Annotated in this window: 53 protein-coding genes and 2 pseudogenes (1 of these 55 cut by a window edge); 25 read left to right on the forward strand and 30 right to left on the reverse strand. The window is 62.1% G+C overall.

Going from position 1 to position 56,256, the window contains the following annotated elements:
- From FHU29_RS04980 to FHU29_RS04995, 4 genes are all read right to left on the reverse strand, one after another.
- Nucleotides 1-198, reverse strand: the start of a protein-coding gene (locus tag FHU29_RS04980) for an ABC transporter ATP-binding protein (RefSeq protein WP_083962458.1). Its footprint begins 681 nt before the window's first position; only the first 198 of its 879 coding nucleotides appear in the window; its start codon is at nt 196-198; the stop codon falls past the left edge of the window.
- Entirely contained in the window at nt 195-950 is a 756-nt protein-coding gene (locus FHU29_RS04985) for an SDR family NAD(P)-dependent oxidoreductase (protein WP_064441697.1), read from the reverse strand. Before FHU29_RS04985 ends, FHU29_RS04980 begins: the two co-directional genes overlap by 4 nt.
- The gene (locus FHU29_RS04990; RefSeq protein WP_064441698.1) at nt 947-1,594 is read right to left on the reverse strand and encodes a TetR/AcrR family transcriptional regulator; all 648 of its coding nucleotides are present in this window, start codon (nt 1,592-1,594) and stop codon (nt 947-949) included. Before FHU29_RS04990 ends, FHU29_RS04985 begins: the two co-directional genes overlap by 4 nt.
- Nucleotides 1,595-1,734: 140 nt before the next feature.
- The gene (locus tag FHU29_RS04995; protein WP_232323041.1) at nt 1,735-2,220 is read right to left on the reverse strand and encodes a hypothetical protein; all 486 of its coding nucleotides are present in this window, start codon (nt 2,218-2,220) and stop codon (nt 1,735-1,737) included.
- A gap of 153 nt (nt 2,221-2,373) precedes the next feature.
- On the opposite strand from FHU29_RS04995, the gene FHU29_RS05000 reads away from it, so the two are divergent.
- Nucleotides 2,374-3,237: a collagen binding domain-containing protein gene (locus FHU29_RS05000; RefSeq protein WP_064441700.1), complete on the forward strand. Its 864-nt coding sequence runs from the start codon at nt 2,374-2,376 to the stop codon at nt 3,235-3,237.
- Nucleotides 3,238-3,314: 77 nt separating this feature from the next.
- Here the strand turns inward: FHU29_RS05000 and FHU29_RS05005 are convergent, their stop codons facing one another.
- Genes FHU29_RS05005 through FHU29_RS05035 form a run of 7 tightly spaced genes read right to left on the reverse strand, consistent with a single transcriptional unit; the run spans nt 3,315 to nt 12,276 of the window.
- Nucleotides 3,315-4,964 (reverse strand): FAD-dependent oxidoreductase, encoded by a 1,650-nt coding sequence (locus tag FHU29_RS05005; RefSeq protein ID WP_064441702.1) that lies wholly within the window; start codon nt 4,962-4,964, stop codon nt 3,315-3,317.
- A gap of 15 nt (nt 4,965-4,979) precedes the next feature.
- Nucleotides 4,980-6,146: a cytochrome P450 gene (locus tag FHU29_RS05010; RefSeq protein WP_064441703.1), complete on the reverse strand. Its 1,167-nt coding sequence runs from the start codon at nt 6,144-6,146 to the stop codon at nt 4,980-4,982.
- A complete protein-coding gene (locus FHU29_RS05015; protein ID WP_064441705.1) occupies nt 6,143-6,892 on the reverse strand; it encodes a 1-acyl-sn-glycerol-3-phosphate acyltransferase in 750 nt (249 codons plus the stop codon). The genes FHU29_RS05010 and FHU29_RS05015 overlap by 4 nt, the downstream gene beginning before the upstream one ends.
- Nucleotides 6,889-8,661 (reverse strand): AMP-dependent synthetase/ligase, encoded by a 1,773-nt coding sequence (locus tag FHU29_RS05020; protein ID WP_064441707.1) that lies wholly within the window; start codon nt 8,659-8,661, stop codon nt 6,889-6,891. The genes FHU29_RS05015 and FHU29_RS05020 overlap by 4 nt, the downstream gene beginning before the upstream one ends.
- Nucleotides 8,658-10,202 carry a bifunctional 3-(3-hydroxy-phenyl)propionate/3-hydroxycinnamic acid hydroxylase MhpA gene (mhpA, locus tag FHU29_RS05025; protein WP_064441709.1) on the reverse strand — a complete coding sequence of 515 codons (1,545 nt, stop codon included), beginning with the start codon at nt 10,200-10,202 and terminating at the stop codon, nt 8,658-8,660. The genes FHU29_RS05020 and mhpA overlap by 4 nt, the downstream gene beginning before the upstream one ends.
- A 5-nt stretch (nt 10,203-10,207) precedes the next feature.
- Complete coding sequence (locus tag FHU29_RS05030) at nt 10,208-11,146, reverse strand: fumarylacetoacetate hydrolase family protein (protein WP_064441711.1); 939 nt, start codon at nt 11,144-11,146, stop codon at nt 10,208-10,210.
- Nucleotides 11,143-12,276 carry a VOC family protein gene (locus tag FHU29_RS05035; RefSeq protein ID WP_064441713.1) on the reverse strand — a complete coding sequence of 378 codons (1,134 nt, stop codon included), beginning with the start codon at nt 12,274-12,276 and terminating at the stop codon, nt 11,143-11,145. Before FHU29_RS05035 ends, FHU29_RS05030 begins: the two co-directional genes overlap by 4 nt.
- Nucleotides 12,277-12,382: 106 nt before the next feature.
- On the opposite strand from FHU29_RS05035, the gene FHU29_RS05040 reads away from it, so the two are divergent.
- Nucleotides 12,383-13,021, forward strand: coding sequence for a TetR/AcrR family transcriptional regulator (locus FHU29_RS05040; protein WP_064441715.1), 639 nt, complete (start codon nt 12,383-12,385; stop codon nt 13,019-13,021).
- Between the two features lie 44 nt (nt 13,022-13,065).
- On the opposite strand, the gene FHU29_RS23625 is transcribed toward FHU29_RS05040, so the two are convergent.
- The 4 genes and pseudogenes from FHU29_RS23625 to FHU29_RS05060 form a co-directional block, all read right to left on the reverse strand.
- The gene (locus FHU29_RS23625; RefSeq protein ID WP_183377473.1) at nt 13,066-15,444 is read right to left on the reverse strand and encodes a WD40 repeat domain-containing protein; all 2,379 of its coding nucleotides are present in this window, start codon (nt 15,442-15,444) and stop codon (nt 13,066-13,068) included.
- Between the two features lie 90 nt (nt 15,445-15,534).
- Nucleotides 15,535-15,672 (reverse strand): annotated as a pseudogene (locus FHU29_RS23805) (nSTAND1 domain-containing NTPase); the annotation flags it as partial.
- Between the two features lie 97 nt (nt 15,673-15,769).
- A pseudogene (locus FHU29_RS23810) lies at nt 15,770-16,696 on the reverse strand (nSTAND1 domain-containing NTPase); the annotation flags it as partial.
- Between the two features lie 243 nt (nt 16,697-16,939).
- Nucleotides 16,940-17,209, reverse strand: coding sequence for a LuxR C-terminal-related transcriptional regulator (locus FHU29_RS05060; protein ID WP_064441726.1), 270 nt, complete (start codon nt 17,207-17,209; stop codon nt 16,940-16,942).
- A gap of 423 nt (nt 17,210-17,632) precedes the next feature.
- On the opposite strand from FHU29_RS05060, the gene FHU29_RS05065 reads away from it, so the two are divergent.
- The 3 genes from FHU29_RS05065 to FHU29_RS05075 are packed head-to-tail and all read left to right on the forward strand — an operon-like array spanning nt 17,633 to nt 20,495.
- On the forward strand, nt 17,633-18,247 hold the full coding sequence (locus FHU29_RS05065; RefSeq protein ID WP_232323042.1) for a response regulator transcription factor: 615 nt from the start codon (nt 17,633-17,635) through the stop codon (nt 18,245-18,247).
- 2 nt (nt 18,248-18,249) lie between these two features.
- The gene (locus tag FHU29_RS05070; protein WP_064441730.1) at nt 18,250-19,425 is read left to right on the forward strand and encodes a sensor histidine kinase; all 1,176 of its coding nucleotides are present in this window, start codon (nt 18,250-18,252) and stop codon (nt 19,423-19,425) included.
- The gene (locus FHU29_RS05075; RefSeq protein ID WP_064441732.1) at nt 19,422-20,495 is read left to right on the forward strand and encodes a hypothetical protein; all 1,074 of its coding nucleotides are present in this window, start codon (nt 19,422-19,424) and stop codon (nt 20,493-20,495) included. Before FHU29_RS05070 ends, FHU29_RS05075 begins: the two co-directional genes overlap by 4 nt.
- A 53-nt stretch (nt 20,496-20,548) precedes the next feature.
- Here FHU29_RS05075 and FHU29_RS05080 read toward each other — a convergent pair whose 3' ends face one another.
- Nucleotides 20,549-20,833, reverse strand: a complete 285-nt coding sequence (locus FHU29_RS05080; protein ID WP_064441734.1) for a hypothetical protein — start codon at nt 20,831-20,833, stop codon at nt 20,549-20,551.
- A gap of 251 nt (nt 20,834-21,084) precedes the next feature.
- On the opposite strand from FHU29_RS05080, the gene FHU29_RS05085 reads away from it, so the two are divergent.
- From FHU29_RS05085 to FHU29_RS05125, 9 genes are all read left to right on the forward strand, one after another.
- Complete coding sequence (locus FHU29_RS05085) at nt 21,085-23,472, forward strand: PQQ-binding-like beta-propeller repeat protein (protein ID WP_157095312.1); 2,388 nt, start codon at nt 21,085-21,087, stop codon at nt 23,470-23,472.
- 23 nt (nt 23,473-23,495) lie between these two features.
- On the forward strand, nt 23,496-25,805 hold the full coding sequence (locus FHU29_RS05090) for a DUF7937 domain-containing protein (RefSeq protein WP_064441741.1): 2,310 nt from the start codon (nt 23,496-23,498) through the stop codon (nt 25,803-25,805).
- A 151-nt stretch (nt 25,806-25,956) separates the two neighbouring features.
- A complete protein-coding gene (locus FHU29_RS05095) occupies nt 25,957-26,931 on the forward strand; it encodes a DUF2510 domain-containing protein (protein WP_064441743.1) in 975 nt (324 codons plus the stop codon).
- Nucleotides 26,924-27,673, forward strand: coding sequence for a hypothetical protein (locus tag FHU29_RS05100; RefSeq protein ID WP_064441745.1), 750 nt, complete (start codon nt 26,924-26,926; stop codon nt 27,671-27,673). The genes FHU29_RS05095 and FHU29_RS05100 overlap by 8 nt, the downstream gene beginning before the upstream one ends.
- 294 nt (nt 27,674-27,967) lie before the next feature.
- A complete protein-coding gene (locus FHU29_RS05105; RefSeq protein WP_083962462.1) occupies nt 27,968-28,702 on the forward strand; it encodes a response regulator transcription factor in 735 nt (244 codons plus the stop codon).
- 53 nt (nt 28,703-28,755) lie between these two features.
- Complete coding sequence (locus tag FHU29_RS05110) at nt 28,756-29,607, forward strand: hypothetical protein (RefSeq protein ID WP_064441747.1); 852 nt, start codon at nt 28,756-28,758, stop codon at nt 29,605-29,607.
- A gap of 241 nt (nt 29,608-29,848) precedes the next feature.
- Nucleotides 29,849-30,412, forward strand: a complete 564-nt coding sequence (locus FHU29_RS05115; RefSeq protein ID WP_064441749.1) for a hypothetical protein — start codon at nt 29,849-29,851, stop codon at nt 30,410-30,412.
- A 20-nt stretch (nt 30,413-30,432) separates the two neighbouring features.
- A complete protein-coding gene (locus FHU29_RS05120; RefSeq protein WP_064441751.1) occupies nt 30,433-31,008 on the forward strand; it encodes a hypothetical protein in 576 nt (191 codons plus the stop codon).
- 227 nt (nt 31,009-31,235) lie between these two features.
- Nucleotides 31,236-31,553: a nucleoside triphosphate pyrophosphohydrolase gene (locus FHU29_RS05125; protein WP_064441753.1), complete on the forward strand. Its 318-nt coding sequence runs from the start codon at nt 31,236-31,238 to the stop codon at nt 31,551-31,553.
- 133 nt (nt 31,554-31,686) lie between these two features.
- Here FHU29_RS05125 and brnA read toward each other — a convergent pair whose 3' ends face one another.
- The 4 genes from brnA to FHU29_RS05145 all read right to left on the reverse strand — a co-directional run bounded on the left by brnA (nt 31,687) and on the right by FHU29_RS05145 (nt 33,787).
- Complete coding sequence (gene brnA / locus FHU29_RS05130) at nt 31,687-31,923, reverse strand: type II toxin-antitoxin system BrnA family antitoxin (protein ID WP_064441755.1); 237 nt, start codon at nt 31,921-31,923, stop codon at nt 31,687-31,689.
- Complete coding sequence (locus FHU29_RS05135) at nt 31,913-32,176, reverse strand: BrnT family toxin (protein WP_064441757.1); 264 nt, start codon at nt 32,174-32,176, stop codon at nt 31,913-31,915. Before FHU29_RS05135 ends, brnA begins: the two co-directional genes overlap by 11 nt.
- A gap of 282 nt (nt 32,177-32,458) precedes the next feature.
- Nucleotides 32,459-33,325 (reverse strand): DUF1707 SHOCT-like domain-containing protein, encoded by an 867-nt coding sequence (locus FHU29_RS05140; RefSeq protein ID WP_064441759.1) that lies wholly within the window; start codon nt 33,323-33,325, stop codon nt 32,459-32,461.
- A 24-nt stretch (nt 33,326-33,349) separates the two neighbouring features.
- On the reverse strand, nt 33,350-33,787 hold the full coding sequence (locus tag FHU29_RS05145) for a DUF2510 domain-containing protein (protein WP_198156544.1): 438 nt from the start codon (nt 33,785-33,787) through the stop codon (nt 33,350-33,352).
- 119 nt (nt 33,788-33,906) lie between these two features.
- On the opposite strand from FHU29_RS05145, the gene FHU29_RS05150 reads away from it, so the two are divergent.
- Both FHU29_RS05150 and FHU29_RS05155 read left to right on the forward strand, forming a co-directional pair.
- Nucleotides 33,907-34,476, forward strand: coding sequence for a TetR/AcrR family transcriptional regulator (locus tag FHU29_RS05150; protein ID WP_074390913.1), 570 nt, complete (start codon nt 33,907-33,909; stop codon nt 34,474-34,476).
- A 12-nt stretch (nt 34,477-34,488) separates the two neighbouring features.
- Nucleotides 34,489-35,262 carry a maleylpyruvate isomerase family mycothiol-dependent enzyme gene (locus tag FHU29_RS05155; RefSeq protein WP_064441764.1) on the forward strand — a complete coding sequence of 258 codons (774 nt, stop codon included), beginning with the start codon at nt 34,489-34,491 and terminating at the stop codon, nt 35,260-35,262.
- A gap of 417 nt (nt 35,263-35,679) precedes the next feature.
- On the opposite strand, the gene FHU29_RS05160 is transcribed toward FHU29_RS05155, so the two are convergent.
- The 3 genes from FHU29_RS05160 to FHU29_RS23630 are packed head-to-tail and all read right to left on the reverse strand — an operon-like array spanning nt 35,680 to nt 39,505.
- On the reverse strand, nt 35,680-36,378 hold the full coding sequence (locus tag FHU29_RS05160) for a hypothetical protein (RefSeq protein WP_198156545.1): 699 nt from the start codon (nt 36,376-36,378) through the stop codon (nt 35,680-35,682).
- Nucleotides 36,379-36,407: 29 nt separating this feature from the next.
- Nucleotides 36,408-37,844, reverse strand: a complete 1,437-nt coding sequence (locus FHU29_RS05165; RefSeq protein ID WP_064441766.1) for an alpha/beta fold hydrolase — start codon at nt 37,842-37,844, stop codon at nt 36,408-36,410.
- 20 nt (nt 37,845-37,864) lie between these two features.
- The gene (locus FHU29_RS23630; RefSeq protein WP_064441768.1) at nt 37,865-39,505 is read right to left on the reverse strand and encodes a helix-turn-helix transcriptional regulator; all 1,641 of its coding nucleotides are present in this window, start codon (nt 39,503-39,505) and stop codon (nt 37,865-37,867) included.
- A 108-nt stretch (nt 39,506-39,613) separates the two neighbouring features.
- Between FHU29_RS23630 and FHU29_RS05175 the strand changes: the two genes are divergently transcribed.
- Nucleotides 39,614-40,408 carry a class I SAM-dependent methyltransferase gene (locus FHU29_RS05175; RefSeq protein WP_064441770.1) on the forward strand — a complete coding sequence of 265 codons (795 nt, stop codon included), beginning with the start codon at nt 39,614-39,616 and terminating at the stop codon, nt 40,406-40,408.
- 905 nt (nt 40,409-41,313) lie between these two features.
- On the opposite strand, the gene brxL is transcribed toward FHU29_RS05175, so the two are convergent.
- Together brxL and pglZ are read right to left on the reverse strand one after the other, a co-directional pair.
- Nucleotides 41,314-43,371, reverse strand: coding sequence for a protease Lon-related BREX system protein BrxL (gene brxL / locus FHU29_RS05180; RefSeq protein ID WP_198156546.1), 2,058 nt, complete (start codon nt 43,369-43,371; stop codon nt 41,314-41,316).
- Nucleotides 43,368-45,101: a BREX-1 system phosphatase PglZ type B gene (pglZ, locus tag FHU29_RS05185; protein WP_064441772.1), complete on the reverse strand. Its 1,734-nt coding sequence runs from the start codon at nt 45,099-45,101 to the stop codon at nt 43,368-43,370. Before pglZ ends, brxL begins: the two co-directional genes overlap by 4 nt.
- A 263-nt stretch (nt 45,102-45,364) precedes the next feature.
- Here pglZ and FHU29_RS05190 point away from each other — a divergent pair, with 263 nt between their 5' ends.
- From FHU29_RS05190 to FHU29_RS05200, 3 genes are all read left to right on the forward strand, one after another.
- A complete protein-coding gene (locus tag FHU29_RS05190; protein WP_064440964.1) occupies nt 45,365-45,673 on the forward strand; it encodes a hypothetical protein in 309 nt (102 codons plus the stop codon).
- 66 nt (nt 45,674-45,739) lie between these two features.
- Complete coding sequence (locus FHU29_RS05195; RefSeq protein WP_083962379.1) at nt 45,740-46,303, forward strand: septum formation family protein; 564 nt, start codon at nt 45,740-45,742, stop codon at nt 46,301-46,303.
- A 282-nt stretch (nt 46,304-46,585) separates the two neighbouring features.
- Entirely contained in the window at nt 46,586-47,086 is a 501-nt protein-coding gene (locus FHU29_RS05200; RefSeq protein ID WP_221194680.1) for a hypothetical protein, read from the forward strand.
- Nucleotides 47,087-47,091: 5 nt separating this feature from the next.
- On the opposite strand, the gene FHU29_RS05205 is transcribed toward FHU29_RS05200, so the two are convergent.
- On the reverse strand, nt 47,092-48,276 hold the full coding sequence (locus FHU29_RS05205; RefSeq protein ID WP_064440961.1) for a winged helix DNA-binding domain-containing protein: 1,185 nt from the start codon (nt 48,274-48,276) through the stop codon (nt 47,092-47,094).
- A gap of 37 nt (nt 48,277-48,313) precedes the next feature.
- On the opposite strand from FHU29_RS05205, the gene FHU29_RS05210 reads away from it, so the two are divergent.
- Both FHU29_RS05210 and FHU29_RS05215 read left to right on the forward strand, forming a co-directional pair.
- On the forward strand, nt 48,314-49,168 hold the full coding sequence (locus tag FHU29_RS05210; RefSeq protein WP_198156539.1) for a helix-turn-helix domain-containing protein: 855 nt from the start codon (nt 48,314-48,316) through the stop codon (nt 49,166-49,168).
- A gap of 4 nt (nt 49,169-49,172) precedes the next feature.
- Nucleotides 49,173-49,568 carry a VOC family protein gene (locus tag FHU29_RS05215; RefSeq protein ID WP_064440960.1) on the forward strand — a complete coding sequence of 132 codons (396 nt, stop codon included), beginning with the start codon at nt 49,173-49,175 and terminating at the stop codon, nt 49,566-49,568.
- Between the two features lie 124 nt (nt 49,569-49,692).
- On the opposite strand, the gene FHU29_RS05220 is transcribed toward FHU29_RS05215, so the two are convergent.
- Both FHU29_RS05220 and ygiD read right to left on the reverse strand, forming a co-directional pair.
- Nucleotides 49,693-50,556, reverse strand: coding sequence for an exodeoxyribonuclease III (locus FHU29_RS05220; protein WP_064440959.1), 864 nt, complete (start codon nt 50,554-50,556; stop codon nt 49,693-49,695).
- A gap of 30 nt (nt 50,557-50,586) precedes the next feature.
- On the reverse strand, nt 50,587-51,345 hold the full coding sequence (gene ygiD, locus FHU29_RS05225; protein WP_480035445.1) for a 4,5-DOPA-extradiol-dioxygenase: 759 nt from the start codon (nt 51,343-51,345) through the stop codon (nt 50,587-50,589).
- Between the two features lie 172 nt (nt 51,346-51,517).
- Between ygiD and FHU29_RS05230 the strand changes: the two genes are divergently transcribed.
- A complete protein-coding gene (locus FHU29_RS05230; protein WP_083962378.1) occupies nt 51,518-53,608 on the forward strand; it encodes a wax ester/triacylglycerol synthase family O-acyltransferase in 2,091 nt (696 codons plus the stop codon).
- Between the two features lie 13 nt (nt 53,609-53,621).
- Here the strand turns inward: FHU29_RS05230 and FHU29_RS05235 are convergent, their stop codons facing one another.
- Nucleotides 53,622-54,086 carry an RDD family protein gene (locus FHU29_RS05235; protein WP_064440957.1) on the reverse strand — a complete coding sequence of 155 codons (465 nt, stop codon included), beginning with the start codon at nt 54,084-54,086 and terminating at the stop codon, nt 53,622-53,624.
- A 172-nt stretch (nt 54,087-54,258) separates the two neighbouring features.
- Here FHU29_RS05235 and FHU29_RS05240 point away from each other — a divergent pair, with 172 nt between their 5' ends.
- Both FHU29_RS05240 and FHU29_RS05245 read left to right on the forward strand, forming a co-directional pair.
- Nucleotides 54,259-55,068, forward strand: a complete 810-nt coding sequence (locus FHU29_RS05240; RefSeq protein WP_157095192.1) for a hypothetical protein — start codon at nt 54,259-54,261, stop codon at nt 55,066-55,068.
- Between the two features lie 36 nt (nt 55,069-55,104).
- Nucleotides 55,105-55,563, forward strand: a complete 459-nt coding sequence (locus FHU29_RS05245; RefSeq protein ID WP_064440955.1) for an SRPBCC family protein — start codon at nt 55,105-55,107, stop codon at nt 55,561-55,563.
- Here FHU29_RS05245 and FHU29_RS05250 read toward each other — a convergent pair.
- A complete protein-coding gene (locus FHU29_RS05250) occupies nt 55,560-56,129 on the reverse strand; it encodes a lytic transglycosylase domain-containing protein (RefSeq protein ID WP_064440986.1) in 570 nt (189 codons plus the stop codon). The genes FHU29_RS05245 and FHU29_RS05250 overlap by 4 nt on opposite strands.
- Nucleotides 56,130-56,256: the final 127 nt, after the last annotated feature.

Raw genomic sequence — 56,256 nt, forward strand, 5'->3', positions numbered from 1 at the left:
GCCACACAACTCGACCGCGCCGGAGTCCGGGCGGCGTAACCCAACAAGCAGGTTGATCAGCGTCGTCTTACCGGCCCCGTTCGGGCCGAGCAATCCGACGAGTTCTCCCGGTGCGATGTCGAGGGACACGCCGTCCACTGCGACCACGTCGCCGTAGCTGCGAGTCACGTCGCGCACGCGCATGATTGGGCTGGTCATGACATCACCTCGGTGCGGTTGGTCATCAACTCCGGTAGTTCTGGGAAGGCGAACGGAGCTGGAAGCTGATGGGGGAGAACAGGCCACGCTTGACCAGTGCTGTCGCTAGCGAGAATCGCGTCGACCGTGTCCGCTACCTTCTCGGCGTCGAGCACGGCGATACCAGCGGCCCTAATTGCGTCGAGCACTTCACGGGGGAAGATCGGCGTATCAATCACGGTGGGGCACAGCGCATTGATTGTGATGTCCTCCGGCGCGAGTACCGGTCCCATCGACCTGACAAGCCCGATGACCGCATGCTTCGTCGCGGCGTACAGAGGGTCGAGTGGGCTCTCGAAAAGCCCTGCCAGGCTGGACGTCACGATGATCGTGCCGCCACCGTGTTCGGCGAAATGCTGGCGTGCTGCCTGGATGCCGAAGACGACACCGTCGAAGTTGATGGCGCGAAGACGGTGGTAACTATCTGCGTCGAAGCTTTCGGTAAGGTTGCCGAAGCCGCCAACGCCCGCGTTGAGGACAACGATGTCGATGTGACCGGCGACCTCGAATGCCCTGGCGTAGTCGGACTGGTTACTCACATCTGTGCGCACGAAAAGGCCACCGACCTCAGCGGCAACCTGCTCACCCTTGGCCGAATCTAAATCTGCGACGGCTATTCTCGCGCCATGCGATGCGAGGCGGCGGGCAATTGCCGCGCCGATGCCGCTCGCGCCGCCGGTGATCAGGGCTGCTTTGTTGTGAAGCTCGATCATGTTTCCGGAACCTCCTCAGATGGGCGCTGGGCGCCGGTGGCGCGTTCGAACATGGTGATGATTTCCTGCTTGTACATCTCCAGGTCGAGCTGCGGGTCTGAGAGGTGAGGTGACACCCCGTCGATGACGTTCCGAAGCGCTTGCGCCATGAACCGCGGGTTAAAGTCGGCGAACTGCCCAAGTTGCTGTCCGCGCGCGAGGACCTCGACGACGGGCCCGATCGACTGCTCTTCGCCTTCGCTCGCGTCGATGCCGGGGAGGTTCGCGAGTGCTCCGCTCGAGAAGATCTCGACGAGCGCGATGATTCCCTTGGGATGGACGGCCATGTAGTCGAGGTTGGACGCGATGTACTCGCGCAGCTGTTCGGCCGGTGTCGATTCCGTGCTGACGCGGGCCCCTATGTATTCGCCCGCGTCGGTGTAGACCTTGATGACTACCTGCGCGATGAGTTCGTCCTTATTCGCGAAGTGGTACGAAATCAAACCCCTGCTGATGCCGGCGGTTTTCGCGATCTGCGCCATCGAAGCGCTGGAATAGCCTGAATCCGCGATCGTCGTGATCGCGGCGTCGATGATCTGCGCACGGCGAGCTTCCTCGATGAAGGACCGCTTGCTTTGGCTGTCTGTTTCAGAATCTGGCTGCACAGCCAAAAAATAGCACAAGCGGCCAGTGGGTGTCGAGGGAGGAGTTGTGAGTGCGCCCGACATGTGCAGAGAACCGCACGCGGATCGACGAGCGGGACGGTGCGTTTTCCCGCACAAGTGGGAGGGTTGTATGCGCGGACCTAGCGCGGCTCGCTCGACTGGATGTCCTGAACCAGTCGAGGCGTCCGCCACTGTCCAATTCTGGACAGCCAGGACCCGACTGGGTAGGACAGTCGCACGACAAAGTAATTGACGTACTCGACGACGCCGAATGCCCACACGGCAAGAACTAGGAGCGCCGCGCCTATGGTGCTGGGCATCCAGACCAGGATGCCAATAAGGCCAGCCGCGAGGAGCGCGACGTTGAATGCGCGAAACCCTCTGTAAACAGCGGCGATTCGGGCTGGCATTGGCCGGGAATGAACCCAGCGGCGTGCTGCGAGCCAGTAGACGCTGGCCTGCACAAGAATTACCAGCAACGGGACGAGCGCACACCACATCGCCGCCGCGTTCTCAGCGGAGGTCAGGCGCGGCAGGACGACAGCGAACACCGCTGCAGCCACGAGTTCTCCCACGCCAAGACTCAGATACTTGCGCCGCAAAGCTTCTCGTCTGTCGTGAGGCACGCCATCGATCGTAGTGGCGGCACGGAACATGCTGAGCAACGCGGAGGTAACGAGCACAACTCGACAAGATCACAAACGGTAATAAGACGTAACGGACTCTCGCCAGCCCTCGATTGACCCGAACGTACGCGTTCAATAATCGGAAGGCTATCTGTGAGTCACAAGAGTTGGGTTGCGGCCGCCGCCGTACTGCCGGTCTTTTTCCTGACGGCATGCGGTGCAGACACCGAAATCACGTCTGCCACAGCAACAGGGACCGCGCCTGCAACTAGCGAAGCCGCGACAACGACCGTCCCGGTAAATGAGGCTGACAACGCGGTCGGGAATGCGCCCGTATCGCCAGCGGCTCCAGAACCCTCGAGTCCCACCGAGCCAGTAGCTAATTCAGGCAGCGCAGAAGGTGACCCCGCGACTGGTACCGGCACTTTCATCATCTCGGCGGCCACCGAATCAGGTGTGCCGATTCCTGGCGTTTCTGTCTCCGTGACAGGCTCGAACCATTGCGACTCGGTGGAACCCACAGACTTCCAGCTGCCCACGGCAGGTATGCCGACAACCGGTGCTGATGGCACCGCAGTCCTGAGCGACCTGCCAGCGGGATGCTACGGATTCGGGCTCGTCGAACTTCCCATCGAAGCCAACCCACTGCCGACAAGCTACTTGGGAACGCAATTGGTTGCCGGACAGGAGAAAACAGTCGACCTGCTGTTCCTCGACGATAGCCCCGCGATCACTGGAACCTTCCGGCTCGTCGACTCAGGAACAGGTGAGCCTGTAGCTGGCCGCGAACTCACCGTGTCCCGCTGCACCGGCGGATCAGGTGTGTTCTACACCGGAGCGACCGCAGCCGACGGCAGCGTAGCGGTGACTTCATCGCTCGACTGCGTCCAGGTGGAAGGGATACGCGGGCGCACCTCGCCCTGCACGATCGACGAGTACGGCCGGCACAGGATGCTCCGAGACGGGTTCGACGAAACACTCCACGTCACTCAGGCGGGCGCCGCAGGGAGCTGCTGACGGCTTCGATCGAACCCACCTGAGGAGCTTCTGGTAATGCTCCTTGCGCCCGATTCGAATAGCCTTGGCCTACTCCGCTACTCGTGCCTCGGACGACGCGCCGCCGCCTCCAACTCGGCAGTATCGACGAGTTTTACTCGCGGTCGCCCGGCTCGATGACCCGCCGATCGCTCGTGCCGGTCGATCCGCGACCATCCATCTGCGTCGATGGGGCGAGCACCGCGGGCCTTGAGGAGATCCATGACGTCGCCGCGCGGGATCTCGGGCGAGCGAAGTTGACCGGAAGCGAGGTCGGCGAGGATTGTGCGCGCGGTTTCCCGGCCGCAGACTCTGTTCATCCCGATACCGCCGGTGGGGCCTCGTTTGATCCACCCTGCAACGTACTGTCCTCGGGTCTGCGGTACTCGGCCATCGTCGTTCGGCACAACGCAACGTTCTGAGTCGAAGGGCAGACCCGGGATGGGGCTGCCGCGATAACCGGCGGCGCGGATGACTAGACCGGTGTCGGTGGTGAAACGCTGTGAGGTCGCGGCGACTTTCACACCTTCGGTGTACACGTTGTGGACGCACGCAATCCCGGCTACGGTGCTTTCTCCAATGATCGATTCGGGTGCGACGAGGTAGCGCATCACGATGCGCCGGTTGCCTGGCGTGATCGGACGGCCGGAATACGCCTGGGCGATGCGGATCTTCGCGGCGAGCATCGAGTCGAGCGTGCCGTCGGCGAGGGCCGCCGCCGTTGATGTGGGGAGCTGCAGGTCATCGGGATCGATGACGATGTCGACTGCTGGAAGGTTGCCCAGCGCAGCGAACTCGCCGATGGTGTGGGCGGCCTCAGCAATCCCGCGCCGACCCAGAACCACGACCTCGCGCACTTTCGAACCTCGCAGCGCCGTAAGGGCGTGATCAGCGATATCGGTGGACGCCAGGGACTCCGGATCACTGACGAGGATCCGGGCCACGTCGAGGGCGACGTTGCCATTTCCGACGATAACCGCCGTCTCACCGGATAGATCGAACTGCTCGTTGGCGAAGTCGGGATGGCCGTTGTACCAGGCGACGAATTGGGTCGCGGAGACAGAGCCGGGCAAATCTTCGCCGTCGATACCGAGCCGTCGATCATGGGCGGCGCCGCTGGCGTGCAGCACGGCGTCGTAGCGCGCGGTCAACTCGTCGAGAGTGACGTCACGCCCGACTTCGACGTTGAGGAAGTAGCGGAACGACTGCCTAGCAGCGGTGGCGGCGAACATCCGCGTGACCGCTTTTGTGGACTGGTGATCGGGCGCGACCCCGGCTCGCACCAGTCCATACGGGGTGGGCAGGCGCTCGAACATGTCGACCGACACTCCAGGCTGTGAAAGCAGTTCCTCGGCGGCATAGAACGCCGATGGGCCGCTGCCGATGACGGCAATGTGCGTGGGGCGTGGCGGCGGCGGCAGTGGCAGCGTGACTGGCTTACGCCGAGTCGGCTGGTGGTCGGTGTAGTAGGCGGCGCTAAGGTCGAGGAAGTGGCGATTGGTCTCGTCGAGTTTGTCGTCGGGTTTGATCGCCGAGACGGGGCACTCGTCGACGCACGCACCGCAGTCGATACAGCCGGCCGGATCGATGTAGAGCATCTCGGCGGTCGCGAAGCCTGGTTCGCCGGGCCTGGGATGAATGCAGTTGACAGGGCAGACGGACAGACAACTGGCGTCGTTGCAGCAGGCCTGCGTAATGACGTGTGCCATCAAATTCCTTGTGTATCAGTTGAATCGGGCTGTGAACGAGGCGAAGCCCTGGAGGGTGTTGTTCAGTACTGGTACTGGATCGCTGACGGTGATCGTGTCGACCCGCGGGATCATGGCGTGCAGGAGGGTCTGCATCTCGAGTTTCGACAGTTGCATGCCGACGCAGGTGTGGATGCCGTGACCCCAGCCGAGGTTGCTTCCGCGCCGGTTCAGCGTGAACCTTTCGGGTTGGTCGAAGTGGCGTTCGTCCATGTTGCCCGCGGCGTAGAGCAGGCCCACTCGCTGTCCCCGGCCGAGCCGGATGCCGTGCAGTTCGGTGTCTTGCGCGACCATTCGGGTGAACCCGCGAATAGGAGATGCCAATCGAACGGCCTCCACGACCGCTGTCGGGACGAGGCTGGGATCTTCGCGCAACTGCCGCCAGGCACCAGGTACTGTTCCCAAACTCCAGAGCAGCTGCGCTGTAGCAAGAATCGTGGTGTCCAGGCTGGGTGCCACGAAGTCGATGATCATGTTCTTGGCTTCGATCGTGGAGATTTCACCGCGATCGGCCGCGTCGAAGATCGAGGACGCCCAGCTGCCAGGCTTCACGGCCGCACGGTTCAGACGCAGCGTGTACAGGTACAGGGCGAGCGAGCGATGAAAGGTTGACAGCGACCGCAGGTTAGCCGGACCGAGCCCGTCAAAGGTTGCCCCGGCCCATCGCAGCATCTGGTGGGGCGTGACCTTGACGCCGACAAGTTCCGCGACCGCCTGCACAGGGAGCCGGGCGGAAAAGTCGGCGACGCCGTCGAAAGAGTTCTGCTCAAGTAACCTTTCGACCGTCTCGACGGCCTCAGCCTCGAACACCTCGGCGGACGGTGAAAGCGCCCGCGATGTCAGCGACCGCATCAGGATCATGCGGCGCGTCAGGTGGGTTGAACTGTCACTGGAGAGTGTGGTGTATCGCCCGAGGGCGTTGGCAATCGGGTTGGCCGCGACACCTTGTTTACTGAGGAAGGTCGTATCGTCGCGCAACGCTTCACGCACATCGTCGAACCGGCCCATCGCCCACATTCGATGCCGCGGCAGCCACACGAGTGGCCCGGTGTCGCGGATCTGCCGGTAGACGGGCTGCGGATTCTTCAGCGTGGCGGTGCTGTACAGGTCGACGTCGACCGAAGGGACACTGAGAGTCTTCATCGGACCAGCCCATCGAGGCGCGCCTGCATCGCCTGCTCCACCCGCGCGGCGAAGTCTGCAGGCGTTTCACCCTCTTCGGGGTACATCGCCGGAAGCACCGATGTGGTGATCTTCACGGGCAGTGGCAGGTACGGGAGGATCGCGGTGATTCCGATCGTCAACCCCCAGGGAATCGACAGTGTCACCGGCAGCGTTTTCACGCGCAGGAGGCGGGGGAGGTAGAGTGCCTTCGCCAATTTCTGCCCGTCGGACAGCACGAACAAGGAGTTGCCCGCACCGGCCGTGACTACGGGTACGACCGGGACCTCGTGTTCCATCGCGAGTCGCGCGTAGCCGCTTCGTCCACCGAACTTGATGCGATGGCGCTCCTGGTACGGTTTGGCAGCATCGACGTCACCGCCGGGAAAGACGGCGACATACTGTCGGGCAGCGAAGGCTTCGTCGGCCGACTCTTTGCTGGCCGGTCGGCATCCTAGTTGCTCGGCGATCGCGCCAAAACCCAGTGTCCAGGCAATCTGGTGGGTCAGGAAGACGACGCTGTCTCTGACACCTAGTTCGTCGAGTGTGGCGCCGAGGGCGTAGACGTTGAGGTCGGTGATTCCCCCGTGTCCGTGGTTGCTCACCAGCAGTGCCGGTGCGGAGGGCAACGGCGAGTCGACGTGCAACTCATGCTGGTTGTGGCGGCGAACGATCGCCAATCCGGCCCGGCGGACAAGGTTAGCCGCGGCGCTCTGTGTGGTCGTCATGCGCGTTTTCCTGAGTAGATGTCGTCGATGAGCGAGGCGTAGTTCCGCATGACCACGGGACGCTTCACCTTCAGACTCGGCGTCAGTTCACCGCTTTCGACAGTGAGTTCGTGGGGGAGGATGCGGTATTGCTTGACCGTCTCCCACTTGTTCAGTCCAGCGTTGACCTTCTTGAGTGCACCCGTGATCGTTGCCTCGGCGTCCACGGCCTCGCCGATGGCGTCGGGGTCGAGGGTCAGCAGCACGCTCGCGAAGTTGCGGCCGTCGGCGACGACGATTGCGTTCGAGATGATCGGGCATTCAGCCTTGATCGCAGATTCGATCGCCGTTGGCGCGATGTACTTGCCACCGCTGGTTTTAAACAGGTCCTTCTTGCGGTCGGTGATCGCGAGGAAGTTCTCATCATCGAGTTCGCCGATGTCACCGGTGGCGAACCAGCCGTCGCTGTCGATCACCTCGGCGGTCTTATCGGGGAGATTGTGGTAACCGCGCATGACGCCCGGGCCGCGCAGCAGTATCTCGCCATCATCGGCGATGCGTACTTCAGTACCCGGGAATGGTTGCCCGACAGTGCCGATCTTGACGTTGCCGGGCCGGTTGACGAAGGAAGCGCCTGTGGTTTCGGTGAGTCCGTAACCTTCCAGAATCGGCAGACCCGCGGCCGCGAACCACTCGGCGATCCGCGGCGGAAGGGCGGCGCTCCCCGAAACGAGGTATTCGAGATTGCCGCCAAAGCGTGCGCGAATCTTGCTGAACACCAGGCGATCCGCGATGGCCAGTTGCGCGGCCCGCCACGGCGGGACGACTTTGCCCGCAGCCTTGCGACGCACCGCGTCGATGCCGACGCCGAACGCCCACGCGAAGATCTTGGCCTTGAGTCCGCCCTCACTCTCGGTGGTGGAGACGACGCGGCTGTAGATCTTCTCGAAGACCCGCGGCGCAGCGGCCATGAACGACGGCTGGATAATTCCGATGTTGTCCACGATGCGGTCGATCCGGCCATCGATGGCGGTGACGAAACCGACCTCGTACTGCGCGGCGAGCAGCAGTTTGCCGAACACGTGGGACAGAGGCAGCCACAGGAACTGCACGTGATCGTGCCGGATGACGTTCTCTGAGGCGACCGCCGCCCCCAGGTAGAGCCAGTTGCCGTGCGTGAGTTCGACACCTTTGGGACGTCCGGTGGTGCCGGAGGTGTACACGATCGTCGCGAGGCTGTCGGGCGTGATCCCGGCGACTGCCTGGTCGACGGCGTCGGGGTGTTCGCTGAGGTGATCGCGGCCGAGTTCGGCGAGTTGGCCGAGCGACAGCACCCTGTCACCATCGCCGGCGCCGTCGAACAGCACGACGTGCGAAACGTCGCCGGCGAACCTGTGGCCGTTGCGCAACTTCGCTAGCTGTGTCTCGTCTTCAGCGAACACAACGACGGCTCCGCAGTCACGGAGAATGTAGTCGACATCGTCGGCGTTGGTGCTCGGGTAGACGGTGGTGGTTGCGGCGGCGGCCAGTGCCACCGCCGCATCGGCCAGCACCCATTCGAGCCTGGTGGTCGCAGCGATCGCTGCCCGCTGCTCGCGCTGAACACCGAGAGCGAGGAGCCCAGCGGCAAGTTCCCGCGCCTGCAATTCTGTTTCGGCCCATGTGAGCGAACGCCACTTGCCGTCTTCTGCGGGAGTGCGAAATGCTTCACGGTCGGCCGAACGGTGGCACTGCTCGAGAAACAGTGTGGCGGTTGATGAGTGGGCCAGGGGCGGTGCTTGAGTCGTCATCGGAATTCCTTGACGGTCGTCGGGTTGATGCCGGCCGCGGCGAGCTGCCGTTGCCACGTTCGCAGGTCGGGGGAGTCAGCGGCGGCCGCGACGATGCGGTCCGGGCGAATCAGCACGGCATCGGCGCGGTAGAAGTCGAGTAGTGCCTGTGCTTCAGTGTCGTCAGCACCGACCCGAACGACTGACAGGCCCAGTGATTCGAAGAAACTGCGGGTTTCTGCGTCGAAGGCGGCGGTGCGGTCCGCGCCGCGGTAGATGATCGCCCAATTCAGTCCGATCAGTGCATCGAGGCGTTGACCTCCGATGACTGGCTGAGCGAAGACATCGCCGGTCCGTTTGCCTCGGCCGCCATGGTGGACGAGTGGGCCCTTGCCGAAGGTGGGCCACAGCGCGGCGACGAACTGGTCCTCGCTGCCGGTAAGCCGGGTGACCGCGCGGATCACGCCGTTGCGTGCCGAGTTGAATTGTGCCGGACCGCCGGTCATCGCGGCGCCGACGACGATCGCCAGTTGTACAACGCGGCGGGCGTACGGTCGGCGTTCCGCCTCGTAGGTGCCGAGAATCCGGTCGTCGGCCTTGCCGTCCAGTACGAGGGCGAGCTTCCAGACGAGGTTCGCAACGTCGCGTACACCGGCGCACAGGCCTTGGCCGATGAAGGGCGGCGTCTGATGTGCCGCGTCTCCGAGCAAGAACACCCGGCCTCGCTGCCACTTGTCGGCGACGACACCGCGGAACGTGTAGCAGGTCTGGCGCAGGAAGGTGACCTTCTCCAAGTCGACGCCTTCGAGCCAAGGCAGGGTCAGTTCTAGCACCCGATCATGGGTGAAATCCTCCGGGCGCTCGCCGGCCTTGAGTCGGAACTCCCAACGGTAGCGCTCGGGACTTATCGGCATGAATGTTGCCGCGCGGTCGCTGTCGCATACCTGCTGGACGCCGTCGTAGACATCGAGCGGTTCCGTGGTGGCAATGTCGACGACCAGCCACTGCTGCTGAAAGCGGAAGTTCTCCATCTTGGCACCGACCACACCGCGAGTCAGGCTGTTTGCGCCATCGCAGCCGAGTACTGCATCGGTCCAGACCTCATGTTCGGTGTCGCCTTCGCGGTACCGAACGCGCACGGCCCCAGGACCCCCGGGTGCTTGTTCGACCGCGAAGACCTCAACGCCGCCGCGGAACTCGACCGAGGGGTACTTGTCGAGCGCTTTGCGCAGCACACGTTCGAGGTCGGGTTGATCGAACATGTTTGCTTGGGGGTAACCATGAATCTGACGCTCGCGGCGAAGATCGGAAAGAACGCGATGCTGGGCGTCCGTGAGGCGCATACCAGGCGCTGGCCGGGAGATCGCATTTACGTCATCTTCGAGGTCCATCGCGGCGAAGATCCGGAAGATCTCGTCGTCGAAGTGGACGGCGCGGGGGAGGGGGTAAACCTCCGGCCAGCGTTCGAGTACTAGTGTCTGAATGTTGCGCTGGCCGAGCATGATCGCGGCGCTAGCACCGGTGGGGCCGGCCCCAATCACCACGGCTGGGATGTACAGCATGTCGTTTACCGAACCGTGTTGTGCTGAGTTCCGAGGTCGACCGCGCCATCGTCGGTGCGGATCGAAGTAATTACCCGGTCGCCGGGCTTGAGGTACGCGTTGCTCTTGGCTTGTCCCTTGACGAACAGTTGCCACTTAGTGTCTTCCGGGAGGAGTCCGGCGACCTTCTGCGCAACCGCCTTGGGCGGCTGCAGGGCGACTCCGCCGGGCGTGCCGGTGAGGATCAGGTCGCCAATCTCGAAGTTCTCAAGCTGGGAGAATTCGGTGAGGGTTGCTGCGGGCTTGAACACCATGTCGTCGGCGAGCGCGTCCTGCCGCTTGGTGCCGTTGACCGACAGCGTGAGCCGCAGTTCCGTCCAGCGGGCGACCTCTTCCGCATTTTCGGGGACGCACAGGTGAGGCCCGACCGGGCAGAAGGTGCGGTAGCTTTTGCCCTTGTACCACTGGCCTTGCGGCAACTGGATGTCCCTGGCGCTGACATCGTTCGCGACCACGAAGGCACCGACGTATTCGGCTAGGTTCTGCGGCGTCACGGTTACCGGTTCCGTGATCGGCTTACCAACAACGATCCCGAGTTCGACTTCGTAGTCGAGCAGTTTCACATGCGGCGGGCGGACGATGTCGTCATCGGCGCCGCACATCGAGGCGGTTGATTTGGTGAACAGCATGTTGAACGCCCGGTTCGGATCCATGCCGGACTCGATCATGTGCGACCGGTAGTTCGCGCCCTGGCAATGCACTCGCGCGCCAGGCAGAGGGTTCAACGGTGTGACGTCCGCGAGTGGGATCCCTTTGGCTTTGGGGTTGGCCAACACCTCGCGGGCGGCCTTGACCCCCGCGGTGAGGACCTCTGCTGTGGTCTCGTAGGTGCTTGGCAGCGGGAGTATGTCGGTGCCACAAACAACACCCCAGCCGTCGCTGTATCGGATCAGGTTGATGCTCATTTCAGGGCTACTTTCGCAAGGCCCAGCAGGCGCCGGGCGGTGAATTCGTTGTCACGGTCGGCGAGTGCCGACGCGATCTGCTTAATGAAGTGCCGGGACGGGTTGGCTTCGAGGAAGTCACGGGTGACGGCCGGGCCCCACTGCGACAGTCTGCTGGCCGACATCTCGGCCCAGCCAGGCTCGACGGTGTTGTCGAACATGTCGCCGTCAGTGAAGTGTTCGACGAGGAAACCGTCCGGATCTCGCCAGTAATCGAACAATTGGCTGCCTTCGATGTGGCGCCCGATTCCCCACGAGTGCTTGTAGCGGTTTTCCTCCAAGTACTGGCTGCCTGCGGCCAGCGCATCGAGGTCGGCGACCTGGAACGCGGAGTGGATGTACTTGCGGCCGGGTCCGAGCGTCATCGCGAGGGTGTGGTGGTCGGCCGGGGTGCTGCCGCGGTCGCAGCGGATGAACGCCATCGTCGGGCCTTGCGCACGCTGACCGGGGAAGTAGAGGAAGTCGCTGACGATCAGGCCGAGGTTCTGCTGGTACCAGTCGAGAGCCTTGTTGAAGTTAGTGGACTCGAGCACGACGTGGCCCAGGCGCTCGACGCGCGCCGGTTCACGCGGCGGTCGCTGGGTCGCGTTGACGCGGTTCAATTCCCCATTGGTATTGAAGATGAGCTTCCGCTGGAGGAGCGGAAGCTCGGGGAGTTCCTCGACGCCGGCGACAACGCGGAGCGGGATCCCGGACGGATCGAGGAGATCGACGCCGACACCACCTCCTGGGCCCGGCAGCGTGTAGGCAGACGCATTGGCCGACTGGGCAAGTTTGTGCACGTCAGCGATGTCGACGGCTTTGAAGGCCGGGCCGATGAAGCGTGACTTCTCGCCCTGGCGGATGACGACGCAGTGTGTTCCGGCGAGTGCGCCGCGCAGATAGAGCGTGTCCGCGGTGCGGGCGGCGGTGATGAAGCCGAAGTCGTGCGCGAAGCGTTCCGCAGCGTCGAGATCGGGCTTTTCGAACTCTAGCCACGCGAGATCTTCGACTTTGATTACCGGGTTTTTGGCCTTGTGCACGCGGTCTCCACGCACGGCGCCCTGCTCGCTGTGCAGCCCCTCGTGAACGTCCTTGGTTGGTATGGTCATATCCGATTCCTTCCGCGGTACTGATGACAGCATCAGTTACGGGAAGTCAGTTGTCAACAACTGTCAAAACTGATGAACAAATCAGTTTTGTGTTAGCGTGGAGTGCATGACTGAGCCAGTTGTCGTGAATCGACTCGAGCGGCGCAAGGCGCGGACGCGAGCCGCTCTGATCGCGGCCGCGCGCACGCTACTCGCCCGCGACGGCGGGACGGAAGCGAGCATTCAGGAGATCACTGACCTCGCCGACGTCGGTTTCGGATCCTTCTACAATCACTTCACCACGAAGGCAGAATTGTTCGACGCCGCAGTGGCGGAAACGCTCGACGAGCACGGCGCGTTGGTCGACCAGGTCACCCAAGGCATCGAAGACCCAGCTGAAGTGTTCGCCGCGGGTGTCCGGCTCACTGTCCGGCTCTTTCGTACACATCAGCAGCTCGCGCAAATCATCACCAACACAGGGCCTGCCTACCTGAAGTCAAGCACTGGATTGGCGCCGCGCGCGCTCCGCGACATTCAGCACGCCCTAGACGCCGGCCGCTTCGACGTCGAAGATCCGGTTGTCGCACTGGCCTGCACCGGGGGCGCGATCCTCGGTGCCCTGCACATCATGGAGGGCCGCTCGGGCATGGAAATCGACCAGGCTGCCGACGAAGTGGCCAGAAACATGCTGCGCATGTTCGGTCTTTCCAGCGAGGAGGCGCGGGAGATCGTGTCGCGGCCCTTGCCTAACAGTGGAACTCGCTGACGTAGTCGCCAAAATCCAGGTGTTGCAAGGTTTCTCGGCACGAGTCACTCGCACAGTTCGAACTGTTCCGCGCCCTCGACGTACTGGTCCCACTCGTCGGAGCTGATCGGGGTACCACGTTGTCTGCAGATTTCGGCTGCCGCCGACTCGGGATCGGTGCTCCATACCTTCACGTGGTGAGACCAGCCTGATGCGGCGATACGGCTCCCATCGCCGATGAAGACGGCGTCATTTACTCGGCCCTCATATGCGGCGGGAGTGCCGATCACCGTTGCTTCGCTCGGCTCCGTAACGTCCCAGAGCCAAATGTTCTCTCCCGCAGTCACAGATAGGGCGCGCCCATCAGGGCTGAAGTCGAGGGACGTCACTTCGGAACGCGGACCTGTGAGCGTCGCGAGAATGGTGACGTCGTCCGGATCCTCGACGTCGTACAACCGGATGATGTTGTCGCCGCCTCCGCCCGCAACGGCGAGCATGGTGCTGTCGTGGTTGAACTTCACAGCGGGCACTGACCCGCTGAACGTTCCGAAGTCGCCTCGTGCGGGCTCAAAGTTGGTTGTGTCGATGACACGCCAAAGTTTGAACTCACTGGCAGACGAGCCTGCGGCGAGGAGTTTCCCATTCGGGCTGAAGTCGATCATTTCGCCGTGGCCACCGCCCAGGTCGAGGTCAGGAAGTTCCTGGGGAGCTTCGGGGTCACGGACATCCCAGACGAAGACGTACGCGCCGGCGTATGACGGTGCGGCGACCAGTGACTTGTCCGGGGCTACGGCGAGCGAAGGAATGAGTGAGTCGCCGTTGTTGCTGAGCTGTCCGACTTGCCGGGGCGCATGCCCATCTCCCAGGTCGAACAGCAGGATGTCGCCTTCGAGAGTGCCCGCCGCAAGGAATTCACCGTCGGCCGAAACATCACCTGAGGCGCTGTGTTCGTCCACCTCGACCCGACTGAGGCGCGTCGGCTTCGATGGGTCGCTGACGTCGAAGACATGCACCGCGCGATCACCGCGCCCCGCAGTGACGATCATCCTGTCCCGCTCGTTGTTATAGCGCATCTGAAAGACCACGCCGGTGATTCCTTCAACCACGGGCCCGGGCACTTGCCAGAGCCGTGCGATGCCATCGCTCGCACCTGCGATGAGTGTCTGCTCATCGGGTGTGAAGGCAACCGACGTCACCAGGCCCGGGGTCTGGAAACTCGAGACGATGGCACCGTCGCTCCAGTTACGAATCTGTGCGGTCTGATCTGAACTCCCAACCGCCAGATGACGGCCGTCGCGAGTGAACGCTACGTCGTTCACCCAGCTGTCGAAACCCGTAAAGGACTCGAGCACGAGAGGTGCGTCGAGGTCGCTGATGTCCCAGCGCTGCACGTCTGTGGCGCTGGTCGCCGCCGCGAGGAACCGGCCGTCCGGGCTGATCGCGATCCCCATGGCGACGATTGCACCGTCGCCATCCAAAAGGAGGCTCGCGACCTCGCTCGGTTGCGAGGCTGCATCGCTGACAGCCCACAGCTTCACTTGACTGTCCGCAGCGGATGTGGCCATCAACTGGCCGTTAGGCGAGTAGGCGATCGCGGACGCCGCTACGGAGAGCGGGTCGTCCACTTCGACGGGAGGGAGACTGATGGGCTGCTGCGGGTTGCTGATGTCCCAGCGAAGCACTCCGCCGTCGGGTGTGCCCGCAGCAAGCACGGTGCCCTCCGGACTGACCACGGCCGCATGGATGGAGGCACCCTCAGTGTCCAGTGCTGTGACGAACTCGGGTTCGGCGCCGTTGACGCTCCATAGTTCGATGCCGTCGCTGCCACCTAGCGCTACGAGGGAACTGTCAGGTGTGAAGGCGACAGCGAATGAGACATGGCGTTCGGATCCGGAATCGAACTCTGCGGTCAGCACGGGCGCACCTTCATCGATCAGTTGGTAGATCCGTGCGATCCCGTCTGCTGTCGACGTCACCAAACTGGAACCGTCAGGACTGATTGCCACGCCCATCGATCCGGGGCTGTGCACCAGCCGGGTGGGGGTCCCCACCGCTGTCGCGTCCATCAGCGCCGTGGTCGCCTCCGTCGTTGGGAAGATGCGATACGCGGCCAGGGCCAGCTGGGAGGCGAGCTCAGGGGAGTCCGCGCGCATCAGGCGCGACTCGAGAGCAACTTGCCGGGAGAGCGCCTCGTTGCGGCTGAGTTCCGCGGAATGTCGCTGGTTGTTCGCGTACACCCCGGCGCCGACGGCTCCGAGTGCGGCGACCACGGCGATGACGGCGATAACCGCCAGGGTTGCGTTGAGCCGATGGAGTTTGCGGCGTCGCTGGCGTTCCGCTTCGGCAAGCTCGTGATGGTGTGCCGTGCTGGCAGCCAGGTATTCGCGTTCCAGGTTGTTGAGGTCGCGTTCGTGGTCGTCGGTGCGCGCCCACTGCCCGAACACTTCGAGCCGTCCGGCACCGAGCAGAGCGCTTTGATCGCGGTCCGAATCGACCCAAACCTGGGCGGCGGACGTGAGACGACGATGCGCGACGAGGCCGTCCTTGTTGTCCTGGATCCACCCCTGAAGCCGGGGCCATTCGCGCAGCAGAACCTCGTGCGTTACTTCGACACTGTCTTGCGTCACGGTGAGCATGCGCTGATCGGTGAAGGCTTCGATCACCTCCCGCACGTCGTCCGGGCGCTCGACGTCGAGGACCTCGGTGAGGGGTGGGTGCTCGACGTCGAGTTTCCGTCGTGCCGTCGGTGCTGACGAGCCGCTGAAACACGCGCCGCGCCGCGGTCTGCTGCGCGGGTGTCAGACTGTCGAATACCCGGTCGGCAGTCTGCTGGACGGCTTCCTTAATGCCGCCCGTCGCGTAGTAATCGGCGACCGTCATACGTTTTCGCTTCGACAACGCACAGGTGCTTAGCAATGCGTGTGAAAGTAGCGGGAGTGCGCCCGCGTCGTGCGTTGCGGGAGAGTCGCGGGGCGCGAGGTCATCGGTCAGCACGCGGACAAGTTCGTCATCGATGATGTACCCGGCGACGTGGGCGGGTTCGGTGATCGCAGCGCGCAATTCTTCCGAAGACAGGGTCCCGACGACGAGCGAGTTTTCGTTCAGCGCCGTCACCAGCAGCGGTTCGGCTACTGCGTGGCCATAGAAATCCGCGCGCAAACCAACGACGAGCCGAACGTCCGGCGGGTACGACAAAAGCTGTTTCAGGAACTCACTGCGCTCGTGTGGGTCATTGCACTGTGACCAGATTTCTTCAAACTGATCCACGCAAAGAATGGCGTTCTGTGTGTCCTTCGAAATACCTACATCATTTAGCGTGGCGTAGGGATGCTGCCCCGGAGTGATCACGTGCAGCACCGCACCGTTGATCCCCGCTTTGCCGCTTTGAACCGTCGCTGCGATTCCAGCACGGATAAGCGACGATTTCCCCGAGCCGGACGGGCCGATGATGACGAGCGGAACGTGCGGCGCCGAAACAAGTCGCTCAATCGCGGAAGAAACGAGTGCGTCGCGTCCGAAGTACCACTGTGCATCGGCCTCAGTGAAGCTGTCGAGACCTTTGTACGGGACCGTGATTTCTTTGCTGCCGCGCCCGGGAGTGCGCCGGGCGCGCGCTACCGCTTCCCACCAGGCGCGTCGGCATTCTGAGTCGGTGACGCCAAGCGTGTTGAGAACACCAAAGAACCCGTCCTGCATTGCTTTAGTTGGGACATGCTGTCCAGAAAACCAGCCTGACGTCGTCCCGTACGGAACGCGGGATTTGTCGGCGACCTCACGAACGGTGAGCCCGGCCGCTTCGCGCAGTACGGTCAGAGCGGCGCCCAGATCGAGCCGGTTCTCAACATTTGAGGGATCGGTGGCATCGGGATTCTCGGCCTTCACGACGAATACGCTAGACGAATTTCATCCCATTTACGCGTAAAGCGGTTTTTGCGGTGGTCAGAGTTCTTCAATATCGACGATGCCGTCCTGAAGTGCGCGGGCAACGAGTGACGCTTTCGTCGGTGCTGCTCGTCCGACCGCACTGTATTTGGCCCGGATACGCCCGAGATGTGTGTTGATCGTCCCGACCGAAACGTTGAGCCGAGCTCCTGCTTGGGACTTTGAGTCGCACGCGAACCACGTCCGCAAGACCTCCACTTCGCGTCGAGACAGCGACGGTCGCGGCAGCGGCGGAGGGTGGTGGTATCGGTGCACGGTAGACATCATCACGAGCAACTCCTAGTTGAGGGGGCCTTGATGGTCCGGTGAATGTCGTCGGAATAACGACATCGGAATGAAGACATCGTCGAACAAAAAACCTGCAGGTAGCAACGCGATTCGGGAAGTCCATCCAAAGTCCATCCACGTTTGCGAGGAATCGGACATTGCTCTCAACCTGCGCTTTCTTAGAGACTGGCATGCGGGCGGCGCCGTTGCCGTGACGCAGGTGGGCCAAACCCGGGGCTCTCCCAGGTTTGTGCCCAATTCAGGGATGTGAACGAACCACTCCGCTGATAGGACCCACAGGTGTTATATACGTATATGGGATTTTCCGAACATCCTGAGCGTCGGTGTCCCCACACCGATCCGGCTCCGGGAAATGTTCACCGAATTGGCTTCGTCGAAGATCACCAAACCTACGCAATTGGCATGGCTGCGCTTCTCGAACATGAGCCTGATCTCGATCTTGTTGCCGTCGCTCCGACGGTAAATCAGCTTCTCCAGTCAGGTATTGAGCTGGACCTCGTTGTGCTTGACTTGCGGTTGTCTGATGGGTCATCGCCGCGCGCCAATGTCGTCACACTCCATGACCACGGACTGAATGTGCTGGTGCTGACTTCCGGTGACGATCGCTACCTGATCCGGTCGGCGGCTAAGGGGGGAGTGCTCGGAGTCGTCCTCAAATCCGAACCGCCCGCGGTCGCCCTCGATGCGATTCGTGAAGCCGCAGCGGGACGACCAGTGGTGACCATCGATTGGGCGGCAGCCATCGACAGCGACCCCGAACTCCACGAAGTTCAGTTGACGGACCGGCAGCGGGAAGTGCTTGCGCTGTACGCGTCGGGCGAGAAGGCGGCAAGCGTGGCACGGAGAACAAACCTCTCCGTCGAGACCGTCAACGACTATCTCGGCCGGATACGGCGCAAATACGCCGAAGTCGGCAGGCCGGCCCCGACGAAGATGGACCTCTATAAACGTGCTCTCGAAGATGGGTGGTTGCCGCTGCCGCGAAAACGCCGCACGCGCTCCCATGACGGAGGCTAAACGTGGAAGTGGATGCCGAGCGGGGCTCAGCTGAGAAACTAGCGCGAAGCTTCGCGCAGTTCATCGGTTGGGGTGCGGTGTTCTATGCCGCAACGATGGCTCCGCTCGTGGTGTCGCAGGTGTCACTTAATCCGTGGTGGTGGACGCCGCTGTTTGTGGTTTTGATGTTCGGCAGCTCGATCGCGCTGATTCCGGTGAGTCGGCGGGGCAGTTTCAAAGCGCTGAAGCGCACAATTAATCTGTACGCGATCATCAACGTGCTCGCCTCCGTGAGCTGGCTGCTGACGTGGACAGGGGAGAGACTCTCAAGCGAAACGGGCACATGGATCGGCTACTACCCGGGCCTCGCGGCGGTGGCGGGGGCAATCGTCTGGCGCTTGAGTTCGGTCCTCGTGTATGTAGCGCTGGTGACCCCGCTAGGAACATACACCGGTTACACGGCACGCTGGCAGGAGGGAGACGAGCCGCTTGCCTCGGTTCTCGTCGGCGGAGTGCTGTTTTCCCTCCTGTTTGCTGCAGCCGTGTTCGCGCTCGTTCGGTCTGGGCGCTTGCTCGATGCGACGGCGCGTGCCGCGCGAGTTCAGGCGGTTCAGACCTCGGTAACCGAAGCCCGGACCGCAGAGCGTAGACGCGTCAACGCATTAATACATGACGGCGTCATGGCGACGCTGATCGCTGCGGCAAGGACACAGAACTGCGCTGAGCTCGCGCGCCAAGCGTCGTCATCGCTTGGAGAGCTCAAACGAGCTCGGGAGGACGACGGGCGAATAGGGACGATGACGTCAAATCAATTCCTCAACAGCTTGCGTGCCACGGTGTCGGAAATCGAGGATAGCGCGCGGCTAGTCGTGACAACTGAGCCGCAGGGCCACTTGGTTCAGATTCCGGCGCATGTCACCCAGGCCTTCTCCGCGGGCGTCGCGGAATCTCTACGGAACGTGCAGCGTCACGCTGGCCTGGGCGCGAACTGTGAGGTTCGCGCGCTGGTCGGGCCCGGAATCAGAGTCGACGTCGTCGATGATGGGGCTGGCTTTGAGACGAAATCGGTGCCTGCGCACAGACTGGGCTTACGGGGAAGCATCAGGGATCGCTTCGCCCAACTGGAGGGCGGCAGCTCGTACGTTGAATCGGCACGAGGGCGCGGAACACTGGTGTCGATGAGGTGGAACATCGCATGACTGCTCAACGGAGCGCCCCCGCTGGTGGGCGCAGGTGGGATGTCAGGGACGCCACCGGGATGCGCACCACTTTCGGTCGGCTGCTGGCAGTTGTGTACTGCGCAGTTCAGTTGGTCCAGGCGCTGAACAGCACCGACGGGATCCGGCACATATGGATCATCGTCGTAGCGTGGGTTCTTCTTAGCGGTGCGGTCGCGGGAGTCATGCTTCTGCCCGGAGACCCACTTCCCCTCAAATCTGCGCTCGCATTGGCATTCACTGCGCCGATAGCGTCAGTACTGGTTCTCAGCCAGCTGCCAGTTCCTGTGGCCCATGCGGGCCAGCTGTGGTTCCACCCCTTCCTGGTTGCCTACTTGGTGTTCATGTGCGTCCGTGGCGCTGTCGGCTGCGCATGGGCCGGCATGCTCATTCAGACGTTGACCGTCGTTGCGTGGGCATCTATGACGGGACAGGGCGGCGTGGTGGGTTTCGCATTGACGGCGATGAACCTTGTTCCACTTTTAATGGCCACATTCTTTGCCTACAAAGTCCGTCCCGTCGCGCGCGCGATCGTCGTCCTTCGGGAGGAGGCCAACGAGCGTGCCGCGCAGCAAGCGGCGGCGCTCGCGGCCAGCGATGAACGGGACCGCCGACTCGCAGACGTTGACGCTTTAGTGCGCCCGATGCTCGAACACATCGCATCAGGAGCACCGCTGACAGCCGCAGATAGAGAAGAATGCCTCCTGCTCGATGCGGAGTTGCGTGACGGCATCCGGGGAAGCTCACTCGTCGGCCACCATGTGATCGCCGCAGCGCGCGCGGCCCGGCAGCGAGGAGTGTGCGTGACATTGCTCGACGATGGTGGGCTCGACGCCGGGAACGAAGTCCTCGCCGGAATCGTCCGATCGCAGCTCTGCCGGGTGCTCGATGCGGCACACTCGGGCAGCGTTGCGGCCCGCGTGCTCCCGCCCGGCCGTTCGATCCTCGCGACGGTGCTATCGCGTGACGGCGAGCGGGAGAGTCGCGTCGAGGTGGACTTGATGGGCCACGTGGTGGCGGAAGGGGTTGCGTCGCGCGTGCCGTCAGAATAAGCGAGGCTGAATGCGCGGAGGCGCAACGCATTCAGCCTCATCATGTTGGACTGTCACCAGGGGAGGACGTTGCCGATGATATTTGGAATAGCGCTAATCGCGTTGTTTGCGACGTCGGCGCCCTCGGTGATAGCCAGCCCGGGAACGTTGCCATAGCCCCAGTAGTAGGGGTAGTACCCGTAGTAACCGTAGTACGGCAGGTTCGAGATCATCTCCATGCTGCCGATCGACAGCGTCGCGGACAGTTCCAGAGGGTCGGCGTTCGCCATCGGAACCGTCATGAACATGGATGACGCAAGGAGTGCGGATACGGCGCCGGCGCGGACGATCGATTTCATGGTGGACCCCTTTGATGAGTGAGAGTGAGAGCAGCCGCACGGTGCAGTTCAAAGGTGCCGGGGAGGTTCTCGTCACTGCCGCCGAAGGGGCGAAGGTGCGACTGCTGACTAAGACGCTAGAGCGCCATTCCGCCCACCGAAACCCGCAACTTCGGTGCCCCCAGAGCTGGGGGACCAGCTTTAGGGACAGACTGCTCAGGTCGTTCGTTTAGGCGATTGTGCAGGTAACAGAGCTATCGTAGGTTCGCTTCATGCAGTCGGGACAGGTACCGGCGCCGGACCCTGAAGACTGGGATCATCCGGCGAGACCGTCTTGGCCTGCGCCTCCTCCGCCCACTGCTCCGTGGCCGCGACTGCCGTGGCTTCTGCTCGCATTGTGTGTGGTCGCGGTCGTCGTGAGCGCAGGCGCGATTGTGGTCGTGCGCGACGGTCTCGGAAGCGGGACGGACGAGTATGCTGCAGCGCAGCTGCGCGGCACCTACTCGGCGGAGCCTACGCGGGCTTGGACGGTGCGGTCGGACGACCTCGAACCCGGGGTGACCTTCGGCGGACTGGGGATGATGACTGGCCCCGAGGTGCGCGATCTCGGTGGAACGCTGCTCGTCTCACTGCAAGATCCCGAGTTCCGCTCCAACGCCTTAGTGGCGATCGACGCGGCCACTGGCGCTGTTCGGTGGCGCGTCGATGATGTCAGCTTTCTGGTGCAGGAGTGCGCGACCACATCGATCGACGGACTAGTTCCGTGCGTCGCGCCAGCGCGGGCGCCCGGGGAGGGGCCGGACGTATCGGAGGTTCGATTCTATCGCTTGTCTGACGGGCAAGTCGTGCGCGCCCAGCGTGTTCCGGACGCGCGATACGTGGACGTCTACGACGCCGCCGTATTCGTCGCTGGTTCGACGACAGAGACGATGTGGATCGCGAAGGGGGAGGTCGCTGATGTCACCGAAGACTGGCGGCAAGAGTTTCGGATGGGAAAGTGTCGCCCAGGCGGTGGCAGTGGTTTCACGGTAGCGGGGGGAATCGCCTGGTATTGGGGTGGGCATCACGGAGTATCGGTGGAGGTTGAGAGTGAGGCAGCGCTGTCCGTGGCGCCGCTCGACGATCCGTATCTCTACCCGCACCAGGGAATCATTGGGACCGAATGTCATTGGGATCAGGGGATCTTCGATCCGCGCATGCACACCGTCGCGAGTACCGGTGGCCACACGAACATCGTGTTCGGCCCAGGGCAGCGGCCTGCGTCCGTTCTTGTGCCGGACCCCGCTGGTGGTGGCCCGTTGGTACTCGGCCATGACGCTTACGAGTTCGCGACCGGTGAGCTGGTCTGGTCGGTAGACGGCAGCGTCACACTGCACACCATCGTCGGTGATGTCGTGCTGGGAAGCCCGGACTCAGTCGGGATCGCCGATCACATGTTTGGCTACTCACTCCGCACTGGGGAGCTGTTGTGGCGCGCGGGCGTCTCACGCCTCTTCGTGCCGGTCGCGTCCGATGGTGAACGCGTCATCGGTTATGAGCCGACCAGCGCCTCGACGGGCATCTACTCGGCGTACAACTTGCGGACCGGTGTGCAGGAGTGGCAGACGCGGAGCGTCGAAGGATGGGCAGTTCTCAAGCCAGCGGGCATGGGTTTCGTCATCGTGAACGAGCACGAACTCGTGTTTTATCCGCCAACGGGCGGGCCCGCGCGTCCGCCCCAGAACGCTGGAGTCGGGCTGGAAGAGCGAGCCTCCAGCTCGCAGCCCGACCAGCTGGTGGTCACGCGATGCGACCAGGCGCCAGAGATGAGCCCGCTCGACTTCCGCACCAACGGCAATGAGCTGATCGTCACGATGCGAATCGTTTCGGCGTGCGGTGGCGGCGACATTGTGTCGACGGATGCGCTGCGGGTGTCAGTGTTTGATGAGGGCGCAGCGGTGGCGTCTGGGGTGTTCGACTTGTCCGCTGCACCACTGTTCCTGCCGCCGAGCGAGGGGTCATCGGGCGCCGACGGATCAGCGTCGAACGGAGCCGTTACCAGAGAGTTCGCCTTCCCTATTCGGTCGTTCTGGCGGCTGCCGATCATGGTTGGTGAATCCACTGGTGTTGATTCGTCGCGAGCCACGTTCAGGCAGTCCGTCGAGTGTCTCGATGAGGGGACGAGTCACGGTCCAGTGTCCGGCGAAGTGACGACGGAAACCACCGGCGACGCGCTGAAGTTGTCAGCCGCTCGCGCTGCGGAGCCACCCGGCATCGACAGCGAACAAGCTGCGATCGATGCGTTGCGAGCGCTGGCCAACGCGGACCGGCCATTCGTCGCGGAGAGTCTGGAAGGGAAATGGGTGCCGCAGGTTTCCTCGAAGCGGTACGGGCTCGACGCCACCGATATCGACGGCACGATGGTGCATTGGAGCCCACAGGAGATACTCCGGCAGCACCTTGAACTGCGCATCCTGTACCCCGAGGTGCGGCTTCTGTACACCGACGAGTGGCCGGTGTTCGACCTCAAAGGATGGTGGGTGACGGTCGCCGGGCTCACATTCGAGGACTCCGGACCAGCGATCGGATGGTGTCACGATCGCGGCATCGAAATGGAACATTGCTACGCCAAACTGATCAGCGCACACCGCGGATCCGCTGGCACCACGCGTTATCGCTGACAAGGCCGAAAGAGGGCTGAGGAATGGCTTCGCGTTACGTTCCCGCGTCGCAGCCGAGTGGAGCGACCGCGATCGCTGCGGCGGTGCTGGCGATACTCGGTGGGGGAGTCGCAGCGCTCGGCGTGGGAGCGTTCCTCGACCTCGTTGCGGATATCGGTTTGGAAGCAGCTCTGGCAATCTCAGGTTTCGGCCTTGCCGGGCTTGACTGGTGGCAAGCGACGGTTGTCGTCGGACAGGTGTCCAATGTGCTCACCGCTGTACTCCTGCTGGTAGGCGCAGCCGCGCTGCTTCAGAAGAAGCGCTCCGGCCGGACGATGATCATCTACGGGTGCGTTGTTGTGCTCGTCAACCATGCCGTCACTCTTTGGGCTTCGTTTCAGCTCGCGCGGAGCTTCCGCGCGGCGTTCAGTGATGCCCCAGGATTCGACGAAGTATTCGGGATAGCGATCGCATACGTGGGATGGCTTTCGCTACTCGCGGTGGCCTTCCCGATTGTCACCCTGTTTCTCGCGGCCTCGCAGAAGACCGTGAGGTGGTGCGAGTCGCGAACGGCCGGGCGTCGCGCCGGTGACCTGGACTTCGCCGAAGTGTCAGCACACTGGCCGCCTCCTTCACCTGACTCCCGTGCTGACGATCGCGATTCTGATTCCTTCCGGCATATCGAGCAGTCCCGGCTGCCCCTGAATCGGCCGTCGGAATCGGCAGACCAGCCCTTGCCGTGGCCGGACCTCGAAACGCTCCGCGCGCGAGCCAGGACAGTCGGTTCCGAGGTAGCGCGTGCACCGCGCGCACACGTGCTGTGCGACGGTGCCGCGATCGCCCTGATGCTGACCGCGCTGTTGTTGCCGTGGAACCAAGAACTGGCGAGGGTCCGGCTCAGCGTTGCGCCGGACCTCGCCGCCGTCATCTGGCTCACCACCCTGCTGGCGATCGCTGGGGTGGCGTGGCCATACCTGGCGCAGGCAGGTTTGGATGCCGCTTCACCGCGTCGCAGCGCTCACTCAATGTTCAGAACGATTGGGGTTACCGCGTACTTGCTGATAGCGACCGCGGTTCTCGTTGTCGACGTCGTTCGTGCGCTGATCGTGCTGGTCGACGCCTCTGTCTGGAGCAAGGGCGTCGGGCCGGGAGTGTGGTTCGCGCTGGCTGGTGGAACGCTCGCCATCTATTTGCGTCACGCCCAGGGTGTTCCGTCGCGAAACATCAACGGGCCCTTAGCTCCAATACAGATTGCGATGACGTGTGTTCTTGTGCTGTGCGGGCTGTCAGCGTTGCTCGCGGTGACGTCCGTCGTGCTCCGTGGGAACGTCGGAATGGCGGCAGTCGGACCGTCCGCAGCGGACTCGTTGCACGCGATCGTCGGTGTCGTGGCCGTTTCACTACCCGCGATCATCCTCGCAATGATCGCGGTGATTGGCCTGCGATGGGATCCCGCACCGTTGTGCCTGACTCTGGCGTGTGTCTCCGGTGCCGTTTTGTTCGCGGGGCTACTGCGCTCGTCATCAGGATCGCGGGGGATCGAATATTTCCTGAGCGGCTCGTACTATGCGATGCCGTTGTGGGCGGTTGCGGGAGCGATGGCCGTTGCAGTTCTGGTGAGGTCGCCGAGCGTCATTGAGGAGGGGCATCGCGGTTATGTGTGGCTGGCGGCGTGCCGGTATATGTTCGCGCTCGTCGCGGTGTGGAGCTTCGGAAGGGGAACCATCTTCGTCCTGCTCGAACTATTGGACGTTGGAAACCTATTGGGACCTGGTGTCCTGACTCTGCCGCAGTCAACAGTTCTGGCGGCCTTCGGATTTGCGACAGGTTCACTCGCAGTCGCCGGAATGGCCAGCCTCAAGGCTCGGTACGGCGTGGGAGCAGATCCGCGTCCGCAGCGTCACGTCGCATTTGTTTGTGCGGCGGGAGCACTCCTGATGGCTTTGGGCAGGGTTGTTGCTGCGGACGCGGTAGGTGGCGCTGGACGCCTCGTGACGATGGATTACGCAATGATCGGTCTCACGGTCGCGGTCGCGGGCGTGATTCTGCTCGCACCTCCGATCCGTGACCTATATGCGGGAGTGGCTTTGTTTCCCAGCTCCGGCTCGACGGCACTCGATGCTGCCGAGCCGGATGCTGCCGAGCCGGATGCTGATCGTGCCGCGGCGTCCGACCCGCACACGTCCAGGCGGGAACTCACGAGGATCGCGCGAGCCCGGCCTGACCTGCGTCCCACAGTGGCGGCGAACCCATCCGCGTACCACGAGCTGCTGGCTTGGTTGCGAAGTCTCGGTGACCCCGACATAGACGAGGCGCTGACCTCGCGCCCACACGCTGAAGGAGCAGGTAAGTAGCGACTCGGTGGGCTGCGCCCCCAGCCTTGGGGGCACGAAAGATGCGGATTCTGCTAGCTCACCGATCGTCGTAGATTGAGGCCAAAGGCGATGTAGGAGCCGGTATCTCACAGTCCTTACGCGCGACAACCATTGGAGCGAAGGAGTGGCGGTGTCTGCATTGAACGCAGCTGGCGCTGGCTGGTATCCGGATCCATCGGGCGAGCGAGGCCAGCGACGCCAAGAGCGATTCTGGAACGGTGCGGCCTGGACCGCGCAAGTGCGTGCGTCACGGTCTACCGAGCCAGCAAAACTGTGGATCGCGTCGGGCCTGCCATCGGCTGGGCCTGGCGAGATCATTCCGCCGCGGCCCTTGCGGCTGGAAGACATCATCGCTGGGGCGGCGCGCCTCATGAAGGCGCAGCCGGGGTGGCTTATCGGATTCCCGGCTGCGGTTTCGGCTGTGATGATGCTGTTGTGGTTTGGCGCCACTGCGGCACTCGGCGTATGGATGTTTAGCAGCATCGATGTGAGCGCAGGGAGTTTCTTCTCGACGATTGTGTTGCTGTTTCTGCTGATCTTCGCCATCGAGCTCGTAGCGTTCGCGGTGATAGCTACCGCTGTGGTTGCCGTTTCTGAGCCTGCGATCCGTGGGAAGGCAATCGAGGCGCGAACAGCGCGCGACAAAATCATCGCATCGGCCCCGCGTCTGGCCGGGTTCATGGTGATTCATGGCGTTCTCACTCTGGCGCCTTATGTTGTCGGCGGCATGGTCCTCGTGACGATCCCGGTTCTGCTCATCTTCGTCCCAGTGGTCTGGGCTTTCACGATGTGGCTGGTGGTGCGGTATTCGCTTACGATCCCGGTCATCCTGCTGGAAGGTGCGACCACGATGCGCGCATTACGCCGCTCAGACCAGCTAATTCAGGGGTCGTGGTGGCGGTCCCTGGGGATCCAGGTAGCGGCCCTAGTGCTTATGTGGTGCGCATTCTTCGTCGGTTACGCCGTGACCTTCGGCCTCGGCTTGTTCTTGATTGGGTCTGGCTGGGCGTTCTACATCGCCGTGGTACTGCTGCTGTATTGCGACCTCACACTGCGCAAGGAAGGCGCGGCGCCAGTGTTGACGAGCGAGGGTTCAGATGACTAGAACGGCATGGCTTCTCGTAGTCACGGTTGTGGTGGGGATCGGGCTGATCGCCATGCTGTTTCGAGCCGCCGAAAACGATGCAGACCGGGCGCAAGCGCAGCAGGTGCTGCCGGAAACGGTGCCGGAACTCGTGCCACCCGTCGCGACCGTTGCGCCCCCTGCCCTCGTGCCTGAGGCAACACGCGTCCCTGTCGTCGTGCCTGACGTGACACGCGTGCCCGTCGTTGTCACCGAAGTGACTCGTGTGCCCGTCGTCGTGCCCGACCCGGTGCAGCCTCGGAACGTGGCACCAGCGCCGATCCAGAACCCCCAGCCCGAGGTGGCCGCTCCGCCGGTCGCCGAGTACACCAGCGAACCTGCCCCACAGACAACAGAACCAGTCATGGAACCCCCGCCACCAGCGGTCTCCAGAGTTGTCATCACGACAGTGGGTGCGGGCAAAGGCCATAAGATCGGCCCCGACATGTACCAGGCAACAACCTATGGGACGGCATCAGTGGTGTTCCGCTGGGAATCGTCAGGTGCTTCAGGCAAAGTCACGGGCGAAAAGTGCACTGTGGTCACGGAAGTCACCGGGCCCGGTGGATTTTCGCACATTGACCGCAGCGCATCATGCACCGGGCGGATGCGTGGAGACCTTACGCTGAGTACGCCTGGCATCTACACCATCACGACGACGGTCACCGGGCCCGACGGGATTACGGCGACGGGGTCGTTGCCGTTTGAGATTGTGGCTGGGTGAGGGTGTTGAGGTTCTGGGCCGGCTGAGTTGGGACAGAGTATCTCAAAGTTTCAAGACAGCTATTGTGGATTCTTCGGCGGAGTGCGAGGATAGTAGCGGGGCATAGGCTCCAGGTTTCATTCAAACTTTCGAAACCGCTTCGCTCACTGAAGGACCCGCCATGTGCGCCTTGCAGTACGGCAGAATGTGCACGCTGGTGGAATCGTCCTGTGGCCAACGCCGTCTTACGGCCGCCCTCGTCGCCTCTTCTCTTCCCTAAGCGCTCTTCCACTGCTGTGCCCGGGAGCCACCCTCATGATTGACACCCATCCCCGCGAATCGGAATCCCTCCTAGCGGAGACAATCGAAACGCCGCCACGTCACCGCGTGTACCGGATCGGCCTAGTCGAAGATCAGCAAATATACGCCATCGGGCTGTCCGTTCTGTTCGCGAACGAAGCAGACCTGAACCTTGTCGCGATCGCCCCCACGGTGTCGTCGCTGCTCAGAGTGGATTATGCCCTCGACCTCGTGATCGTGGACCTGCGATTCGCGGACGGACCCGCATTGCGCTCGGACTTCGCTGCACTGCAGCAACGTTCAATCAAAATTGTGGTGTTGGCGTCTGAAGAGGACCGGTACCTGATCCGGTCCGCAGCCAAATGGGGTGCGGTCGGGGTGATCCTGAGATCGGACTCTCCTGAAGTGGCGCTAGACGCGCTTCGGCTCGCGGCCGCGGCTAAGCCGCTCATGAGCGTCGATACGGAGTGGACCGCAGCCCTCGACGCCGCCGGAGGTGACGTTCGGCTCCCAGAACGCCAGCAACAAGTACTCGCGCTGTACGCCGCTGGGGAGAAAGCGGCGACAGTCGCGCGGAGAATGAATCTCTCGGTCGACACCGTCAACGACTACATCACCAGGATCCGCCGGAAGTACGCAGAGATCGGTCGGCCTGCGCCCACGAAAATGGATCTGTACAAGCGAGCGCTCGAGGACGGCTGGTTGCCTGTGCCACGTCGGCGTCGGGGGAGCACGAGCGTGTCGCGGTGACACCGCCGTCACCGGGCCCGCAGAATCCGCTCAGCACATCCAGGCGAAAGCGCATGAGCGGCAACGAGGTGCGCGATGCGATGCTCGGCACTGCATTGGAAATGGTTTACGTGCATGGACTCACGGTCAGCCTCGACCACATATCGATGGACGCGATCGTCGCCGCGTCCGGGGTCGCTCGCAGTGCTGCATACCGGGTGTGGCCGCGCCGCGAAGAGTTCATCAATGACCTCCTGCTGCAGCTGGCGGCAAGCCCACAAGCATCTCCAGTCGTCTACGACCCACCCACTTTGAAGATGGCTCTCAATGCGTTGATTGAGCTGCGTGAGGGTCTGACGACACCGGAGAGCAGGCGCAAGATCCTCATCGAGGTCTGCCGAATCGGCGCGATCACTAACTTCGAGGATATTCGGCAACGGAATACATGGCAGACCCATATGGCACTGTCTGCAACAGTTCTGTCGTACCCGGAGGAATATCGAAGGGAACTACAAGACGCGATCAACCAGGCCAGTTCGTCCTACGTCGATGGCATGGCTCAGTTTTACGAGGCAATGGGTCTCGCACTAGGTTTCGAGACGATTCCAGGCACTGACTTTCGGTACCTCGCGGCGGTCAGCTCGGCGCTCATGGAAGGTATGGTGCTGCGCAGTCTGACCGTCTATGACGGGCGCGCCGGGCTTCCAGACCTCATCCGCACCTTTACAGCGGATCCATTTAACACAGGCGATGAGCGCGAATGGAACGCGGCGGCTATCTCTTTCACCGCCAATCTCCTCGCCGTGGCCCGGCCATCGGGCGACATCACCTCCGCCGAACTGGACGAAAGACTCGAAAGAGTTAGGCAGGCAATCGCGCGCATCGAGGCCGACGCGGAGGAATCCAAGGAGTGGCTGACGCGGTGAGCGTGGGTGAGGTAGATCGCGCGCCTCGATGCTGCATCCGATACCCCCAGCGCTAGGGGCACGCAATTCGTGGATTCCCGCCAAACTCAATAAGCCATAGAGTGAGTTACATCGGGACCATGAAACTCTGGCCCGTGAACAGGTTCCAAGGAACTTTGCCGGGCTGCCCATCCCAGTTGAATGCGCGCTAGTGGGCTTGTTTGTCTCTCGTATTCTGCGGTTGCAAAGTGAAGGTACGCAAATGGAAACCCTTATCGCAGTCGGTGTGCTTCTCGCCCTTTTCATTTTCGGGTGGTTCTGGAATGTCCTCACCGACTCCGCTGAGGACAAAGCACTCGATCTTGCTGATAGAGCCATCTACGGTCGAGAACGCCAGGCCACAACTGATCTCGGTGAAGCTGCGCTGCGGATCCGCACCAGCGTGAACTCAGCCGACCTTTGGAAAGAGATCAGCTTCCGACTGCCATTGCCCTACGGCAAGCCAAAGTTCCAGGAGTCGCTCTACATAGCTGGCGAGCTGGAGAGCACGCAGGAAGGCAACTACGGACTGCGCATCAACTGGGACGAATGCATTCAGTCAGCGATCGTCGTGATACGGGAGAGCGACAAGCAGACAGTGTGCGAGCACGCCATGCTGCAGTGGGCAGAAAGCGGCATGGCAATGCGTAAAGCAGTCAGCCACTTCAATGCGTTGCGGGAGAATCTCGTCGCACTCGTCCAGGGCATGGATCCGCAAGCACGAGTGACTCTGGTCGACGAACACGACCGGGAGACGCCGTTCACCGCCTCCAAATCGCTCAACTAGATGAAATCAGGTGACTCGCTATGGACGGAGCAGTTCTGCTCATAGTCTTTCTAGTGCTCGTATTCGCCGCCCTCTGGATTGTCGACATGGTGATGGGCGGCGTTGTCCTTGGGCTGTCGAAATTGATATCGGCTCCATTCAAGGCGGCGGGCAGGGCCCGCGAGAAGACCAAAATGGAGGGCTACGCCAACGGACTGACATTCCACACCACCACCCCAGCCGATCGGCTCCGCGCGGCGCTCGCTGACCACATCAACGCTGGCGAATTCCACCCCGCTAACAAAGTCATTCCAGAGAAGGATGAACCGGGCCGATTCGTCATCGGAATTGCCTGGCATGAGCAGACGGAGCTTCAGTTCGAAGGTGGTGGAAGCGCAAAAGGATCCGGCCTGCCGATCGTTGTCGCCGAGGTTACCTATCGAGCGGGCGGGCGTGGATCTACCGGCGTTGTCCGGCTAACTCGCTTTCCCAGCGAGACCGGGTGGGCTGAGGAAGCTGTAATGGAGAACGTGTACCCCTGGCTGCTGACCCCAATTCTCGATCTCGACCCAACGGCTGACGTGCTGAAACGTGAGAAGGCAGTTGGGCGGATATGAAGTTTGGCCGTCGGCGGCTCGACATGTGCCGAGAAATACATCATGATCGGCCGTCGCAGGGGTGCGTTCTTCGGCACGTGTCGAGGTCCCTTCCCACAGCTCGAACTGCCGCGGCTGCTACACAGAAGAGTGCGGGGCGCTCGTTCGACGCAACGACAGTTCGCACCTAATCAGGGCACAGTCGTGCGCCCGAAAACCGCGCTGAAGGATCGTGAGGAGACGAATACGTGGGCAAGCTCGTGCGAGACAAGATTCCCGCACTGATCCGCGCGAGTGGGCGGATGCCGAGTGTCCGCGTGCTGAACGACAACGAGTTCGCCGAAGCGCTGCATGACAAGCTCATCGAGGAAGTGGCAGAACTCCGCGAAGCCGACTCCAGTATCGACTGCCTAGCGGAGGCGAGCGATGTGCTCGAAGTTCTGAAAGCCATCGTCGGTTTACATGGGTTCGACATCGATGACGTCGTGCGAGCAGCTGCGCAGAAGGCTACTGATCGCGGGGCTTTCGTAGATCGACTCTGGCTAGACGGATCGAGGCATACGTAGTCAGCCGCGCGGCCACTGTGGAGGCTGACGCCAGTTAGTGGCGGCCGGCGTGGCGCGATGAGTCGCAGGAGAATGCTCACGAACAATCTGGACGCCAGCCGGTGTTCGATGCTGGCTCGGCATCCATGCATCTTCAGGCTGCGCTGTCGCCGCCGTGAGCTAGCCTCTCCGCGATCCACACTTTGATAAGTGACTGGCGTGTGACGCCGAGACGGGTTGCTTCGCGATCGAGTTCGGCGATCATCCATACAGGGAAATCGACGTTGACCCTTCGGGGTTCCTCCCCGGGGCGCCGTGCACGTGCTGTGTCGAGCACAGCCGACATGTCCTCGCCATCATCGAACCGCTGGTCAAACTCGCTAGCCTTCATAGATGGCCACCTCACCTTCCCGGGAGCGGCGGACAGAGATAATCCGGACACGCATCTCGCGATAGGTAACAATCGCCGACCAGCATCGACCTTCGATCTTCCCGATCACCATCCACCTCGGTTCGTCTGACGTACGGGCAGGAACCTCTACACGATGGGGATCCCTCCACAACGCCTGTGCCCTGTTGAAGTCGATCCCATGCTGGGCCTGGTTCGTGCTGCTCTTGGCGGAGTCGAACTCGAACTCAGGCATGTATAGAAAGTATACCGAGACAGGGTCGACGTGTCGCGGTGGGCCGTCAGGCGATGCGTAGAGCCAACCGTAGATAGATCGTGCACAATTCGGCAGCGTCAGCTCCACATCGGCGGTGCCCGATAACGGTACCTCGCTCGGAATGCGCGGCTGGAATTGCTGTTCAGCGTGATTAGCGAAATGCTAAATCGCTCAGACAAAGCGCGATGTCCCCGGCTATGGCGCGAGGAAAGACGCGTGGAAAGGGCACAGGCCGAGGACCGCCGTACTTCGCTCCCGTAGTCAGCCGCGCGGCCACTGTGGAGGCTGACTCCAGTCAGTGGGCGGCCGGTGCGGGTATGGCGGAGGTGGCGGCGGGTAATTCATGTATTCCGGCGACGGGCGATGAGTCGGCGGAGCTGCGGGCGGCGGGGGAGACGGAGCCGTGCGTGCGGTTCCACTGTGAGGCGCGACGTAGCCAGAACCAGGATGCGAGCGGAAATAGTTCGCCTGACCATTCACGTTCGGTGGAGGGATCGGCGCGTGGTGACTGTTCGTCGAGACTGCTCCTTTGGGCCGAGGCCCACGTAGCGCAAGCCCTGTCGCAACGATGACGAGGCCGAAGAGTATCGAGCCGATGTGGTCTCTCACCGAGTCACCTGGCGTGGTGACCATAACGAGGGTGGTCAGCAGGCCGAAGCCCAGCGTCGCGATCGCGGCGACGTTCCACGTTCGGCCTGACTTTCCGGTTTCCGGAACTGCTGGCTGAGGTTTGCTGCGTTGCTTCATGCGAATCGCGTACGCCCCGCCCACGCATACCCCGGCAATGGCCAGTCCAACGAAGAACTCACCGACTGACGAGTCGGCCACCATCACTGCGAGGAAAAAGCCACCGAGCATGTTGAGAAGGATTGCCGGGATCGGCCATGGGCTTTTCGGGTGCGGCAAGGTCGCTGGAGGTGCCGGCTCGGGCATCGCCGATGGAAGGTCGTGAACTAGTTCGTCAATCTCGTGCTGAAACTTCGCGACTGCACAGTCCCCGGAGCGTTGGGTGTATTCGTCCACGTCCAGATAACCGAGAGACATCGCGCGTGTCAGCAGATCTAGCCCGCGCTGACGTTCAGCGTCACCAATGCGTCGCGCGTTGCCTGGTCCGTTAACAGCGTCCACAGCTCACCCTCCCTTACAACGAGGCTACCGGCGGGAGATGGCCACAATAATCCAGATGGGCAACCAGAGGCCGGCCGTCAGGATCGTCAGAATGAAGTGAAGAAGGTGGTTGACGGGCCGCTGGTAGTTGACCATCACTGGCGAGTTCGATGACGACATGTTGTTGATATAGATCGGCGGGGGACTGTACGGCGGGTAGTAGCCTGCCGCTGGCTGAGCGACGAGGGGAGCGATGTGAGCTGTCCACCCTTGGCCGTCCCACCAACGCTGAATCGTCCGATCCATCGCATCCGGGTACCAGCCGGCCGGTGCCGATGTTGGCCGGTGATCAGGCGTATGAGCAAAATTAGATCCCGCGGCGTGCGGAGCCAGACCTGGCGGCTGCGCATGCGGAAATTGTTCCGTGGGCGTGGCTGACTGCGCTAGCCAGTAGTCATCTTGATGCCCGTAATTATTGCTCACACCACCAAGTTATACGCATACGTTTGGCTTGCACTAGTGGCGGCCTCGCGACCTGCGGACCGCGGCGGACTTGACGCGCCTAACGCTGTTAGGAATACTGAACAGCGTTAGGAGTATTGATGGAAACTGTTCGGGAACGACGCCGGTTGCAGACTCGTGAGGAGATTCTTGCTGCGGCGTGGACGGCGGCACGGGAGGACGGGCTCGCGCGCCTGTCGTTGCGAGATCTCGCCCGGCGCGTCGGAATGCGCGCGCCGAGCCTGTATAGCTACTTCCCGTCGAAAGAGGCGATCTACGACGCGATGTTCGCGTACGGACAGCAGGAGTTCGCGGACCAGGTCGCTGAGACGCCGAGGACCGGCAGCCCGCGAGATGTATTCCGCCGTGCCGCCCATAGTTTCTTCGACTTCTGCGTCAAGGACCCCGTCCGGTACCTGCTGTTGTTCCAGCGGACCATTCCCGAGTTCGAGCCATCGCCCGAGTCCTACAGGCTCGCCGAACAGAATCTCGGCAAGTTCGCCCAGTTCATGAAGGACTGCGGCGTCACCGACCCTCGTGCCATCGACATGTGGACCGCGATGCTCACCGGGCTGGTCAGCCAGCAGCTGTCCAACGACCCCGGCGGTGACCGCTGGGCCCGCCTCCTCGACGACCTCGTCGACCTGTACTGCGATCACATCGGACTTTAAATCGGAGGAATCATGACCATGTCGGCAACACCAGTGACCGTCTCGACGATCGCGTCCATCAGCCACAGCGAAGCGCATGACCTCGCCCGCGAGGCATACGAGCGATTCGCGGCAGTGCTGCGGCAGGTGCAGCCAGACCAGTGGAGCAATCAGACAGATTGTGCCGCGTGGACCGTGCGTGACCTCGCTGGGCACCTCGCGGGGGCCATGCAGTCCGCGGCGTCCGCGCGCCAGATGATCCGGGAACAGTGGGAAGTGAAGCGCCGCGCGAAAACGTTCGGTGGCGATGAGGTCGACCACATGACCGCCATTCAGGTCGAACGCACAGCCCACCTGTCGACGGCCGAGCTCGTCTCGCTCTGTACAGAACTCGCGCCCAAGGCCGCGCGGGGCCGCTCCCGGATACCCGCAGCGGCACGGCGGTTCGCGCGATTCCCGGTGATCATGGGCGATCAGATTGACGAAACATGGTCGCTCGGATACCTCGTGGACGTCATCCTCACCCGGGATACCTGGTTGCATCGCATCGACCTCTGCCGTGCCATCGGCGTGAATCCCGTCCTCGATGCCGAGCACGACGGGCGGATCATCTCCGACATTGTTGCCGAATGGGCTCGGCGCCACGGAAAGCCGTTTTACCTGACACTGACCGGGCCAGCCGGAGGAGTGTACGAAAATCCCGGCGCGGACGCGGAAAAGATCACGATCGACGCCGTCGAATACTGCCGGATCCTTTCTGGCAGAACCAGCGGCGAAGGGTTGCTCGGGGCAGCGGTGCCGTTCTGAGGGGGATCAGCTAAGGGACGGAACACTAGTTGGTAATGGATCGGTGTTTCGCCGACGGGACTGCCGGGTGGAGTCATGAATCGTGCGCCGCGGTCGAAGCATAGGTGTCCGGTCATGCATCAACTAGGGGTGGCCGAATTGCAAGTGCGATCAGGCGGCGCTTGATTTCACCCGCAGATTTCGTCAGATCGAATGTCGCAAAACTAATCTCGTGACGTCTTCGGACTGCGCCTCCCAAACTCCCTCTTTGAGAAATGTCGAAAGTTGATCATCCGTACTGCCGAAGAAGGCCCCTACAAATCAGGCTGGTCTCTTTACTGCAGATTCCTCAGTAGTCGTCATCGCATTTGTTCCAAGCGTTTGATGTTGACCTTAATCGAACGCTGGTGTACCTGTTCTGCTGAAGACAGCGAGCGCTTAGGTGTCCAGGGTCGGATCGTCGCGGCCGTGCATGACGTGGTGAAGTGTTTCCGGCAGGGTTGCAAACGACGCCGTGGCGGGATTGAGACTGAGGAGTCGACTGAGACTGACCGTCCTTTGTTCACCGAGACGCTCGTTGATCTGCTCAGTGGGCATCACGTAAAAGTCCCACTGGTTAACCTCAAGCGGGTTGACGGTCTGCTTGTCGCGGTGTTTGAGGAGGCAGAACACGTAGACGTCGGCTTGCCGTTTCCGTTCCTCTGAGACGGTATTAGTCGTGGCGTCCCACCCTGTTGTGGGGGAGATGTTGAAGCTGACGGCTGAGTGCTGAGTCTGCTGCCACGACTGGATGTACGCCGCTGATTTCACCTCGATTAGGGTGCCGTCCGGTAAGCGGAGATCCGCAGCGTCCCATTCTGTGCGTACCTGGTCGGTAACGCACCCAAGCGCTAATCCGACGATGTACTCCGCGAGCACGCCTCTCAACCTGTTGCTGACTAAGTCTGAGCAGGACCAGCTCCAGAAGTCGGAGACTGTTGCACCGATTGATGAGCCCTCGATCGTGATGGGCTCGGACCCAGTCTTCGGGATTACCGTGATGCGTGGGAGCTTCCCGTTCTTTGATGCCTGCTCCATGCGTTCATTCTCGATGATAAAGCCCTGAACTTGCGGCAGTTCGGCGCTGAGTTCCGTCATCGAAATCCACCGGAGTGAATGGACGAACATCACTCGCCGCTAAGCAGATAGTTCATGATGTTGCGATCCGTTTCCGGCAGGTCGTGGATGGCGACGCCATGGTCGCTCCCGTCGAGGGTGATCATCCGGGCGTTGAATGTGGCCGCTAGTGCCTGTCCTCCGGCGTAGGGTGCGGCGGCGTCTCCTGTCTGGTGGAGGACGAGTGGCGGGTGGCGCAGCTTCTCGCCTGACCATGGCACGGGTTGCGTGACTGGTGCCCATCCTGCGCAGAGCAACCCGGACCCGAAAACGTTAGCTTCCGCGACGATCCGGTTCCCGCCGGTCAGGTAGTTCCAGGCGGTGTCCGGAATGGTGTGGACGGCTGGGGGATTAGCGTTTTCGTTGCAGGTGATCGCGGTGATGACGTATTGCATGAACAGCGGTACGGGGTCGGTGCGGGTGTCGGGTGTGCCGTGGCGGATTGCATCGGCGATGTCAGGCCACGACGAGCTGCGGTAGAGACCGACGAAAACGATGAAGTCATACAGGCGCGAAGGCTGTGCCCCGGCGTAGGCGTATTGCGAAGTGCGCCATATTGGTTTGGTCAGTGCGTCGTCAATGGCGAGGTACTCGTCCGTCCAGGGAGAGAGTTGCGGTGGTGTGTCGCCGGGGCGCGCTGGTGGTGGGGGAACTGGTGCGGGCGCGCCGCTTTCCTGCTTAATCCGGTCCGACCAGCTCTCATACACCCCGCGGGGTGTTGTGCCTAGACCGTAGGTGTCGTTGCGCTGCGCGATCCACGCGAACAGATCGTGCAGGCGCTGCATGCGTGCGGGTACGCGATCGGTGTACAGATTCAGCCAGCGCGAGTCGGGGGCGACACCGGAATCGAGCACCATCTTGCCGACACGGTGGGGAAACAATGTCGCATAATCAGCCATCAGTGCCGCGCCGTAAGACAGGCCGTACAGGTGGATTGTGTTCTCGCCGAGGGCGCGGCGCACCACATCGAGGTCGCGTGCGGTGTTCTCCGTAGTGATCGTGTCGACATACTCCACGTCGCATGCTTGCCGCAATAGAGCACCGACAGCGAATGCACCGGCGGTGGTGTCACATTCCAGGGGGGTCGACCAGCGCAAGCCGCGGGGCTGCATCGCCACAAGATCAAAATGCGCACGCAGCCCGGTAGGGAACGATAGGTCGCGTTCGGTGGAGAACATGCCGAGTGCGTCCGTGCCAGGGCCGCCGGGGTTGCCGAACAGCACACCGCGGCGCTCACCGGTAGCGCGGATGCGCGATACGGTTACCGTGATCGAGCCACGTTCAGGCGCGTTGTGGTCACGAGGGACGGTGACCTCCGCGCACTCCGCGTCCGGTGCTCGTGCCTCGGTGGGGCAGGGACCCCACGTGAGCGGTGTGTCGGCATGCGCGACTGGCGGCAGCAGCGCAGCGACCACCAACAGTGCCGTAAGCAAACCGAGCCTGAACATCTGGGAGTAATTGTGCCCGACTATTCGCCCGACCGGCGCAGCGCCGCAGCGATCGCTTCGGCCCGCGAGGAGACCCCGAACTTGCGGAAGATACTGCTGATGTGGTGTTCGACGGTACGTTTGCTGAGGAAGAGGCGGTCTGCGATCTCATCGTTGGGCAGACCTTCCGAGACGAGGCGCAGAACCTCGCTCTCACGATTGGTCAAGGGCCCCATGGTTCTTGGAGAGCTGCGGCCCGGCTGGCCGAGCTGCCGGAGCAGGCTAGCGGTTTGATCGGCGTCAAACCGTGCCGCCAGCGTTTCGAAGACGCGGAGTGCCGTGTGTGCTTCACTGGCCGCGATCTCGGGTTCGGTTGTCGCTGTGAGGCGGGCAATCGCAAGACGGGTCCGCGCTGCTTCGAGTGGCAGCGCGGCGTCGCTGAAGTGCTTCAAGGCCTGATCGTAAGACGTCAGGGCATCATCATTGTTGCCGACAGCTTCACCCACCAGTCCGGAAGCGTAGCTCGAGTACGCGCGGATGCTGGGCAGTTCGCATAGTCGCGCGAGCCGGGTGAGGCGTGACTCTGCGTCGCGGGCCAGGGGCATGTCGTCTCTGGCTACCGCGATTTCGGTGAGCAGGGCCCAATGCGCGGCGTTCATGGGCGTGCATTCGGCGGTGAGAACGCGGACGAGGACTCGCCGCGCCATGCCCAGGTCGCCGCGGGCGAAGTGCAACCGTGCGAGTGGGCGCACCGCGTACGAATCGAACTCGAAACCAGCCAGCATCCGCGCCGCCTCATCGAAGCGGCCCTGCCGCACCCGCAAGTCCGCGAGGCGAACCATCGCAGACGAGCGCAGGGCCTCGTAGCTCGCGTCGTACAGCGTGAGCGCACTGCAGAGTTGCTCTTCGGCGTCGGTTACGCGCCCAGCCGCGGTGAGGATCCCACCGAAGTGTGTCCGGCAGATCGCTGGAATCCAGTCCGCGTGCGAGCGTGCTCCATACTCTGTCGCGGCGGTCAGCCATCTCTGCGCACGCACCACATCCTGCGCCGCTTCACAACTGAACAGCATGTGACAGAAAATCTCTCCAGCCACAAGGTAATCGGTGACCTCACCACTGATCACCGCCGTCGCGGACGTGTCCAGCAGACGAATCCCCTCGACGATCTCGCCGCGGAGGACTCGTGACACACCGGTGTGGGCCATCGCGGCGAACCGGAGATTCACATCCCCGGTCACCTCCGCGATCGCTTCAGCCCGCGCGATATGGCCGTCTTTCGCATCCGGATCATCGGTCATCAACGCCGCAGCGAGTTCCACCCAACCGGCCTCCGTGCAATCGCCGATATCGTGCGCCAGATCGAGTGCCCGCTGGAGCCACCCCTCGGCTACCGGGGTGTTGCCGTACACAGCGGCATGCAGGAAACTCAGTTCACGTCCCGCGATGTACGCGGCATCCCGGCACCGGCCTTTCTCGCAATACCCGGTGAAGGCGCGCTCGTAGTACTTGACTGCATCACGGTAATCGCCAGCCCATTCGGCTGCGCGGGCATAGTGAAACCCGACGTCCGGGTCATCGGTGCCCGACACCGCGCAGCTAAGGACGTCCCGCGCGGTCTCCCAGTCTCCGTTTGCGAGCGCCCGCTTGCCCTGCTCGAGCTGCTCTGCAGTCTCTGCGTGCACAGTTCCTTACTACCAGGCGGGTACGCACGGAATGGTGTAGTCCGTGTAGGTGCCCGGATAGGTGCGTGCACCGATGTATACACGGCCCCGTGGCAGCAGGCTGGATGTATGACTGCAATAGAGAAATTCCAGGTATCTATCGAGGCCGCCGAAGCGTACGAGGAGCTATTCGTCCCGGGGATCTTCGCCGAATGGGCCCCGCTGATCGTCAAGGCCACCGGAGTCTCCCCAGGACAGGCCGTACTCGACGTGGCGTGCGGAACCGGAATCGCTGCCAGGACAGCGGCCGACGTCCTCGGCGGCAGCGGCACAGTAGTTGGTACCGACCTCAACGAGTCGATGCTCACCGTGGCGCGGCGCGTGCGACCTGACCTCACATGGCAGCAGGCCGACGCGCAGCACCTGCCGTACCCCGACCGCTCGTTCGACGTGGTGCTCTGCCAAATGGGCCTGATGTTCTTCGACGACCGGATCGCAGCACTGTCGGAGATGGCGAGGGTAATGACCAGCGATGGAAAAGTGGGGTTGGTCGTACCCTCAAAAATCGATAATCAGCCTGCGTACTCAAGACTCACCGAGATCGTCGCGGACGAGGCAGGGCCCGAAGGTGCCGCGTTGCTCAGCACTTACTGGTCATGCGGGGACGCTGACGAACTGACCTCGCTACTCAACAGCGCGAGACTCACAGTCGTCGCACTGTATGAGCATCCAGGGACCGCGTCGTTCGCCTCCGCTGATGACCTTGTAAAAACCGAGATTGAAGGATCGCCGCTCTACACGCGGATTACCGAACAGACCTACCAGCGAATCCGAGAGCGGGCGCGGAGAGCTTTGGGTGAGTGGGAAACGAACGGGCGGCTGCATGCGCCGTTGCGGGGGCTTGTTGTGTGTGCGGGGAAGTAGAAGTCGGCTTGCGGGCACATGGACGATGCGAATGGGGGGAGTGGTGAGATAGGCTCTTGCCAACGTGCGAGAACCAAGCCATGATCTCGCGCTCTGCACCTAGCTGCGATGTCCGCTGTTGTTGGGAACTATCCAGTCCGTATCGGACTCGATTCCCTTTGGGCCAGCCTGTGGACCACGCGCGTCAGGGCTGTGCTTTTGACGGTGGTACAGCTCAGTGGTTGCGGTGTTGGCGGCGTATCTGTTGGCGGTAAGAGTTCATCGGACACGGGCGCTGTTTCTGCTCGTCTCGAGTCCAGCCACGCGCATTCGGAACGCAGACGATGCGCGTCTGCGCGTCTGGTCTCGACTCGTCCCCGCACATGATCTGCTCAGATGATTGCGGGAGCAATATTAGTGCGGGTAACAGTCATCGCTACCGGGCACCGATTGCTATATCGGCTTTAGCAAGGCTCGACCGACTAAGGGAACTGCATTCGCAGTCTGACGGTAGGCGCCGAAGGCAGTCCGTTGTAGGTATCCAACGCCGACTTCGCTTCCGCCGACTTCTGATTACGGCTAAGCCCTCAGTCGAGTGCATATCGCGTTCGTCGGCCGCGATCCACCAGTCAGGTGTTGGGTATCCCCGGTCCCTCTCTAGTTCATCGAGCAGCGCCGTACCGCCGTCGCGTTCTCGCAATCCAGGTAAATTCACACTAAACTTCTTTAAGAGAACCATTGACGACGCCGTGTGCACCTCTTAGGTCGGGCGGCCTTGATTCTCTCCTGCGAGAACCAGCACGGGACTGCTGAGCAGGTACTCGTGACCATTTCGTCGACATGGGACTCCCCTCCTGACTGCGGTATTCGGGACTGTTCCTTCGACGTGCCAGTCAGGTGACCGGACGCAATATTCGATCCAGACATCACTCGTCCAACGCCTTAACCAGCGCATCCTGGGCGTCGCGATAGAAGAGGAACGTGACATTGGTCGCGACCTCATCGCTGACGTCAAGCAGTTGCCGACGAGCTGACACGGGCAGCAGTAACGCCGTCGCGCCCTTTTCCATCGCGTGTTCCGCGAGTGCTGCGGCGTTAAGGATTGTCTCGATACCGCCTCCGAGCGAGAGGTTCCCGACCGCGATAAGCCCCCCTTTGAGGGAGCGTTGCAGCATCGCCGATGCGAGTGCGAGCAGGATCGGTAGTCCGAGTCCGGCGCCTGACTTCGCCGCATCGAGGGCGCGGATCTGAGCCGTGAGACTGTGCTCGCGAGGGTCGCGGTCACCGACGAGGCCACGCGATTGCGCAATTAAATTCTGTTCCGCAACCTTGAAACTCTCCCGCAGCGGCGCGGGCGCAGCCTGGTTGAGCAGTCCGCGTGCTCCGGCGCCAGGTGTGCCGGCCGCTTCGATGCGGTAGAGACCCGGGCCTACCTCGCCACTACCTTCGGCAATCGCCCACGCTTGCCCGGGCGGCAGGGGGTCGAGTTCAATGGAATCGGGGCTGGCAAGCTCTGGTGTCGAAACGAAGTGTTCGATGCCCTCACCAATCCGGTAACCAAAGTGAGTATTTCGGAACTCGGCGGTACCAATTCGCCGCTGCTGTTCTTTAACGCGGCGGCGGCACTCCAGCGCAATCCGAATCGCCCACTCGAGATCCTCATCAGAGACCTGAGTCTCGGCGTCCGGGTAGAGCAGCTTTAGGAGGCCATCGACCGTCTTGTTCACTGCGGAGAGGTCGCGACCAGACAGTGCGTCTGAGTAATTGACTCGACCCTGAATTGATGTAAGACGCGACTGTGTCCGCAAATGAGACCAGCACTCGGAGAGAAAGTCGCTGACAAGCCCAAAGTGATGTGTGAAGTAGGTGGGATTGAGCTTAGGAACGTCCCAACCTGGCAGGTAGGCATGGATCCGGTCCATGAATGCGGTGTCGTCACGCATCTCCGGCGGCAGCGGCGAGAGCAGGTGCCCAATCCGCTGCTGGTGTGCGACGTCTACGTCGAAATTGCCAACGAGAACGAGCGAACCATCTGCCCGGATGGACTCCCTCCCTCGCGAGAACTCGCCAGACTCCATGTAACCCTTCATGATGTTTACGCCGTCCTTCTGGTCGAAGGAAACGCCGGAAACTTCGTCGAAGCAGACGACATCAAACTGCGCCACAAGCCCGCGCTGCCCCGTGGCGTTATTGACGAACATTCGAGCAACAGTTGCCTTGCCGCCTGAGATGAGGTGCGCGTACGGCGAGACCTGCTGATAGAGGTGCGATTTTCCGGTACCGCGCGGACCAAGCTCCACCATGTTGTAGTTTCGCTGCACAAACGGGACCATGCGAAGCAGCAGGACATCTTGCTCCCGTTGCGTCAACGTCTCTGGCTCAAATCCCACTGAGCGAAGCAACAGGTGTTTCCATTGCTCGGTCGTGAAACTCGAGCGCCCCTTGGCAAGTTTCTCGAGCGAGTCCCTAGTCGAGAGTTGAATGGGCCGAAGCGAGCCGATCGCGAACGGCTTTCCATTGTTCTCATCTGCGATGACTGCGTCGTAGTAAAGATCGACCTCGGCATAGAAGCCACCGGTGAGCATCCGCTCGTTATCGCGGACCACTGCATCGTCGATTCGAACGTCCTTGAGGCGCAGGCTTGGGAGTTCCGCCACGTACATGTTCGATCTTGCGTCGAGTCTCGCCTTCACAAGGTCGATGAGCTTCACCGTCATGCGCTCACGAGCGCGAGACTTGAACAGCTCCTCCTCGCCAGCGCGGACGGTGCGATCCGCCAGCAACCGGCGAACAATTTGCAGCCCTTCTTCGATCTCCTCTTGATCGGTCGTCGCGCAGTAGCGGCCGATCAAGAACTCGCCGACGTACGTCGGAACCGGGTATGCACCCTTGAACTGCTGCGCGAGGTCCTTCCGAACCACATATCCTTCGAATGCCGATGCCGCAAGCTCGTCTATCAAGTCGAGTGTGATCATGTCCGTCATCCGACGCCTCCTACCGTGGTTTTGAGCTGGGCCACAACCGAACCACTCTCTGACAGGAGTACGACGTATGCCGACGTCCCTTCCGCAGCTTCCTCTTCGTCGACCAGCACTTTGATTTCCCCTGGCTCCGAAGGAGGCTTCGGTCCACCGACCGATGTCAAGGGATTCCCTGGTGCGAGCCGAACCTCGGCGACGACTTCGGCCTCAACTGGTTCGTAGTCAATTCGAACTCGCTGTCCGGTCCAGCGGACCACGTCTATCCGTGCAGACTGGGCCACACCTGCAGCAGCCGAGACCTCGATCACCGGAATCACGCATTCTTGCGGACTGAGGCCGCCGTGCTCGTACAATGTTCCAGCCTCGAAGGCGGTAGCACCGGGTGCGCTGACCATCTCAACCGAATCGTCCCACGTCCAGGGAACGATCGGAAAGTCAGGTCGACTGGCTCCGGCTTTTAGGCGCGCTACCCGCGGTTTCCGTGCTGAATCGCCTTCTGTCAACGCCAGCGGAAGATCCACTTTTATCGCCGGTGATGCGGGCATGACAAAGCCGTGATCGGTCACGACGACCACTTTCCGCCAGCCTGATCCCAGGAGACTATGAACGCGTTCGGATACAAGATCAAGTTGTTGATCGAGCATGTCAGCAAGGGCGTGGTTGTGATCGTGGCCCAGCGCATCGATTGCGTTCGTTTGCGTCCAGCCGATCGTGTTGACGTCGCCGACCTCGCCCGCTTTCCAGTCGAGATACTGCACACCGTCTTCTGCCAGCACAGAGCGGAAGACCTGCCCCTTCACGGAGCGTCCCTTTTCGTCAGCCGCATCAAAGTCAGTACCCGCCACGAAATGAGCCGTGACGGGCGCAACGGCAGGTTGCCCCGTGGGGGTGACTGTGGGGAATGCAGCCAATCTTGAAGATACTGCGACCTCAAACAGCGCCAAACGCTTCGCAAGACGTGAGGCGAGGTCGTAGCGCAGCGCGTCTACGTACACAACGCATGTCCCGGCCGATATTTCGAGCCCCACATCCGCCTTGTAACCGGTAGCGGCAACTGCTTGGAAACGGCGCGCCGTTTCCTCAACCCACGGGTCATATAGTCCCTGGAGCGCCTTACACACTGCTTTTCGATCTGCGGTGGAGGCTGCTGCCGCGATCGCGCGCAAAGCCAGGTCATCAACTTTGTGACCCTCGGACGCATACCAGGAAACCTGCGTATCCAAATCATCGCCGTTCGCCGATGCCGTTGCAAGCTCCGCCAGTTCGCCAAGGTATCCAACTGCGCGAGCCAGCGGTGCCTGTCCGAGCTCGGCCCAGACACTCTCTTCACGCCGAAGATGGGCGGCAGCAAGCTCTTTGACCTCGGCACGTGTCTGCTCAAGGTGGTTCCGCCCGCCCAAACTGATGAGGGCTGCGCGGAGCTCCTCCTCCTGCTCCTGATTCCACGAGGGCCATGAGTCGGGGTGAGGGTCGGAACCACCGAAGAGGTCGCCGTGAGGTCGAGCCTTGTCTAGCAACGCTGGCACGTTCTTGTAGCGGCGCGGATTGTCGGCGAACCGCTCCCAAATGTTTTGCCATGCGCCGCCGCGATATCCAAGGTGTTTAGCTGCCGTCAGTGGACCGTCCTTAACCGGGTCGAATCCGTACGAGGATCGGCATGTCGCTCTAAAGGCATCCCATTGCGTTCCCTTCAGAGCCTGCTGACTGCCATCTGGGTCATCGAGCCACTCCAATAACCACCACGAACTGCGGCTCCGGTTCCGCGCAGAGAACCAGTGCCGTCGCCGCCCGCATCCCATCCGGCGGGAGTGTTTTTGGCTGATACGCAGCGACTCGTTGAACAACCTGATCCATAGACACGGGCATGCTTCACCATAATGCAGCTCTCAGGGGGAGAATCCCACCCCTAGGGTGTCTACGGATTCGCGGGTGGAACGCACATCCTTGAATGACACCGCCCGGACAAGTCGGGCGGCTTTCGCTAGGAGAACACTCGATGACCCGCTTCCGCTCCGCTGCCGCCAAGGCCTTCCTCATCGCCGCCCCGATTGCGCTCATGGTCGGCGGTGCGTCTTTCGCGTCGGCCGTGCCCAACACATCGGGACCGTCCGGCTACCCAGGATATTGCGCCGTTGAGGAAGAAGACGCGGACGGCAACGTGCGGATCAAGTACGTTCCGACAGGTACGCGCTCAGGGCCTCTAGTGTGCGGTGCGGACGGGGAATGGGAAATCGTGTGGAAGACCGGTAACACGGGATCGCGGTACGACATGAACAGCACAGGCGGTGTCTACCTCGCGAGGTAGGTGTGTGGAGGCGGCTACGTGCGGGCGAATATCCTTTCCCGAAGGGTTCCTCGAGAAGGGTGTTTCATGTCCACTAGCCGCTACGGTCCCGCGTCGCGCACTCGTTGGCAACGCCGAAGGATGTCCGGGCTTGCGCTGCTGGTAGTCCCTCTGGCAGCAATCTCGTGCTCTGCTGGAGGCAATGGCGTCACCGGCGTCACCGGCGCCACCGGCGATCCCGAACCCACAAGCCCGGGAGCGACGACAGCGGGCACCGATACCGACACGACAGAAGTGAGTGAGTTCGACTTGCAGGTGGGTGACTGCCTCCTCGCCCCTGAGGAAGCGACAACACCGGGAACTGTCGCTGTCGTGCCGTGCGACGAGCCGCATCAGCAGGAGATCTTCGCGATCTACGAACTCGACGGAACGGAATTCCCCGGCGACGACGAGATCCAGGAGAGAGCCCGAGAAGGATGTCGCGACGAATTCCAGGCGTTTACCGGGACCGAAGAGGAGTCGTCCAGGTATGTCCTCAACTTCCTATATCCCACTGAGGTCACCTGGGCTGGGGGAGACCGCGAGGTCGTGTGCATGATTCTTGACCCCGACGGCCCAGTGAGCGGGAGCCTGCGAGACGTCGGTGAATAGCCCAGAAGTACCGGAGGGGGATGCTTTTTTGTGAGCAGGGGCAAAACGTACATTTCTGCGCTGTAACTGTACGTTTTGACCCTGGTGTGAAAACCGCAATGCCTCTCCGCTCCGGGTGCGGAACGCATGAACGAAACTGTCAGACCCTTCGGGCAATATGTCCGCATGAGGGTGGAGGGATTGGCGGTCACGCAGGCACGAGCGCGTCTTCCAGAACTGGTGGCGCGCGCGCAATACTCGGGTAGATCGACTGTGCTGACTAGGCACGGCAGGGCGGCGGCGATGATAGTTCCGTACGTCCCAGACGCGGAGGAGATGCTCGACGTACCTGACGTGGAGTGCTGGGCTGATCTAGTGGGAGTCGATCGAACAATCGCGTACCGCTGGCTCGACGACTGCAGGAAACGGGACAAGTGGTGGATTCCTGCACATTTCGGCCTGTCAGATGGCGTGTGCTTCTCCGATATATGGACGCGAAAAGCGAACCAGGCCGCGATGACAATAGGGAGATACTGCGACGGCGCGGAGCTTGAGTTTGAACAGTTCGAATGTGAAGAACCTGACCGGGGTCTGCAGTGGCGGATGACGTTCCGATTCGCGGATCTTCCGGACCATCGGGTACTCGGTGCGCTAGCTCGGGGCGAAGGGACAAGGCTGTCAGTCCATCTAAGCAATTGGCGGCCAACGATTGTGGACGCGGTTGCATCCGCGGAGTACCGGATGCTCTGGAATCAGCGTTTAGAACGTTTGGTGGACTGTATCCGGAAGGAGACTAACGGCTGAATGCGCTAGCCGCTGAGCTCTCGTTCAAGGGGTGTGCGGAACGACGGGATGACGACGGTACCGTCGAGTCTGGGCGCGAGTTCCTCCACGGCAGTGGCTACGGCGGAACTCGCTGCGGCACCACGGTCAATCAACAGCGTGGTCGCGATACTGCCATCGGTACGAACCGCCCAGCCGCCGATGATCTCGCCCTCCCACCAAATGGTGGGTCCAATATTGCCGTTTCGGTCAAACAGCGGGGCCGGGTCTTCGGGGAGATACCAGGCGCGGTCCTTCCAGCCCATCGGCGTGGGATCGAGCGCAGGGAGCAGCGTCGCACAACCATCGGCGGCGGCGCTGATTCGATCTGTGACGTCGTTGGCCAGCATCAGACCAGTGCCGGAGCCCACCTCGACAGTCACGATGTCGAGTGCGGCAAGCGCTTTCCTCGTCACGCCCAGCGGCCACCCCGTCCACCAGGCGACGTCCGCCTCAGTGACGGGCCCGAAGCGGTGGATATACGCGGCCGCGAGTTCCTGACGCGCTTTCGCCGTCTCGAGTTCCTCGATGCCATTTGGCCACCACGAATGGCCGGGTTCCCATGTGTGGTGCCGCGACGTCCAGGTGCCGCGGGGTTCACAGCGGACTATCCGTCCTTCCGCGCCCATCATCGTGAGCACTTGAGAGGTGATGGTGCGCCGGACGTCCCAAGCGCGCTCCGTCGTGGGAAGAAGCGCGGTGCGCAGGCGGGGCTCTTCGGAAGCGAGTTCAGTCCCGGTTGCGGTGCCGCGGCGCATTAACGCCGACTCCACCCCTTTCTCGACATCTTCGAGCCACGCAGGCAGATCGTCGGGCAGTTCCGGTTCAGTGGGAACAGTCGCGAGCTGTTTGAGGAGATGCTTGCGGATGCGCGCCGCGACATCGGTTGATGCCCCGTGGTGAACAACCGCGACGAAGTCTGCCGGAACCACGAACATTGTGCGGCGCATCGCGAGCATCCGGACCAGCGCCCGATCGTCGTACATGGTTTTCGCGATGTCACTTAGTGATGCGGACGCGCACCGGGACAGAGCGGAAAGGTACACGGTGGCAGGATCAGTCGCATGCAGAACAACCATGTCGCGTGCAGCCTGCAACGGCGATGACGCGTCACCTCTGAGGTGATGGAACTCGACGAGCCGCGCCCGGCGCTCGGCATCGGTTATGCGCATGTCGTGAGCCTCTCACATGAGTCCCTAGAATTGGGTTGTGACCGCACCGGTGATGGAGTTCGCGCGGGGAAGCATGCGCATCCCTGGGATCGCCGCTGCCTACGGCTACCGTTCGGAGGGGCTCAGTCCCGGTGTCCATCGTGGTTTGCCCTCGCAGTACGTAACCTTCATCATCAGTCTCGACGACCCGATCGAGACAGCTGCTTCACCTGAGGATCTCGCCGCCGGTGTGACGTTGCGCAACGAGGTGGTCATCAGTGGTTTGCACACCTCGCCCGCTTATGTGCGGCAGCCGGAACACCAAGCTGGAGTTCAGCTTGCGGTGCACCCTTTACTGGCACGCCAATTGTTCGGCGTGCCAGTTGGCGAACTATCTGAGCTGACCTATGAGGGCGCGGGTCTGCTTGGCCGCGGAATCGACCTGCTGCGTGAAGAATTGTATGAGCTGCCGACGTGGCAGCAGCGCTTCGAGACGCTGCGCGACTACTTGCACCGACGGCTGGATACGACGGCGCAGTCGCCGCGGCGGGAGCTTTTCGGCGCGTGGAATCATCTAGCTGCCACAGGAGGCGCGGCGACCGCCAGCCAGGTCGCCGATGCCGTGAATCTCAGTTCGCGCCGTCTTACGGACTTGTTCCGCAACGAAACAGGAATTTCGCCTAAAGATGCCGGGAGGCTGATCCGGTTCGACAGAGCGATCACGCTGGTTGGCGCAAGCCTGCGGGGTGGTCATACGCCCGTGTTTGCCGACGTCGCAGCAGAATGCGGTTTCTACGACCACGCTCACCTGGTGCGGGAGTTCCGGCGATTCACGGGGACGACGCCCACCCGATGGCTGGCAGAAGAGTTCCAGAATTTACAAGCCGGTGGCCACGACCGACGCGAAAAATGAACATATGAACACACCTGGACCCACAGTCTGGCCGACGCTGCAGGCACGCAGCGCCAAAGAACTCATCGATTGGCTCACCACCGTTGTCGGCTTTGAGGCGACTGCCGTTTACACCGATGGTGGCGACACCGTCGTGCACGCCCAGCTCGACTGGCCTGAAGGCGGCGGCATCATGCTCGGAGACAACAATCCGAAGGGCTTCTCGCGTGAGCCCGGGACTGGTTTGTGTTATGTCGTCACCGACCATGTCGACGCGCTGTTCGAGAAAGTCAAAGCAGCTGGGGCGAAGATCATTCACGAACCAGTTGACCAGGATTATGGCAACCGCGAATTCCTGGTTGCCGACCCTGAAGGAAATCTGTGGTCGTTTGGTGCTTACCGCGGCGAACCGCGGAAGTAACCCGCCTTTACAGGCCCCTGGGGAGAGGTCCGTTTGCCCACCTCTGAGCGACAGGAGGCCTCGCCCGCTCGATTGTCGCTCAAAGGTGGGCGAATCGAATTCGCCGCTGGGGCACAGGCATGGCCTATTTGGACTGGGGGAGCTTCACTCCTGATGTCTTCGCTTGCCGCGACGACGGGGGAGGCACGAGCGGTCCGATATCGCCGTCCGGCGCAGCGTCGAGATCGACGATGACTGGAGCGTGGTCACTGGGACCTTTTCCTTTGCGCGCCTGGCGGTCTACCCACGCCGCGCGCACTCGTTCACTGACGGGTTCGCTGCCGAGGATCAGGTCGATTCGCATACCAAGGTCTTTGTGAAACATTCCCGCGCGGTAATCCCAGTAGGTGAAGACGCGCTCGTCGGGCCAGCGTTCGCGCAGCAGATCCCGCAAACCCAGGGCGTGCAATTGCGCGAGGGCGTTCCGCTCCGGTTTGGTGACATGGGTGTGCCCAACATACGCGGCGGGGTCGAACACATCGGCATCAGCGGGGGCGATGTTCATATCGCCGCAGACCAGAGAATCTCCCGGATGGTCTGCCACCATATCCCGCAGCGCTGCGAGCCATTCGAGCTTGTAGCGGTAGTGATCAGAGTCTGGCTCTCGGCCATTTGGAACGTACAGCGAGTACACCCTGACGCCATTGCACACCGCTGAGACGGCGCGCGCCTCAGGGTGTGGAAATCCGGGCGCGCCCTTGATGCCCACTACGGGATCGTCGAGTCCTGCGCGCGAAAGCAACGCCACCCCGTTCCACTGGACCTCACCGCTGACGGCGAACTGGTACCCGCGGCTTTCGAGTTCGGCGCCAAGCAGGTCGGCGAACGCATCTTCAGTGAGCTTCAGTTCCTGCAGGCACACCACGTCAGGCTGGCGGTCATCGAGCCACGGGAGTAACCGGGGCACGCGCTGCTTCACAGAATTGACGTTCCACGTAGCGACTCTCACGAAGTCAACCCTACGGAATAACGCAAATTGTTACCCGAGCGTGTACGACGCCATTGAAATCGACCCTGCCTCATGTCCGTCAACCAGTGGTTTAAGTGGTTCGTCCTGGGCAAGACCGGCTATATAGAGCAGTGGAAGGTAATGGTCGGGTGTAGGAACGGCCAGCGCGAAGTCCGAGTGGCCGTCGAGTGCAGCGATCTCCGCAGGCGACGTCGTGAGGATGTCGCGAGCAGCGTCGTCGAATCTCCGGGCCCAGTCGAACCCGAACCCTGCCTGACTGAAGTCGACGGCCCGAAGGTTGTGGACGATGTTGCCGCTGCCGATGATGAGTACCCCGCTATCGCGCAGCGCCGCGAGCTTGCGCCCGAGTTCGAGGTGATGATCGAAGGTCTTGAAGGCGTTCAGGGAGAGTTGCACGACGGGTATGCGGGCTTCGGGGAACGCGTGGAGCAGGATCGACCAGGTCCCGTGGTCGATGCCCCAGCTGTCGACGTCGCACCCTACCCATGTGGGACTGACGGCGTCGGCAACCTCGGTAGCCAGTTCCGGCATACCTGGTGCGGGGTACTCAACGTCAAAGAGTTCCTGGGGGAACCCATAGAAGTCATGAATCGTGCGTGGCGCGGACATGCCCGTAACGACGGTCGCGTTGGTGTACCAGTGTGCCGAGATCACGAGGATCGCTCGCGGGGCCGGAACAGATTCTCCGAAGCTGCGCCATGCTTCGGTGTAGCGGTTGCGTTCGAGTGCGTTCATGGGGTTGCCATGTCCGAGGAACGCCGCGGGCATGCGTTGTGCGGTTGTCATGGGACACGCCTCCGGCTAGTGATGCAAGATAGTTGCGTACGCAAGTATACGGCATGTCGGATTTGGCGCCGGAGATAACAGTCTGCGTATTCCCGAAACCATCAGTTACCCGGCATCTGACGATTGCGAAACAATCGTCCGCGAAACTCCAAGCATGGAGTGGGAGCAGATATTCGACGAGGGACACACATGGCGGGTGCGAGCCCAGCTCGCTGATCGGCCGGGCTCACTAGCGCAGGTGGCGGCGCGCCTCTCAGAACGCCGGTGCAACCTGCTGTCCGTAACGGTGCTTCCGGTCTCAGCATGGGCGGAAGCTGGCAGCGTGATGGACGAGTTCGTCCTCCGCGCACCCATCGAACTCGATGCGACGGACATCGCCGCACTCATCACTGGGGACGGCGTTGAATGCGTCGGAATTACCACAGCGTCTGTCAACGGTCTTGTCGACAGCGAGACGGCTGTCTTACGTGCGGGCCTGGCCGCACTGACCGGCAAGGTACCGGTGCCCGACGCGATCACCCGGCTGCTCAACGCGGATTCAGTGTCACTCGAAACGATGCCAGACGAGCCATTTGACAGTGTCGTACTGAGCGAGAACGGACATGTGGCCCACATACCACTCGATTCACGCCACTGCATCGTCGCGATTCGTGAATGGGCTCCATTCGCAGACGGTGAAGTGGCGCGAGTTGGTGCGCTGCTCGATCTCGTAAGTGAGCCAGAACCCCCGCTGCCTGAAGCGCCGCGGAGTGTCGCGCGGGTACCGGAGGCAGCGTGCACCACACGGCAGCTCAGCTCGCTCGACGTGCAGTTTCTCAATGCAGAGAACGACACTACGTTCCTGCATGTGGGCGGACTGACACTGCTCGACCCGTCCGGCCTGCCCGGCGGACAGCTCACCGTCGACGAAGTGCGAAACGTAATACGGAGCCGTCTCCATCTAATTGGCCCGCTGCGATGGCGGCTGCGCAAGGTCCCGCTTGGCCTCGACTTTCCCTACTGGGATGACACGATCGACCCTGACCTCGGCTATCACATCCGGGCCATCTCCGTGCCCGCACCCGGCACGGAAACGCAGCTCTGCGACCTCGTGGCCGAACTATCAGCGCAGCAACTCGACCGATCGCGGCCACTGTGGGAGTTCTATCTGATCTCAGGCTTGGAGGACGGCAAGCAGGCCCTGTACTCGAAAGTGCACCACGCGGTAATCGACGGAGTGTCCGGAGCCGAGGTCATGGCCGCGGTCATGGACCTCACCCCTGAGCCTTTCCGCGTCCCGCCAGCGTCCGAAACCGTCACGCAGCACGCTGCACCAAGCATGATGAGCATGCTCAAGACGGGCGCGATGAAGTCGGCCCTTCGCCCTGTCGCCTCGGCACGTCAGGTTAGACGCGTGGTCCCACATCTGCTGGATATTCCGGGTGTGGGCGCGCTGCCGGGTGCGGCGCGCGCGGGAAGGGGAGCGAAGCGGTTGCTACGGCGCACTGTGGAGAGCGTTCCGCGTCCTGGCACGCCTCCGAAGGTGGTCTTCAACGAGCGGATTACTGCGGCACGTTCGTTCGCGTATGCGTCAGTTCCGCTTTCTGATGTCAAGTCCGTGAAGAACGCGCTCGGCTTCACCGTGAACGACGTCGTGATGTCGCTGTGCACCACGGCGCTGCGGCAGTGGCTGCTCGATCACGACGCATTGCCTGATGCGCCGATCGTCGTGGGGATGCCGGTGTCGGTTCGCACAGCCGAGCAGCATGGCACCGCAGGCAACCAGATCTCCTTCATGCCCACCACTCTGCCCACGCACGAACCGGACCCGAAGCGGCGCCTGGAGCTGATACGGCCAGTTCTGAACGCCGCTAAAACCCGCTTCTCCAGTGCGCCCGCATCGCTGCTTCACGACGTGACGGCAATGATTCCGCAACTGCTTGACGGCATCATCACGCGCACTGTATTTCGGGCGGCGACATCTATAGCAATGCCCTTTAACCTGCTGATTTCGAATGTCCCCGGGCCACAGCTGCCGCTCTACGTCGCAGGTGCACGAGTGCTGGCGAACTACCCTGTCTCTGTCATCTCCGATATCAGTGGCGCGATCAACATTACGGTGATGTCTTACGACGGCCATCTTGATTTCGGGATCCTGGCATGTCCGTCCGTCATCCCGGATGTCGAGTCGTTCAGACACTATCTCGAGCAGGCTCTCAAGGAGCTGCGCGTCCTCGCGGAGGTCGACACTCTCTCAGTGAATTAGCCAGATGGTGGCCTCACGAGGCACGCAGCACTTGCGTCCCGTTGGCGAGTTGGTCGTGCAGGCCTTGCTTGTGTGCGTTCGCGCTCACGGTCACGGCGATGACTATTGCCGCTGAAAGCCAGAGCACGATGCCGATGACAGGGATCAGCCCGAGGAGCATGAATGCATTGCGGATCGTGGCCTCTATCAGCGTGGGGCGGAACTCGGAGCCCGTGCCCTCGACGAGGAGACCGAAGAGCCGCTTGCCGGGGGTTGAACCCGTCGTCACTTCGAAGATGACGAAGTACAGGAAAGCGAACAGCGCGGCGGGGGTAGCTGCGACAACGTCGGGCACACCGGCGAGGGAAAGCACGAGGTAGGTGGCCGCGCCGAGAGCGAGCGAAAAGACACAGTCGATGACGCGGGCCGCGAACCGGACCTTCAGTCCGGCAGGTTCGAGCACGATCCCGTAGTTGCGCATGCCGCCCGCGGTAGCCACGTGAGGTCACCTCGCAGTCAGTCGGTGTCTAGAGTCCATTATGAATCACGTACGGTGCGACCTGAGGTCTCAGCCTATCCTGCGGCGTGCTGTAAGGAAGTTGTCAGTGTTGCTCTGTATCGTTGCGGCCGGATCGTATTTGGGCGATCTGCGAACATGAGGGGGTGGCACAGTGAGATCCTCGCGCACCGGCATGGCGAGTGTTATCTCAGTGCTCGCTGTGATCCTCATGCTTCTCGCTCCGTCTCAGGCTGCGGCCTTGGAACGGCCCGCTGACAAGATCTTTTACGACGAGCAGGAGGGTGGCGCCGATGCGCCCGGCGGTCTGTACGTAATCGGGGACAGCATCTCAGTGGACGTACCGTACCTGGAGGTCGGGGAGAAACAGGGCCTGCGTGTCTGGGTGCGCTATCAGGCGGGCTGGTCATCGTTCGCCCACCGCACAAGCAAATGGTGCAGCCCCGAGCCGTTCTGCCAGCCCCGGACCTCCGTTTCGGCGGCAGCGCAGAGTGAGGCCTCGACGGTTTTCGTGCAGCTAGGCACCAACGATATCCGCTGCCTGCGACCGGACGCGCTGTGTGCCCCGTACCTGCCGCCCCTCACCCCGGAGCAGCGTGATGTGGAACGGAACCTGATCGCCGCTGAGACTCTCTCAGTCGCGAAAACGCTCATCGATGCCGGAAAGTGCGTCGTCTGGGCGGGGCCCCGCGAGGTCGCGGGTGACACGTGGTTAGCGGATGACGCCGCCGCAATGAACGGGTGGCTGCGCGCGCTGGAGAAAGTGTTTCCGGGGAACTTCTACTACGCCGACTACCACGCACTGAGCTTCGCAGACGAAGCGCTGCTCACGAGTCTTGATAACCCGTGGGCGCACCCAGACGCGGACCGTGTGCATCCGCGTTCCGTGGAGGGCAGGCAGGCGATCGCAGAGTTTGCGGTGAGTACGGCTGTAAGTCAATGCGGCGCGGGCCTGGCGCGCTAGGTCCTCAGGTGCCGCGGGCGGCTAGTATCTCCATGCATGGGAAGTGTTGTGCGGGTAAGCCGGGTCATTCATGCTGCGGCGCCACAGGTGTGGGAAGTGATCACGGACCTCGAGCACGCGGCGGACGTTCTCAGTGGCGTTGTGGGTGTGGAGGTCTTGACCGCCGGAGCCTACCGGGAAGGAACGCGCTGGCGCGAAACCCGCAAGATGATGGGCAAAGAAGCGACTGAAGAGATGTGGGTTTCCGACGTTGACGCGCCCCACCGGACGGTCGTGAGCGCGGCAAGCGCCGGAGTTGTCTACACCACGGTCATCACTCTCGCCGAGGCGGGCGAGGCCACTGAACTCACGATGGAGTTCAGCTCCGAAGCTCCCCCGCAGCACGGTCTCAGAAAGGCTCTTCACGCAGTAATGGCGCCACTTGGTTCCGCGGTGACGAAAAAGATGCTCGAAAAGGATCTCGACGACATCGCTCGTGCGGCCGAGCACAGCTAATTGTGGAAGATGATCCGGAATACGTCCTCGAGATAGCGAATCTTCTCGACATACGGCTGAGTCTGTGTGGTGTACTCGCCGCCTGACGGCATCCCGGCGAACTGCTGAACGGCGCCGAGACCCGCGTTGTACGCGGCAAGTGCGAGGTCAACGGGGTCACCGCTCATCGAGCCAGACTGCACACCCACTGCAGTGTCCGTCAGGTTGTGGCACATGAGGCGGGCTTGGCTGACGGTTGCGTCCGCGATGCTGAAAGGGTTGGCATGGCCGTCTCCGTCCGCGTCAACGCCCCACTCCTCCCAGGTCTCGGGCATGAATTGGCTAGGACCCTGCGCGCCCACTGGGCTGACTGCGCTGGCGATGAAGCTGCTCTCCGCGGCAATCTGTGCCGCAAGCAGTTCTGGGGTGACAGCAGCGCATTCACTGCTCGCACGTTCGATCCATGTGACGAATTCGTTGGGGATAGAAGCGGCTGAGGCGGTGGCTGGAGCGGCCGCGAACGTGAGCCCCACCAATCCCGCACACGCGGCTCCCGCTTTCAGGGCGGAGGTGAAAGTATGTCTCATAGCAACCGAGAGGGTGCCAGGACGTACGCGTGCGACGCCAACTGGGAACGGCATTTCCTAACAAACTCTTAGCGTATTGCCATTCTTTCGTGGTTTATGTCGTTTACATGCAGTTTTAGTCGCTCAT

This window comes from Hoyosella altamirensis, assembly GCF_014191505.1.
GTDB lineage: Bacteria > Actinomycetota > Actinomycetes > Mycobacteriales > Mycobacteriaceae > Hoyosella > Hoyosella altamirensis.

What these genes read in the sequence shown, in the direction of transcription:
- FHU29_RS04985 (WP_064441697.1), bottom strand. Translation starts at nt 950, where the DNA reads ATGATCGAGCTTCACAACAAAGCAGCCCTGATCACCGGCGGCGCGAGC.
- FHU29_RS05005 (WP_064441702.1), bottom strand. Translation starts at nt 4,964, where the DNA reads ATGGCACACGTCATTACGCAGGCCTGCTGCAACGACGCCAGTTGTCTG.
- FHU29_RS05010 (WP_064441703.1), bottom strand. Translation starts at nt 6,146, where the DNA reads ATGAAGACTCTCAGTGTCCCTTCGGTCGACGTCGACCTGTACAGCACC.
- FHU29_RS05015 (WP_064441705.1), bottom strand. Translation starts at nt 6,892, where the DNA reads ATGACGACCACACAGAGCGCCGCGGCTAACCTTGTCCGCCGGGCCGGA.
- FHU29_RS05020 (WP_064441707.1), bottom strand. Translation starts at nt 8,661, where the DNA reads ATGACGACTCAAGCACCGCCCCTGGCCCACTCATCAACCGCCACACTG.
- mhpA (WP_064441709.1), bottom strand. Translation starts at nt 10,202, where the DNA reads ATGCTGTACATCCCAGCCGTGGTGATTGGGGCCGGCCCCACCGGTGCT.
- FHU29_RS05030 (WP_064441711.1), bottom strand. Translation starts at nt 11,146, where the DNA reads ATGAGCATCAACCTGATCCGATACAGCGACGGCTGGGGTGTTGTTTGT.
- FHU29_RS05035 (WP_064441713.1), bottom strand. Translation starts at nt 12,276, where the DNA reads ATGACCATACCAACCAAGGACGTTCACGAGGGGCTGCACAGCGAGCAG.
- FHU29_RS05040 (WP_064441715.1), top strand. Translation starts at nt 12,383, where the DNA reads ATGACTGAGCCAGTTGTCGTGAATCGACTCGAGCGGCGCAAGGCGCGG.
- FHU29_RS05060 (WP_064441726.1), bottom strand. Translation starts at nt 17,209, where the DNA reads ATGATGTCTACCGTGCACCGATACCACCACCCTCCGCCGCTGCCGCGA.
- FHU29_RS05065 (WP_232323042.1), top strand. Translation starts at nt 17,633, where the DNA reads ATGGCTGCGCTTCTCGAACATGAGCCTGATCTCGATCTTGTTGCCGTC.
- FHU29_RS05075 (WP_064441732.1), top strand. Translation starts at nt 19,422, where the DNA reads ATGACTGCTCAACGGAGCGCCCCCGCTGGTGGGCGCAGGTGGGATGTC.
- FHU29_RS05080 (WP_064441734.1), bottom strand. Translation starts at nt 20,833, where the DNA reads ATGAAATCGATCGTCCGCGCCGGCGCCGTATCCGCACTCCTTGCGTCA.
- FHU29_RS05085 (WP_157095312.1), top strand. Translation starts at nt 21,085, where the DNA reads ATGCAGTCGGGACAGGTACCGGCGCCGGACCCTGAAGACTGGGATCAT.
- FHU29_RS05090 (WP_064441741.1), top strand. Translation starts at nt 23,496, where the DNA reads ATGGCTTCGCGTTACGTTCCCGCGTCGCAGCCGAGTGGAGCGACCGCG.
- FHU29_RS05100 (WP_064441745.1), top strand. Translation starts at nt 26,924, where the DNA reads ATGACTAGAACGGCATGGCTTCTCGTAGTCACGGTTGTGGTGGGGATC.
- FHU29_RS05105 (WP_083962462.1), top strand. Translation starts at nt 27,968, where the DNA reads ATGATTGACACCCATCCCCGCGAATCGGAATCCCTCCTAGCGGAGACA.
- FHU29_RS05110 (WP_064441747.1), top strand. Translation starts at nt 28,756, where the DNA reads ATGAGCGGCAACGAGGTGCGCGATGCGATGCTCGGCACTGCATTGGAA.
- FHU29_RS05115 (WP_064441749.1), top strand. Translation starts at nt 29,849, where the DNA reads ATGGAAACCCTTATCGCAGTCGGTGTGCTTCTCGCCCTTTTCATTTTC.
- FHU29_RS05120 (WP_064441751.1), top strand. Translation starts at nt 30,433, where the DNA reads ATGGACGGAGCAGTTCTGCTCATAGTCTTTCTAGTGCTCGTATTCGCC.
- brnA (WP_064441755.1), bottom strand. Translation starts at nt 31,923, where the DNA reads ATGAAGGCTAGCGAGTTTGACCAGCGGTTCGATGATGGCGAGGACATG.
- FHU29_RS05135 (WP_064441757.1), bottom strand. Translation starts at nt 32,176, where the DNA reads ATGCCTGAGTTCGAGTTCGACTCCGCCAAGAGCAGCACGAACCAGGCC.
- FHU29_RS05150 (WP_074390913.1), top strand. Translation starts at nt 33,907, where the DNA reads ATGGAAACTGTTCGGGAACGACGCCGGTTGCAGACTCGTGAGGAGATT.
- FHU29_RS05155 (WP_064441764.1), top strand. Translation starts at nt 34,489, where the DNA reads ATGACCATGTCGGCAACACCAGTGACCGTCTCGACGATCGCGTCCATC.
- FHU29_RS05160 (WP_198156545.1), bottom strand. Translation starts at nt 36,378, where the DNA reads ATGACGGAACTCAGCGCCGAACTGCCGCAAGTTCAGGGCTTTATCATC.
- FHU29_RS05165 (WP_064441766.1), bottom strand. Translation starts at nt 37,844, where the DNA reads ATGTTCAGGCTCGGTTTGCTTACGGCACTGTTGGTGGTCGCTGCGCTG.
- FHU29_RS05175 (WP_064441770.1), top strand. Translation starts at nt 39,614, where the DNA reads ATGACTGCAATAGAGAAATTCCAGGTATCTATCGAGGCCGCCGAAGCG.
- brxL (WP_198156546.1), bottom strand. Translation starts at nt 43,371, where the DNA reads ATGACGGACATGATCACACTCGACTTGATAGACGAGCTTGCGGCATCG.
- FHU29_RS05190 (WP_064440964.1), top strand. Translation starts at nt 45,365, where the DNA reads ATGACCCGCTTCCGCTCCGCTGCCGCCAAGGCCTTCCTCATCGCCGCC.
- FHU29_RS05195 (WP_083962379.1), top strand. Translation starts at nt 45,740, where the DNA reads ATGTCCACTAGCCGCTACGGTCCCGCGTCGCGCACTCGTTGGCAACGC.
- FHU29_RS05200 (WP_221194680.1), top strand. Translation starts at nt 46,586, where the DNA reads ATGATAGTTCCGTACGTCCCAGACGCGGAGGAGATGCTCGACGTACCT.
- FHU29_RS05205 (WP_064440961.1), bottom strand. Translation starts at nt 48,276, where the DNA reads ATGCGCATAACCGATGCCGAGCGCCGGGCGCGGCTCGTCGAGTTCCAT.
- FHU29_RS05215 (WP_064440960.1), top strand. Translation starts at nt 49,173, where the DNA reads ATGAACACACCTGGACCCACAGTCTGGCCGACGCTGCAGGCACGCAGC.
- ygiD (WP_480035445.1), bottom strand. Translation starts at nt 51,345, where the DNA reads ATGCCCGCGGCGTTCCTCGGACATGGCAACCCCATGAACGCACTCGAA.
- FHU29_RS05230 (WP_083962378.1), top strand. Translation starts at nt 51,518, where the DNA reads ATGGAGTGGGAGCAGATATTCGACGAGGGACACACATGGCGGGTGCGA.
- FHU29_RS05245 (WP_064440955.1), top strand. Translation starts at nt 55,105, where the DNA reads ATGGGAAGTGTTGTGCGGGTAAGCCGGGTCATTCATGCTGCGGCGCCA.
- FHU29_RS05250 (WP_064440986.1), bottom strand. Translation starts at nt 56,129, where the DNA reads ATGAGACATACTTTCACCTCCGCCCTGAAAGCGGGAGCCGCGTGTGCG.